The 55,737-nt window shown below is 63.1% G+C and carries 56 protein-coding genes, 1 pseudogene and 1 other annotated feature (1 of these 58 only partly in view); of the genes and pseudogenes, 28 read left to right on the forward strand and 29 right to left on the reverse strand.

The features are described 5' to 3' along the window. Positions 1–81 precede the first annotated feature (81 nt). The 3 genes from BM171_RS16510 to BM171_RS16520 are packed head-to-tail and all read left to right on the forward strand — an operon-like array spanning position 82 to position 2,052. On the forward strand, positions 82–306 hold the full coding sequence (locus BM171_RS16510; RefSeq protein ID WP_093015041.1) for a hypothetical protein: 225 nt from the start codon (positions 82–84) through the stop codon (positions 304–306). Continuing rightward, a complete protein-coding gene (locus BM171_RS16515; protein ID WP_093015044.1) occupies positions 303–1,598 on the forward strand; it encodes a TRAP transporter large permease in 1,296 nt (431 codons plus the stop codon). Before BM171_RS16510 ends, BM171_RS16515 begins: the two co-directional genes overlap by 4 nt. A gap of 16 nt (positions 1,599–1,614) precedes the next feature. Then, entirely contained in the window at positions 1,615–2,052 is a 438-nt protein-coding gene (locus tag BM171_RS16520; protein WP_093015047.1) for a type II 3-dehydroquinate dehydratase, read from the forward strand. A gap of 1,082 nt (positions 2,053–3,134) precedes the next feature. On the opposite strand, the gene BM171_RS16525 is transcribed toward BM171_RS16520, so the two are convergent. The 6 genes from BM171_RS16525 to BM171_RS16550 form a co-directional block, all read right to left on the reverse strand. After that, positions 3,135–3,884 carry an ABC transporter permease gene (locus BM171_RS16525; protein WP_093015049.1) on the reverse strand — a complete coding sequence of 250 codons (750 nt, stop codon included), beginning with the start codon at positions 3,882–3,884 and terminating at the stop codon, positions 3,135–3,137. Next, positions 3,881–4,816: an ABC transporter ATP-binding protein gene (locus BM171_RS16530; protein WP_093015052.1), complete on the reverse strand. Its 936-nt coding sequence runs from the start codon at positions 4,814–4,816 to the stop codon at positions 3,881–3,883. The genes BM171_RS16525 and BM171_RS16530 overlap by 4 nt, the downstream gene beginning before the upstream one ends. Beyond that, entirely contained in the window at positions 4,813–5,991 is a 1,179-nt protein-coding gene (locus BM171_RS16535) for an ABC transporter permease (RefSeq protein WP_245760309.1), read from the reverse strand. Before BM171_RS16535 ends, BM171_RS16530 begins: the two co-directional genes overlap by 4 nt. 5 nt (positions 5,992–5,996) lie before the next feature. Then, on the reverse strand, positions 5,997–6,902 hold the full coding sequence (gene osmF / locus BM171_RS16540) for a glycine betaine ABC transporter substrate-binding protein OsmF (protein WP_093015058.1): 906 nt from the start codon (positions 6,900–6,902) through the stop codon (positions 5,997–5,999). Positions 6,903–7,193: 291 nt separating this feature from the next. Continuing rightward, a complete protein-coding gene (locus BM171_RS16545) occupies positions 7,194–8,045 on the reverse strand; it encodes a universal stress protein (protein ID WP_093015061.1) in 852 nt (283 codons plus the stop codon). A 13-nt stretch (positions 8,046–8,058) separates the two neighbouring features. Then, positions 8,059–9,540 carry a SulP family inorganic anion transporter gene (locus BM171_RS16550; protein WP_093015063.1) on the reverse strand — a complete coding sequence of 494 codons (1,482 nt, stop codon included), beginning with the start codon at positions 9,538–9,540 and terminating at the stop codon, positions 8,059–8,061. 69 nt (positions 9,541–9,609) lie between these two features. Then, positions 9,610–9,669, reverse strand: a sequence feature (sul1 is cis-regulatory element that is thought to sense ions involved in sulfur or methionine metabolism; They are found in Alphaproteobacteria). Positions 9,670–10,132: 463 nt separating this feature from the next. Here BM171_RS16550 and BM171_RS16555 point away from each other — a divergent pair. Beyond that, positions 10,133–11,431, forward strand: coding sequence for an alpha/beta hydrolase family protein (locus tag BM171_RS16555; protein ID WP_139218729.1), 1,299 nt, complete (start codon positions 10,133–10,135; stop codon positions 11,429–11,431). Between the two features lie 120 nt (positions 11,432–11,551). Here the strand turns inward: BM171_RS16555 and BM171_RS16560 are convergent, their stop codons facing one another. The 4 genes from BM171_RS16560 to BM171_RS16575 all read right to left on the reverse strand — a co-directional run bounded on the left by BM171_RS16560 (position 11,552) and on the right by BM171_RS16575 (position 16,040). After that, complete coding sequence (locus BM171_RS16560) at positions 11,552–13,342, reverse strand: histidine kinase N-terminal 7TM domain-containing protein (protein WP_093015064.1); 1,791 nt, start codon at positions 13,340–13,342, stop codon at positions 11,552–11,554. A gap of 219 nt (positions 13,343–13,561) precedes the next feature. Beyond that, entirely contained in the window at positions 13,562–14,323 is a 762-nt protein-coding gene (locus tag BM171_RS16565; protein ID WP_093015066.1) for a formylglycine-generating enzyme family protein, read from the reverse strand. 16 nt (positions 14,324–14,339) lie between these two features. Continuing rightward, positions 14,340–15,557, reverse strand: a complete 1,218-nt coding sequence (gene nirK / locus BM171_RS16570; protein ID WP_093015068.1) for a copper-containing nitrite reductase — start codon at positions 15,555–15,557, stop codon at positions 14,340–14,342. Positions 15,558–15,608: 51 nt separating this feature from the next. After that, on the reverse strand, positions 15,609–16,040 hold the full coding sequence (locus BM171_RS16575; RefSeq protein ID WP_093015070.1) for a pseudoazurin: 432 nt from the start codon (positions 16,038–16,040) through the stop codon (positions 15,609–15,611). A 174-nt stretch (positions 16,041–16,214) separates the two neighbouring features. On the opposite strand from BM171_RS16575, the gene BM171_RS16580 reads away from it, so the two are divergent. Continuing rightward, complete coding sequence (locus BM171_RS16580; protein WP_093015208.1) at positions 16,215–16,904, forward strand: Crp/Fnr family transcriptional regulator; 690 nt, start codon at positions 16,215–16,217, stop codon at positions 16,902–16,904. Between the two features lie 6 nt (positions 16,905–16,910). On the opposite strand, the gene BM171_RS16585 is transcribed toward BM171_RS16580, so the two are convergent. Beyond that, positions 16,911–17,123, reverse strand: coding sequence for a DUF1858 domain-containing protein (locus BM171_RS16585; RefSeq protein WP_093015072.1), 213 nt, complete (start codon positions 17,121–17,123; stop codon positions 16,911–16,913). A gap of 121 nt (positions 17,124–17,244) precedes the next feature. On the opposite strand from BM171_RS16585, the gene BM171_RS16590 reads away from it, so the two are divergent. From BM171_RS16590 to BM171_RS16625, 9 genes are read left to right on the forward strand one after another with little or no spacing between them, the layout of a single operon-like run. Then, the gene (locus BM171_RS16590; RefSeq protein WP_093015074.1) at positions 17,245–17,697 is read left to right on the forward strand and encodes a c-type cytochrome; all 453 of its coding nucleotides are present in this window, start codon (positions 17,245–17,247) and stop codon (positions 17,695–17,697) included. A gap of 13 nt (positions 17,698–17,710) precedes the next feature. Next, on the forward strand, positions 17,711–19,060 hold the full coding sequence (locus BM171_RS16595) for a cbb3-type cytochrome c oxidase subunit I (protein ID WP_093015076.1): 1,350 nt from the start codon (positions 17,711–17,713) through the stop codon (positions 19,058–19,060). Positions 19,061–19,063: 3 nt separating this feature from the next. Then, the gene (locus BM171_RS16600; protein ID WP_093015078.1) at positions 19,064–19,858 is read left to right on the forward strand and encodes a CbbQ/NirQ/NorQ/GpvN family protein; all 795 of its coding nucleotides are present in this window, start codon (positions 19,064–19,066) and stop codon (positions 19,856–19,858) included. Between the two features lie 5 nt (positions 19,859–19,863). Next, the gene (locus BM171_RS16605; RefSeq protein WP_093015080.1) at positions 19,864–21,747 is read left to right on the forward strand and encodes a nitric oxide reductase activation protein NorD; all 1,884 of its coding nucleotides are present in this window, start codon (positions 19,864–19,866) and stop codon (positions 21,745–21,747) included. Between the two features lies 1 nt (position 21,748). Then, entirely contained in the window at positions 21,749–21,925 is a 177-nt protein-coding gene (locus tag BM171_RS19025; protein ID WP_172974917.1) for a hypothetical protein, read from the forward strand. Then, positions 21,922–22,161 (forward strand): NnrT protein, encoded by a 240-nt coding sequence (locus BM171_RS16610; protein WP_093015082.1) that lies wholly within the window; start codon positions 21,922–21,924, stop codon positions 22,159–22,161. The genes BM171_RS19025 and BM171_RS16610 overlap by 4 nt, the downstream gene beginning before the upstream one ends. After that, the gene (locus tag BM171_RS16615; protein ID WP_093015084.1) at positions 22,158–22,412 is read left to right on the forward strand and encodes a DUF6522 family protein; all 255 of its coding nucleotides are present in this window, start codon (positions 22,158–22,160) and stop codon (positions 22,410–22,412) included. Before BM171_RS16610 ends, BM171_RS16615 begins: the two co-directional genes overlap by 4 nt. Then, positions 22,412–23,599, forward strand: a complete 1,188-nt coding sequence (locus BM171_RS16620) for an NnrS family protein (protein WP_093015086.1) — start codon at positions 22,412–22,414, stop codon at positions 23,597–23,599. Before BM171_RS16615 ends, BM171_RS16620 begins: the two co-directional genes overlap by 1 nt. Positions 23,600–23,601: 2 nt before the next feature. After that, positions 23,602–24,270 (forward strand): NnrU family protein, encoded by a 669-nt coding sequence (locus BM171_RS16625; RefSeq protein ID WP_093015088.1) that lies wholly within the window; start codon positions 23,602–23,604, stop codon positions 24,268–24,270. 164 nt (positions 24,271–24,434) lie between these two features. Here the strand turns inward: BM171_RS16625 and dctP are convergent, their stop codons facing one another. The 3 genes from dctP to BM171_RS16640 all read right to left on the reverse strand — a co-directional run bounded on the left by dctP (position 24,435) and on the right by BM171_RS16640 (position 27,416). Beyond that, positions 24,435–25,523, reverse strand: a complete 1,089-nt coding sequence (gene dctP / locus BM171_RS16630) for a TRAP transporter substrate-binding protein DctP (RefSeq protein WP_093015090.1) — start codon at positions 25,521–25,523, stop codon at positions 24,435–24,437. A 79-nt stretch (positions 25,524–25,602) separates the two neighbouring features. Next, the gene (locus BM171_RS16635; RefSeq protein ID WP_172974916.1) at positions 25,603–26,925 is read right to left on the reverse strand and encodes a TRAP transporter large permease; all 1,323 of its coding nucleotides are present in this window, start codon (positions 26,923–26,925) and stop codon (positions 25,603–25,605) included. Further along, entirely contained in the window at positions 26,922–27,416 is a 495-nt protein-coding gene (locus BM171_RS16640; RefSeq protein WP_093015094.1) for a TRAP transporter small permease subunit, read from the reverse strand. The genes BM171_RS16635 and BM171_RS16640 overlap by 4 nt, the downstream gene beginning before the upstream one ends. Positions 27,417–28,163: 747 nt before the next feature. Between BM171_RS16640 and BM171_RS19130 the strand changes: the two genes are divergently transcribed. Further along, on the forward strand, positions 28,164–28,793 hold the full coding sequence (locus BM171_RS19130; protein ID WP_245760312.1) for a substrate-binding domain-containing protein: 630 nt from the start codon (positions 28,164–28,166) through the stop codon (positions 28,791–28,793). Here BM171_RS19130 and BM171_RS16650 read toward each other — a convergent pair. Further along, a pseudogene (locus tag BM171_RS16650) lies at positions 28,751–29,719 on the reverse strand (IS5 family transposase). The gene BM171_RS19130 and the pseudogene BM171_RS16650 sit on opposite strands and share 43 nt — an antisense overlap. Positions 29,720–29,802: 83 nt before the next feature. Further along, entirely contained in the window at positions 29,803–31,164 is a 1,362-nt protein-coding gene (locus BM171_RS16655) for an aminotransferase-like domain-containing protein (RefSeq protein WP_093015096.1), read from the reverse strand. 254 nt (positions 31,165–31,418) lie between these two features. On the opposite strand from BM171_RS16655, the gene BM171_RS16660 reads away from it, so the two are divergent. Genes BM171_RS16660 through BM171_RS16690 form a run of 7 tightly spaced genes read left to right on the forward strand, consistent with a single transcriptional unit; the run spans position 31,419 to position 37,103 of the window. Beyond that, positions 31,419–31,901 (forward strand): MSMEG_0572/Sll0783 family nitrogen starvation response protein, encoded by a 483-nt coding sequence (locus tag BM171_RS16660; protein WP_093015098.1) that lies wholly within the window; start codon positions 31,419–31,421, stop codon positions 31,899–31,901. 52 nt (positions 31,902–31,953) lie between these two features. Continuing rightward, positions 31,954–32,919: a Nit6803 family nitrilase gene (locus BM171_RS16665; protein ID WP_093015100.1), complete on the forward strand. Its 966-nt coding sequence runs from the start codon at positions 31,954–31,956 to the stop codon at positions 32,917–32,919. 4 nt (positions 32,920–32,923) lie between these two features. Further along, positions 32,924–34,042: an MSMEG_0568 family radical SAM protein gene (locus BM171_RS16670; RefSeq protein ID WP_093015102.1), complete on the forward strand. Its 1,119-nt coding sequence runs from the start codon at positions 32,924–32,926 to the stop codon at positions 34,040–34,042. After that, the gene (locus BM171_RS16675; RefSeq protein WP_093015104.1) at positions 34,039–34,584 is read left to right on the forward strand and encodes an MSMEG_0567/Sll0786 family nitrogen starvation N-acetyltransferase; all 546 of its coding nucleotides are present in this window, start codon (positions 34,039–34,041) and stop codon (positions 34,582–34,584) included. Before BM171_RS16670 ends, BM171_RS16675 begins: the two co-directional genes overlap by 4 nt. After that, positions 34,581–35,561 (forward strand): sll0787 family AIR synthase-like protein, encoded by a 981-nt coding sequence (locus BM171_RS16680; protein ID WP_093015211.1) that lies wholly within the window; start codon positions 34,581–34,583, stop codon positions 35,559–35,561. Before BM171_RS16675 ends, BM171_RS16680 begins: the two co-directional genes overlap by 4 nt. Continuing rightward, a complete protein-coding gene (locus BM171_RS16685) occupies positions 35,554–35,832 on the forward strand; it encodes an MSMEG_0570 family nitrogen starvation response protein (protein WP_093015213.1) in 279 nt (92 codons plus the stop codon). Before BM171_RS16680 ends, BM171_RS16685 begins: the two co-directional genes overlap by 8 nt. Then, positions 35,814–37,103: an MSMEG_0569 family flavin-dependent oxidoreductase gene (locus BM171_RS16690; RefSeq protein ID WP_093015106.1), complete on the forward strand. Its 1,290-nt coding sequence runs from the start codon at positions 35,814–35,816 to the stop codon at positions 37,101–37,103. Before BM171_RS16685 ends, BM171_RS16690 begins: the two co-directional genes overlap by 19 nt. 338 nt (positions 37,104–37,441) lie before the next feature. Here BM171_RS16690 and BM171_RS16695 read toward each other — a convergent pair whose 3' ends face one another. From BM171_RS16695 to BM171_RS16720, 6 genes are all read right to left on the reverse strand, one after another. Continuing rightward, on the reverse strand, positions 37,442–38,425 hold the full coding sequence (locus BM171_RS16695; protein WP_175497608.1) for a metallophosphoesterase family protein: 984 nt from the start codon (positions 38,423–38,425) through the stop codon (positions 37,442–37,444). Positions 38,426–38,498: 73 nt separating this feature from the next. After that, on the reverse strand, positions 38,499–39,026 hold the full coding sequence (locus tag BM171_RS16700) for a helix-turn-helix transcriptional regulator (protein ID WP_245760313.1): 528 nt from the start codon (positions 39,024–39,026) through the stop codon (positions 38,499–38,501). Positions 39,027–39,043: 17 nt separating this feature from the next. Next, on the reverse strand, positions 39,044–39,712 hold the full coding sequence (locus BM171_RS16705) for a cytochrome b/b6 domain-containing protein (RefSeq protein ID WP_093015112.1): 669 nt from the start codon (positions 39,710–39,712) through the stop codon (positions 39,044–39,046). Continuing rightward, entirely contained in the window at positions 39,705–39,965 is a 261-nt protein-coding gene (locus BM171_RS16710; RefSeq protein ID WP_093015114.1) for a PepSY domain-containing protein, read from the reverse strand. The genes BM171_RS16705 and BM171_RS16710 overlap by 8 nt, the downstream gene beginning before the upstream one ends. 358 nt (positions 39,966–40,323) lie before the next feature. Further along, on the reverse strand, positions 40,324–42,225 hold the full coding sequence (locus tag BM171_RS16715) for a heavy metal translocating P-type ATPase (RefSeq protein WP_093015116.1): 1,902 nt from the start codon (positions 42,223–42,225) through the stop codon (positions 40,324–40,326). Positions 42,226–42,511: 286 nt separating this feature from the next. Continuing rightward, positions 42,512–43,708 (reverse strand): hypothetical protein, encoded by a 1,197-nt coding sequence (locus BM171_RS16720; protein WP_093015118.1) that lies wholly within the window; start codon positions 43,706–43,708, stop codon positions 42,512–42,514. Positions 43,709–43,923: 215 nt separating this feature from the next. Between BM171_RS16720 and BM171_RS16725 the strand changes: the two genes are divergently transcribed. The 3 genes from BM171_RS16725 to BM171_RS16735 all read left to right on the forward strand — a co-directional run bounded on the left by BM171_RS16725 (position 43,924) and on the right by BM171_RS16735 (position 47,835). Continuing rightward, positions 43,924–44,295 carry a helix-turn-helix domain-containing protein gene (locus BM171_RS16725; protein WP_093015120.1) on the forward strand — a complete coding sequence of 124 codons (372 nt, stop codon included), beginning with the start codon at positions 43,924–43,926 and terminating at the stop codon, positions 44,293–44,295. 256 nt (positions 44,296–44,551) lie between these two features. Beyond that, positions 44,552–46,489, forward strand: coding sequence for a hypothetical protein (locus BM171_RS16730; RefSeq protein ID WP_093015122.1), 1,938 nt, complete (start codon positions 44,552–44,554; stop codon positions 46,487–46,489). Further along, positions 46,486–47,835 carry a hypothetical protein gene (locus BM171_RS16735; protein WP_093015124.1) on the forward strand — a complete coding sequence of 450 codons (1,350 nt, stop codon included), beginning with the start codon at positions 46,486–46,488 and terminating at the stop codon, positions 47,833–47,835. Before BM171_RS16730 ends, BM171_RS16735 begins: the two co-directional genes overlap by 4 nt. A 132-nt stretch (positions 47,836–47,967) precedes the next feature. On the opposite strand, the gene BM171_RS16740 is transcribed toward BM171_RS16735, so the two are convergent. After that, positions 47,968–48,312, reverse strand: a complete 345-nt coding sequence (locus BM171_RS16740) for a hypothetical protein (RefSeq protein WP_093015126.1) — start codon at positions 48,310–48,312, stop codon at positions 47,968–47,970. Between the two features lie 173 nt (positions 48,313–48,485). Here BM171_RS16740 and BM171_RS16745 point away from each other — a divergent pair, with 173 nt between their 5' ends. The 3 genes from BM171_RS16745 to BM171_RS16755 all read left to right on the forward strand — a co-directional run bounded on the left by BM171_RS16745 (position 48,486) and on the right by BM171_RS16755 (position 50,052). Next, positions 48,486–48,791 carry a hypothetical protein gene (locus BM171_RS16745; RefSeq protein WP_093015128.1) on the forward strand — a complete coding sequence of 102 codons (306 nt, stop codon included), beginning with the start codon at positions 48,486–48,488 and terminating at the stop codon, positions 48,789–48,791. A 386-nt stretch (positions 48,792–49,177) separates the two neighbouring features. After that, positions 49,178–49,546 carry a hypothetical protein gene (locus BM171_RS16750; protein ID WP_093015130.1) on the forward strand — a complete coding sequence of 123 codons (369 nt, stop codon included), beginning with the start codon at positions 49,178–49,180 and terminating at the stop codon, positions 49,544–49,546. A gap of 101 nt (positions 49,547–49,647) precedes the next feature. Beyond that, positions 49,648–50,052, forward strand: coding sequence for an IS1595 family transposase (locus tag BM171_RS16755; protein ID WP_245760316.1), 405 nt, complete (start codon positions 49,648–49,650; stop codon positions 50,050–50,052). 456 nt (positions 50,053–50,508) lie between these two features. On the opposite strand, the gene BM171_RS16760 is transcribed toward BM171_RS16755, so the two are convergent. From BM171_RS16760 to BM171_RS16785, 6 genes are all read right to left on the reverse strand, one after another. Beyond that, positions 50,509–51,618 carry an alpha/beta hydrolase gene (locus tag BM171_RS16760; protein WP_093015134.1) on the reverse strand — a complete coding sequence of 370 codons (1,110 nt, stop codon included), beginning with the start codon at positions 51,616–51,618 and terminating at the stop codon, positions 50,509–50,511. After that, positions 51,615–52,025, reverse strand: a complete 411-nt coding sequence (locus BM171_RS16765) for a DUF4345 domain-containing protein (RefSeq protein ID WP_093015136.1) — start codon at positions 52,023–52,025, stop codon at positions 51,615–51,617. The genes BM171_RS16760 and BM171_RS16765 overlap by 4 nt, the downstream gene beginning before the upstream one ends. Positions 52,026–52,078: 53 nt before the next feature. Continuing rightward, complete coding sequence (locus tag BM171_RS16770; RefSeq protein WP_093015216.1) at positions 52,079–52,948, reverse strand: SUMF1/EgtB/PvdO family nonheme iron enzyme; 870 nt, start codon at positions 52,946–52,948, stop codon at positions 52,079–52,081. A 76-nt stretch (positions 52,949–53,024) separates the two neighbouring features. Next, positions 53,025–53,531 carry a hypothetical protein gene (locus tag BM171_RS16775; protein ID WP_093015138.1) on the reverse strand — a complete coding sequence of 169 codons (507 nt, stop codon included), beginning with the start codon at positions 53,529–53,531 and terminating at the stop codon, positions 53,025–53,027. Positions 53,532–53,565: 34 nt separating this feature from the next. After that, entirely contained in the window at positions 53,566–54,399 is an 834-nt protein-coding gene (locus BM171_RS16780; protein ID WP_093015141.1) for a type 1 glutamine amidotransferase domain-containing protein, read from the reverse strand. Positions 54,400–54,468: 69 nt separating this feature from the next. Next, on the reverse strand, positions 54,469–55,737 hold the 3' portion of the coding sequence (locus BM171_RS16785; protein ID WP_093015144.1) for a sulfatase family protein. 507 nt of this gene lie beyond the right edge of the window; the window shows 1,269 of its 1,776 coding nt (coding positions 508–1,776); the start codon falls outside the window, past its right edge; its stop codon occupies positions 54,469–54,471.

The raw sequence follows: 55,737 nt of genomic DNA on the forward strand, positions 1-55,737 counted from the left end.
ATACCGTCCACCAGCGCCAGAGAGCATCGTGCCGATAGACCAGAGGCCGACCATGCACTAACAAACTAACTGGACCACTCGGTGGGGGCAGACCAGCTGCCCGCGCTCTGGGACTTCGTGACCTTCATGAAGATCCAGGAGACGTCCTATCTCGATATCCCCTTCAGCTGGGTCTATTCGGTGGCGGTCATCTTCTCGATCGCGACGATCCTGCGATATCTCTGGATTTTCTGGGGAGCCGCTCGCGGTACGAATACCGGCCTCGGTGCTGACGACGACCTCGTACGCAAGGATTTCAAGGAATGAGTTGGGAATTCGGCGTGGCGGTCGGAATGATCGTCATCTCCGCACTGATCGGGCTGCCTATCGGTCATGCGATGTTGGCCTCCTCGGTGTTCTACCTGCTTTTGCAGGGTCAGGACATGTCCATCGCCTTCGAGCAGATGCTGACCGGCCTCTACGGCTCCTATGTGCTTCTGGCGATCCCGCTCTTCATCTTCGCGGCCGATCTGATGAATGTGGGCTCCCTGTCGGACAAGCTCTTGGATTTCTGCCGCGCACTTGTCGGACGCTTCCGCGGCGGGCTCGGGCATGTGAACGTTGTCTCCTCGCTGATCTTTTCGGGCATGTCCGGCTCGGCCATCGCGGATGCGGTCGGCATGGGTCGGATCATCATCAACTTGATGACGAAGGACGGCAAATATCCCGGCGCCTATGCCGGCGCGATCACTGCCGCCTCTGCGATCATCGGGCCGATCATCCCGCCGTCGATTCCGATGGTCCTATACGCGCTCGTTTCGGACACCTCGATCGGATACCTGTTTCTCGGTGGAGTGGCCCCGGGGGTGATCCTCGGGATTCTCCTGATGGCGATGAATGCCTGGCAGGCTCGCATCCACGGCTACCCGGTGGAAGAGCCGGTGCCGCTGCGAGAATTACCCGGAATCACGCTACGCGCAGTCCCTGCCCTTCTGATGCCCGTCATCCTGCTGGTCGGCATTTATGGCGGTGTCACGACACCGACGGAAGCGGCGGCCCTGGCCGCGTTATACGCCTTTCTTGTCTCGATGCTGTTCTACCGGTCGGTCAGCTTGCGAATGGCCTACGAGACGGTTCGTAGCTCGGCCAAATCAACAGCTGCCGTCGGTTTCCTGATCGCAGGGGCCCTCGCCTTCAACTACGTGGTAACGATCGAGCAGGTGCCAAACGTGATCCGCGATGTCCTCGGCGATACCGAACTGACGCGCATCACATTCCTGCTGCTCGTCAACGTGATCCTGCTTCTGCTTGGCTGCCTTCTCGAGGCGAACGCGATCCTTCTCGTGATCGTCCCGATTTTCTTGCCCACCGCCGTGGCGCTCGGAGTAGACCCGGTGCATTTCGGCGTCCTTGTGGTGGTCAATACGATGATCGGCCTCGCGACACCGCCCTACGGGCTTCTGCTGTTCGTGGTAACATCGATCACCCGCTCGCCCATCCGGGACACGATCCGTCACCTCTTGCCGTTCCTCGCGATCATGATCGTTGGACTGGGCATGATCACCTTCTTGCCGGATGTCGTGCTCTGGCTGCCGCGTCTCTACGGATACGGTGGATGAAATCTCGGAGACCCGAATGGACGCTATCTTGATTATTAACGGCCCTAACCTCGACATGCTCGGCATTCGTCAGCCGGAGGTTTACGGATACGACACCCTCGCCGATGTCGAGGCGCTCTGTCAGCGCACGGCCGAGGAAGAAAATGTCTCGATCGATTTCCGCCAGAGCGATAGCGAGGCAGAGATTATGGGCTGGATTAAGAAAGGACGCGCCACGACATCCGGCTTGATCCTGAATCCGGCCGGGTTCACCTCAACGTCAATCGCGATCCTCGACGCATTGCTGATCTACGACCGACCCATCATCGAGGTGCATATCTCGCCCCTCTTCCGGCGCGACGAGTTCCGGCATCTGAGCTATCCCTCCAAGGCAGCCTCCGCCAAGATCGAGGGGTTCGGAATCCGTGGCTACGAGTTCGCATTACGCAAGCTGGCTGAATGGGCGCGCGGTTGAGCGGAATGATTTGGAGCTTCAAGAGCGGCCCACGAGTGAAGTTGGTCGCGAGGCAATGACACCCGTGGCAGGCGTTCGGGAATAATCGCCGTGCTATGCTTTTTGCAATGTGGTTCACTACCTGACAATTTAAATGTCTCAATCGTGAGACAGGAAGTTCCCATGACCCAGAGAGAATATGGCCGCCGCGAGCGCAGATGATCGAAGACATGCGCGTCCGAGAGATGGACTAAAAGGAGCAGAAGTCCCGCATCCGGGCCGTAGAGAATTTCGCTCAATTCCTTGATCATTCGCCAGACACATAAGACGCCGGGAAATCTCCAGGGGTAGATCTGGAGCTTTTCGGGCGTGCTGTTATAGATTCACGCTTAGCGCCAGTGTCCGGTCTTATCTGCGGCCTTCGCGCTATCGTCGCGCACGTGCCCTTGACCGCATTCCTCTGGATCAATCTTGGCCTCAAGCCAAGGACAAATTCAGCCACTTGCCAGCTGGCGAAGAGTACGTCACATAATTTGTCACACTGCGGAGTCGGACAGGAGTCGCTCTCCAAAAGTGCATCAAACTCAGTGACTTGAGGCGTGCACTCCGGCCTCTACCGCCGGAGCCAAAACTTCCCTAAGCCACTGAAACCGCACATTCTCGGAACTTAGCTCCGATGGTGGAAAGCGGTTTGAGCGGAAATGTTGCACAGGCGTTGCACACGGGGTCGCACCCCGTGGGAGAACCCGTGCTGCTCCGAGGTGATCCGTCTCGCATGGAGAGACGCACAATATGCCCAGCCCATACCTTTACTTTCACCGAGGACGGTTCTACTTCCCGCGCCGCCTACCGAGGTTTTCACATCTCGATCGCCAATTTTTTTGTCCCTAGGGACGACAGACGAAAATTTTGCGCATCCCGGCCGGGAGCCCGGCAAGTTCAATGCCATGCTCGGCACTATCAGCGCCGTTCTCGAGCATGCCCGCACAAATGGGGGAAGCCCGGTCGACCCGAATGATCTGCCACATCTGCGGCCATGGCAGTGATCGTTCCACCCTTCCCCTAAGACATGCTGAACGGGCTTTCCCGCGTGTCTTCCGAACCTATCGAGGCGCCTTCCGGGCTCCGGAGCGACGAGCGATCCGCGCTTCAAGCTGGATGAGCGCATCGTAGACGGCGACCGCGAACAGCCCGACGATCAGTCCGCCCTGAAGCACATAGGCGGTATTGCTGGTCAGAAGCCCGGCGATGATCACCTCGCCCAGCGTGCGAGCCGCCACTGTGGAGCCTATTGTCGCCGTGCCCAGAGAGATCACGACCGACAGGCGGATGCCCGTCAGGATCACCGGCAGAGCCAGGGGCAGTTCCACTTGGATGAGCCGCTGCCAACGGTTGAGACCGATACCCCTCGCCGCCTCCATCGTTGCCGGCGGCAGGTTCGAGAGCCCGGTCACGGAGTTCTCGAAGATCGGCAGCAGACCATAGAGAAACAACGCTACCAGCGTCGGCCCGTTTCCGAAGCCGAGCGCGGGCACGGCGAGGGCGAGGACAGCGACGGGCGGAAAGGTTTGGCCCATGTTCGTGATCGTGCGCGACAACGGCCGGAAGGCCGCGCCCGCCTCGCGCGTGACCAGGATCGCCAGCGTGACCGACACGAACGTCGCCGCCGTCGTGGCCGCCGCGACGAGGCCGAGGTGGCTCAGGGACAGTGACAGCAGTGAACTCCTTGCATAGATCACCGGTGCGCCTTCGGGGGCCAGCGGCGCAAAGACTGGCGTGAACCATTCCGGCTTCAGGACCAGCGCCAGCAGAAGCAGGATCACGGCCGGGCGCAGTATCGCGCCGGCCTTCATGCGCGCAGCCCCGCACGGGCGCGGATGGTCTCCAGCGTCACGCGTCCGATCAAGGCGCCCTCTCGCTCCACCGGCACTGCCGTTCGTCCGGTCCAAAGGCAGGCTGACAGGGCGTCGCGCAGGCTGCCATCGGCCGGAAGTGCCGCGCCCGGTGCGCCGCCGTCCTCGACAACCTCCGCCAGCGGCACCAGCGATAGCAGCCGCAACGGACGCTCCATGTCCCCGACCATGTCGGCGACGAAGGGGGTCGCCGGGTTTGCAATGATGTCGGCGGGCGTGCCGTGCTGCACCAGTTGCCCGCCGTCCATCACAGCGACCCGGTCGCCCAGTCGAATGGCCTCTTCCATGTCGTGCGACACCAGCACGATCGTGGAGCCCAGCGCCCGTTGAATCCGACGCAGATCATCCTGCGCTCGGGCCCGGATGATCGGGTCCAGCGCGCCGAATGGTTCATCCATCAGGAGGAGATCCGGCCGCGACGCCAAGGCGCGCGCCACGCCGACGCGCTGCTGCTGCCCGCCGGACAGTTCTGCGGGAAAGCGGTCCCGGAATTCGGCGGGCTCCATCGAGAACAGCGTCAGCAATTCGTCGACGCGCGCGCGGATCTTGTCTTTTGGCCAGTTCAGAAGCGTTGGAACCGCGCCGATGTTGCGCGCCACGTTGTGATGGGGGAACAGGCCGTGTCCCTGGATGGCATAGCCAATGCGCCGACGCAGCAGATGCGGCTTGATCTCGAGCGTCGACTCCCCGTTGATCCGGACCTCACCCGACGTCGGCTCCTCGAGCCGGTTGATCATCCGCAGCAGCGTGGTCTTGCCGGAACCCGACGTGCCCACAATGACGGTGATCGTGCCGCTCTCGACAGTCATGGTGACAGCATCCACTGCCGGCACGCCGTTGTAGATCTTGGTGATGCGATCGATCTCTATCATGCGGCCCTCGCGGCTTGCGGGCGGGTCAATTCCACCAGGATGTCCATTACGATGGCGGATATGAGCGCCAGCGCCACCGACGGCAAAGCCCCCAGAAGGATCAGATCGGTGGCGGTCTGGTTCAGTCCCTGGAAGACGAATGTGCCAAAGCCGCCTCCGCCGATCAGGCCGGCGATCACGGCCAGCCCGATGTTCTGCACCAGCACGATACGCAGGCCGGTCAACAGGATCGGCAGGCCCATCGGAAGCTCGACCCGCAAGAGGCGCTGGCCAGACGTCATGCCCATTCCGCGCGCGGCCTCGATTGACGCCGGCGGGGCGGCGGCAAGGCCGGCGACGGTATTGGCGACGACCGGGAGAAGCGAATAGAGCACCAGCGCGAGGAAAGCAGGTGCGAAGCCGATCCCGGCGATGCCGAAAGCCTGCGCGCCAGGGACGCTGTCGCCGATCCAGCCGAGGATGGGGATCATAAGGCCAAACATCGCCAGAGATGGGATTGTCTGAAGAAAGCTGAGGACCGGCAGGATCGCGCCGCGCAGCCTCCGGTTGCGATGGCACAGGATACCGACCGGGAAGCCGATGAGCGCCGCCGTTGCAAGGGAGCCGAAGGCAAGCGCCAGATGGCGCAGCGCCGCGTCGGCGAAGGCCGCCTTCCGGCTGGCATATTCCTGAAGGACCGAAAGCGGCGCCAGCGCTCCCGACCAGAGGATTACGGCCAGCGCTGCCAGCACCGCCGCCAGCAAAGTGCCGCGTGCCAACGGCCCCGGCGCGAGTTGCACAAGCGCGTCGGTCATAGACAGCATGAAGATCGTCAGCAGACACCACACACCCAATGCGGGGGAGACCCGAGCGTAATCTCCCGCCCCGTCGAGAAGCCCCGACGCGCCTTGCACCAGCAGCCAAAGCAATCCGCCAAGACCCAAGACCGCTCCGAGCAGTCGCAGGCGAGGCCGGGCTGCCGGCAAGCCCAGCCCGAGTCCCAGCACAAGCGCCACAAGGCCAGGTATCGTGAGCGCGGCGGGAGCGACAGACCACGCCATGACGCCCTCAGCCGCAACGATACGGTTGGCGGCGAGCGTCATGAACGGAACGAGCAGGGCCGCCAAACCGAGGACAGCGAAGAGCACCCCGGGGTGCGAGACGCCGTGCCGCGCCCCCGCCATCGCCACTGCCACGCCTCTCAGTCGAGCACTCCGACCTGGGTAAGATAATCGCGCGCAACGGCCTCGGCCGGTTCGCCGCCGACTTGGATCCGGCCATTGAGCTGCTGTAGCGTCGACATGTCCAGTTCGGCGAAGATCGGGTTCAGCACGTCCCGAATGGCAGGATACTCCTCCAGCACCTCGCCGCGGACGATCGGTGCCGGCTCGTAGACCGGTTGCACGCCCATGTCGTCTTCCATCACGACCAGTCCGGTTGCGCCGACCCCGCCATCCGTGCCGTATACCATCGCCGCGTTGACGCCGGAGGTGCCGCGTGCAGCGGCTTGGATCGTTGCGGCAGTGTCGCCTCCCGAAAGTATGACCGTCTGGTCCTCGGAAAGCTCGAAGCCGTACGTCTCCTGCATGGCGGGAAGAACGGCAGGGGAAGATACGAATTCCGTCGATGCGGCCAGTTTGACGTCTTCGCCCTCCGAAACCCATTCGCCGAAGTCGGACATGGTCATCAGGTCGTTCTCTTCCGCCACGGGGCCGGTGACGGCGATAGCCCAAGTGTTGTTCGCCGGGGCGCTGTCGAGCCAAACGATATCGTTTTCCTCGGCGTCCAGCTCCGCCGCGCGGTCATGAGCGGCCTGCGGATCTTTCCAGACATCGCTGTCGGCTTCGTTGAAGAAAAATGCGGCGTTGCCCGTGTACTCGGGATAGATGTCGATCTGTCCTGCAAGGATCGCTTCGCGCACGACCTGCGTGCCGCCGAGTTGCAGTCGCTGCTCCACGGGCAGGCCCGCATCCTCGAGCGCGAGTGCGATGACGTTGCCCAATAGGCCGCCCTCGGTGTCGATCTTGGAAGACACGACGATGTCTGCCTGTGCTGCGGTCGCGTATGCGCCGAACACGCCGGCGGCGAGAATGAGGTGCTTTTTCATCCAGAGTCTACTTTCTGCCGTTAGAGATTCCACGCCCTGCGGCGTCCACTTCCAAGGCAAGGTAGAAGAATGTCTCTGCCAGCCAAGCTCATCCGCACCTATCGTGGTCGACAGAATTCCAGACGACTGATCTGTCCCGAAAAGTTATGCGGATCGGGCTTTCTTGCAGCCGGGTGAGGTTTGGCCCCCTCCTCTGGTCATTGTTTCGAGGAAGCGGGCAGACCGGCAAGTTTTTTGCAGGCTGGATGAAAGATGGACCTCAGCCCTTCATGCGTCCGTTCACCGTTCCCTTCACCGCACAAGCAGGATCGGCACCTTGCACGTGCGGATCATCTCCATGCTCGTCGAGCCGACGAACAGCGATCTGAGCCGGGAGTGGCCGGAGGCGCCCATCACAAGATGATCGAAGTCTGCCTCTTCGATGAGTTTGCCGAGAGCGTCTTCCGGCTGGCCGGGCAGGATTCCGATCTCCGCGTCGAGCCCCGCAGCCGACAGCATCGCTTTCGCATCCTCGAGGCGTTTCTTCGCGGCGTCGGTCGCGGAACCGATCGTGACGATCTTGATCTTGAGACCGGTATAGAGCGGAGAGCGGGCAACATAGTCCACCGCGCGCATGGCGCTCGCGCTGCCATCGTACGCGATGAGCACCTTGCCGATCGGACGGAACGCCCGCGAGGCGATGAAAAGGGGCTTCGACACCGCGCGGACGACGCGTTCGAGGTTCGAGCCGAGGTGCCCCTTGGCAAAATCCGCCGCCTCGCCACGCTTGCCGATCAGAAGCATCTCCGCATCGCCTTCCTTCTCGGAGATCGCCTCCATCAGGTCGCCGTGACGCAGGTGTTCGCTGGTCTTCACGTCCGCCGCATCGACGAGCGCCTTGGCATCCTCGAGAATGGCGCGCCCGCGCACGATGGACAGCTTGGCGCGCTGCTCGTCGAGAGCGGACAGCTCTTCCAGGAGGGAGCTGCGCGCGCCGAGTGAAATCGCTCCCGAGCGATCCGATCCCGCGCCGCTCTCGCGTCGGCCGAGGACGTGCATCAGCTCGACGGCATAGGCCCCGCGCCCTGCGATCCAGGCCGCGTGGTCGCAGACGCTTTTCGAGTAGGCGGAGCCATCCACCAGAGCGATGATCTTGTGGGTCATGTCGTCTCCTCCCTCAATGCGCCATCAGCTTGTCCATCGCGCCGGGCTCGTCATGGACGGCCAGTCGGTCAACGATGGTCTTCGATGCTTCGTTCATGCCGACGATCTCGACCTCGCAGCCGTCCCTGCGGAACTTGAGCACGGCCATGTCGAGCGCGGCAATCGAAGAGATGTCCCAGATATGCGCGCGGCTGACGTCGATCACCACGCGGTCAGCCGCCTCCTTGAAGTCGAAAGCGTCCATGAAGTCTTCGACCGAGGCGAAGAAGAGCTGTCCTTCGACATGGTAGGTACGCACGCGTCCGTCGTCCGAGAGGGACGAGGTGACCCGGAAGAGCTGCGCGATCTTGCCCGCGAAGAACAGGCCTGAGAGCAGCACGCCCACGAGCACGCCGATGGCGAGGTTGTGGGTATAGACCACCACAGCCACCGTCGCGATCATCACGATGGACGAGGACCGCGGATGCGTCTTCAACTGCTTGATCGAGGACCACGAGAACGTGCCGATCGAAACCATGATCATGATCGCCACGAGGGCGGCCATCGGGATCTGTGCCACGAGATCGCCCACCACGACCACCATGAAGAGCAGGAAGACGCCCGCCGAGAAGCAGGACAGCCGCCCGCGCCCCCCCGATTTGACGTTGATGATCGACTGGCCGATCATCGCACAGCCCGCCATGCCGCCGATGAACCCGGTGGCGGTGTTGGCAAGCCCCTGCCCGATGCATTCCTGGTTCCGGTCCGACTTGGTGTCGGTCAGGTCATCGACGATGTTCTCCGTCATGAGACTTTCGAGCAGGCCCACGACGGCCACTGCGGCGGCATAGGGAAAGATGATCGTCAGCGTCTCGAGATTGAGCGGGATGTCCGGGATCAGGAAGACCGGCAGCGTATCCGGCAGCGCGCCCATGTCGCCGACGGTCCGTACGTCCCAGCCCATGATCATCACCAGAGCGCTCAGAACGATGATCGTCACCAGTGGCGACGGCACGGCGCGGGTCAGGTAGGGAAAGAGGTAGATGATCGCGAGACCGGCCGCGACGAGCGGATAGGTCAGCAACGGCACACCGACCAGTTCGGGGATCTGCGCCATGAAGATCAGGATAGCGAGTGCGTTCACGAAGCCGGTCATCACCGAGCGCGACACGAAGCGCATCAGGTGCCCTAGCCGCGCGAAACCGGCTGCGATCTGCAGGAGGCCGGCCAGCACCGTCGTTGCAAGCAGGTATTGGAGGCCATGATCGGCGACCAGAGTCACCATGAGAACGGCAGTGGCGGCCGTCGCGGCCGAGATCATGCCAGGCCGGCCACCGGCGATGGCGGTGACGACGGCAATGGAGAATGAGGCGTAGAGCCCCACTTTGGGGTCGACGCCGGCGATGATCGAGAAGGCGATCGCTTCGGGGATAAGGGCGAGCGCGACGACGATGCCTGCGATGAGATCGCCGCGCACGTTACCGAGCCATTGGCGCCGGTATGCGTTGAGAGTCATGGTTGAGATGTCCCGTTCCGGTCCGGCCCGGCGGCGACGCCGCGCCGGTCATCTATTCAAATAGTCTTGGTTGACCCGGCGGATCGGCGGCCGGGAGAGCCACCCGGGGAATTTCACCCCAGGTCCAGATGATTGCCGTGCGCTTAGACCGCCAGGACGAGACACGCAAGGCTGGGACGAGATCAATAGACGAGACGACCGCCAGAAAAAGCAGAATGTCTCGAGGACGCACATAATTGATGCGGCGGTTGCTCACGCAATGCGCGTTCGGCGACCGATATGCCAGAGGCCGAATTTCGAGCCGCTCCTCTAAACCGGGCCAGGAACAAGCTACGATCTGACCTCTGTTGGTCTTCCGAACGCTTTCGCATCAAGGCGCCTGGGTCGCATCGGCTTCGCTTATCACAAGACGCCGCACAGATTGCCGCGCATGGGATACGTGACACCTCGCTTCGCTCGCAAGATCGTGGCCGCGGCACGCGCCGGGCATGGACGAACGCGGCCTGATCGCATGACTTCGGGGCAGGCATACATCCGAAGGTTGAACCGGAGCAGCGAGCCAGCAAAGCTGGCACGGTAGAGGAGGACCCCCATGAAACACATGCTTCTATCGCTTGCCTCGGTGACAGCACTCGCGTCTCCCGCCGGCGCCGAAAATCCGATCGACCGGATTCGCCCAGACGCCCCGGCGCTTTCCGCCTACGGCACGCATCCGGTCGGCGTTGTCACACGGAGTTTTACCGATGTTGGCCGCGCTGCCGTGATCACGGCGCAGGATGTGGAAGGCGAGCTGCCGCGCTCGGACAGGACCCTGACCACGGAGATCTGGTATCCGGCTGCCGGAGGCACCACGCCAGGCACGACCTACGAAACCGTGCTCCGCGACGGTGAGACGCCGGTGAGCCTGTCGGGCCGGGCGTCTCGAGACGCCGCTCCGGCCTCGGGATCGTTTCCGCTGGTGCTCATCTCACACGGATATCCCGGCAACCGCTTCCTGATGAGCCACCTCGGCGAGAACCTTGCCTCGAAGGGCTACGTGGCGGTTTCCACGGACCACCCGGACAGCACGTATCAAGACATGGCGCTCTTCGCCTCCACCCTGGTCAACCGGCCATTGGATCAGGCTTTCCTCTTCGACGCTCTGTCCGAGATGGAAGGCGAAATCGGAGCCATCATCGACGCAGAGAATGCAGGGCTCGTCGGCTACTCTATGGGAGGATACGGCGCGTTGATCTTCGGCGGCGCCGGCCTTTCGGACACGGCGGTGACGCGAGAGGAGCCGGCCGCCTATGTTGCGCCGCGCGACCTGCTGGACCAGCACGCAGCCGGCAGCGACAGTCACGCTGGCCTGATCGATCCGCGCGTCAAAGCGGTGATCGCCATCGGTCCCTGGGGACGCAACCGCGACTTCTGGGATGCCGAAGGCTTGGCGGGTTTCGAAAAGCCGTTGCTGCTGGTCGCAGGCGATCAGGACGACGTATCGGGCTACGAGCATATCCGCGAAATATTCGAGGAGACCACCGGAACCGACCGATATCTGCTCAGTTTCGCAGGGGCGAACCACAATGCAGCCGCCCCGATGCCCGCGCCGGACAATTCATGGGAGGTGTCTGAGGCGCTCGGCGGACCTCCGTTCAATCACTACGCCGATGCCGTGTGGGACACGACGCGCATGAACAACGTGCTGCAACACTTCTCAACGGCATGGTTCGATCAGCACCTCAAGGGCGAAGAAAATGCCGGGCGCTTTTTCGATCTTGTCGAAACCGCCGAAGACGGCGTCTGGTCGATGACCGATGCCGGCGAGCCGAGCGAAGAACATACCTACTGGACCGGCTTCCCGGAGCGTACGGCGAAGGGCTTGCGACTGGAGTTTCGTTCAGCCGAGTGACGGAGCGTGTAGACATGTCCGAAAATGAAGAACGGGCGATCTCGACGCATCGCCCGTTTTGCCTTTCGGTATCGGGGTCGAGTGCCATTGCTAAAAGCCACTCACCCCCTTCGCGCCAACCTATCCCGCCAGTCGCCGCTCATCAGTGAGATCCGCGGCGATGATCGGGAAGTCGAGGTGGAACGTGGCGCCCTGGCCGGGGACGCTCTCGTAGGAGAGTTCACCGTTCATCTGGCGCGCCAGCTTGCGGGCAATGTGCATTCCGAGGCCGGAGCCTTGCGTCGCCCCCTGCCCGTCATCGGCGACCTGCTGGAAGCGGCCGAAGACGATATCCTGCATTCCCTGCGGGATCCCGCGCCCGGAATCGGTAATCGACAGGCGCAGTCCCTCGTCGCGCACCAGCGTCAGCACTCCGCTGACGACGCCGTCGCGTTCCGAAAACTTGATCGCGTTGGCCAACACGTTGTCGATGATCTGACGGATCGCGAAAGCATCGCCGCGAACGAGGCCGGGTATCTCCTCCGCGGACTTGACGACCCGGATCCCGCGTTCTTCGGCGAACATGCGGTTTTCCTCGATGCTCTCTTCCAAGAGGCGGGCCATATCCAGCTCCTCGCTGTTCAGGGACACCGCGCCGAGTTCGATTTTCTGGGCGAGGAGGATGTTGTCGACGAGCCGCGAGAGACGAATCCCGTTGCGATGCGCGATCGACAGCGCGGAATTTATCTGCGGGTTGAGATCCCCCAACCGGCCGCTGAGAGCCAGGGCAAGACCGCCTTTCAAGGAGGTAAGCGGCGTACGCAACTCGTGGCTGACGACGGAGATGAAGTCGTCCTTCGCGCGGTTCGCCTTGTCGGCCTCCACCAGCGCGTCCTGCAAGGCGCGGTTGGTCGCAACCCGCTCCGTGACGTCGACATAGGTCACGCTCCACCCCAGTTTCGCGCCACCCGGATTGAGCGGATTCTCCACGCTCTGAACCCGGGGCTCGTAGATCCGCGTGCCGATCTCGATATGTCCGTCCGCGTCCGCTTGCCCCAGATCGCCAAAGCCCGTCGTCAGATCGTGCAGCGGCGAGCCATTCGTGGTGCAGAGCCCGTTCTTCTTCGCCGCTGTGTTGCACAGGACAATCTGCCGGTTCGAGTCGAAAAGAACGACCGGCTCGCTCATCGTGTCGAACAGGAGCGACCGTCCGATCGACGCCATGTCCATCTTGCGGTCGGTCACGATCATGCCGGTAAAGCTGAGGATCCCGATCATGAACATGAACGCGGTCGGATCCATCCCGAAGACGGTGAGATCGAAGACGATATACCCGACATTCGCAATGAGCGGTGTGAGCGTGATGACGCTCAGCATGGCGAGCAGCGGCAGAACGGTCCGGCGCGCACGCCGCAAGGCTCGCACGATGCAAAACAGCGTCGCCATGACGAAAAGGTAGACGCTGCCAATAACGAGGTAGAAGGCCGGTCCGTGCACGAACCGGACCCTGCCGGTTTCGGCCTGCATGCCGGATGCGTCGGTGTAGATGAGGCCGTGCCACGGGTTCGTCATCGCCAGGAGAAGCCCAAGGGAGGGCGCGACGACAAGAACGAGATCCGTCTTGCGCGACCGGGTCCAGTCTGTCGCCTCGACATAGGCGAAGACGAAGAAGCACCAGGCAATCGGGACCAGCACATTGCCGAACCAGGCCAGCATCGCCCATTGCATCTGGCACTCTGCGGAGGTGGACGCGCCTTCGAGCCCGACGCAGAGAAGCGTACAGATCACGCCGAGATAGGTAATCGCGAGAAAGCGCTTGCCGGGAAATTCCTGGAAGCGCGTGGTAAGGATCATGACAAGTGCCGCAATAGCACTCGCTGCCGCGCTCCCGATGAAAATCGGGTCCGCCAGAACTCCCTGAACACAGTTCATGTCGTAGCCTGAGTAACCTGTCCGGCTCAAAGATAACTGCAAGATGTGGCGAAATCTGGCCATTTATGTCGTCGAAGCCGACAAAAGCGAAACATGTGGTCGCAGGGAAACGCTTGGGATTGGGGCGCATAGATTCGGCAACCTCCCACCGCTGGCCGGTGGCGGTCGGGACGCTTTGGCCTTCAGCAGAAAAGGCAACGAGCGCTTCGAGAGGCCCCATCACGGCTCTGGGATTGCTGTTTCACTGACGAGACGCATGCCGAGATGCGCTGGTGGCGATCCGACGGCGCATCCCCCGCGAGCGGGGTCGCGGATAAGGTAGGACATCGCGGCAACATGTTCGCCCGCGACGTAAAAGGCCGGGCAGCGTGCCGGATCTGCGTTGTCCGATGCGCTGGGAAAGCACTCCCCTGTCCACTCCCAAACGCTTCCGTCAAGATCGGCGATGCCTTCGGGGGAGAGCGAGAAGCTGCCCCGTGGCTTCAGCGCACGAGGCGTCGAACCTTCAGTCAGATAGGTAGACGCCCAGGTGAGGGAAGGATCGGTGAAGATCGGGTCAGCTTCCTCCGGCAGCACGGATGCCGCCATCTCGGTCCACTCGCCTAAGGTGGGCAGCCGGAAAGTCATGCCGGTTACCCCATTGATCCAGTCAAGGTATTCGCCGACATCGACGTAGCTCAAGCTCGTCGCAGGCGTCAGCCGTGCGTCTTGGTCCGACCGGACCCGCAGGCGCAGGGTGCAGGCACCTTCCTCGTGGCAGGTGTTCCATTCGGCTACGCTGACCTCGTACTTCTGGACGTAGATCTTTGCTCCGGTAGACAGCGTGACCGGGGTTGCTGCCATCTCCGGCAGTTGCGCCGGGTCGTATTCGGCACCGCGCCGGGTCAGCGCGATGCCGAGAACAACCGCCGCGATGAGCAACAGCGAAACCAGTAGAAGGGTCACCTTCAGGCCAGGCTTCACGGTCAACGCGGCGGTCATGGTTCCGCTCCTATCCTCAGCTTTCAAAGGGTCGTGGTTCCGCGACCTGTTCCATCAGGGTGTTGTCCCACTCGCCCTCGACGACGAAGTGTGCGGTCGCTCCCAGCATCGCGCCGATGATCAGGTTATGGTTCACGTAGGCGTAGACGCCGGGCTGCTCGAACGTATACATCGCCGCCGCCGCGCTGCCGCCGCGGACGAACCATGTCTCCATCCCTGTCAGTGGCGTGTCGCTGAACGAGCTTTCCCAGACATAGTCTCCGTGCCCGCCGATCAGGTGCGGACGGCTGTCCACGTTGCATGAATTGTGGACCATCAGGACGGTCTCGCCGACCTTGGCCTTGAGGGCGTTCGCGCCCGTGAGGGCACCGACTGCGCCGTTGAACACCTGGTGCGTCGGCACGAGGCCGCGCATCGCTTCGAGACTGTCGGCGTAGTCGTCGCCAGCGGCGTCGTAGCTTTTGAAGTCGCCGTTCTCATCGATCGGAAGGTAGTAGTCCTGCTCGCCGATATAGGCGATGCTGTCGTAGCGCAGCGGGTTGCCCTGCGCGTCCTTCAGCCCGTCGCGCGGCAGCACCATGACCGCACCATTCATGCCGTGGGTCACGTGGTACGGGATCATCGCGCCGCCGGGTGCACAATGATAGGTGAAGCATCCGGGCTTCGTCGCCTTCCAGCGCAGCACGCATTCCTCGCCCGGATAGACATGGGTCAGGCCACCGCCGCCCAGCGCACCTGTTGAGGCGTGGAAGTCGATATTGTGCTCCATCATCGAGTCCGCGGGGTTGCGGAGGGTCAGCTCGACCATGTCGCCCTCGTGGCAAATGATCAGCGGGCCGGGCACGGAGCCATTGTACGTCAAGGCCCAGACGCTGGCCCCGGTGTCTTCGTCCACGACCATCAGCCGTTCTTCGGTCACCAGGGTGACCTCGATGATCTTTGGGGCGCCCGTCGCGACCTGTTCGTGGACCGGGGCGAAGGGCGGGGCGACGAGCTCTTGCTTGACGCGGACATAGCTTGACAGGTCGGCGGGTTTCGCGGTGCTGCCCGCATTCTGCTCGGCGGCAGCCTTGTGCAGGTTGCGCGACACCGCGTCGGCCTTCAGCGGCAAACGGGGTTGGCGGGCGAAGGCTGCGCTCACTCCGGTCATGGCGGCAGCGCCGGCCAGGACCGTTCCCCGCAACACGTTGCGGCGGCTCGTTTGCGTCAGGCCGGGATTGTTGATCTGTGTCATGTCTTTCTCCTGGGGCACGAGTGCGGCGGAGAACCCGCCCGGCCCCGTGCGTTACATGTTGCTGAGTTGATCTTCGAAACGGGCCTTGGCCTTCGCCGGCACACGGCCTTCGAGGAAGCCTTCCGGCGCATCGACGTCGCCGACGGCGATGGTCATCACCATGCCCATGGCGTAGTGCGGCTTGCAGGCCACGGCATAGACGCCTTCGGTGTCGAGGGTGATCTCCAGTTCCTCGTTGATCTTGCCCTGGAAGCCCGCTGCGCTCTCGGGGATCATGCCCTCGACGGTCTCCGCGTTGTGCCCCTTGTCGGTCGCGATGAACTTGATGGTGTCGCCTGCCGCGGCTTGGACGAAGGCTGGCTCGAAGACCATGCGTTCGCCATCGCTGCCCTTGTTGAGCATCTTGACTTCAAATGTTTCGGCGAAGGCGGCGCCCCCCATCAGGGCCGCGAATGCCAGGCCGGTTGCCAGTGTGCGGATCATCGGTCTCTTCCTTTCAGATCGCTGTTTGGGTTGACTGAAAGATACCGTGTCCGTGTCAGGTGCTTTTTGCTCTGGCGCAAACTTCTGCCCGATGACGTGAGAACTTCGTATTGGTTGAGTGAACCGGAATGTGACAAAACCCTCGCCATGGACGCTTTCCCTTCGCGCAAGACCCTGCCGCGGCTCGACGAGAGCCTGCTGTCGCACCTGCCGCCCTTCTCGCGCCTCGAGAAACGACAGATCCGAACGATTCTGGATCAGGCGTCATCGCGCCGCTACGACGCGGGCATCGCAATCTTTGAAGAGGGGCACCCGGCTGATCGCTTTTACATGCTATTGGACGGGTATGTTCGCGTCGTGCGCATCACACCCACTGGCGAACAGGTCACGGCACTGCACATCCCGCCGGGCCAATTGATGGGCATCGCCCGCGCTATTGGACGCGATACATATCCCGCGACGGCGATGACCGCGTCGGAATCGCTTGCGCTCAGCTGGCCGATGCACCTGTGGGATAGCTTTGTCGCGGAATTCGACGGCTTTGCCACCGAAAGCTACAAGACACTCGGCCAGCGGCTCGGCGAAGTGCAGAACAAAATCGTGGAAATGGCCACCCAGCAAGTCGAACAGCGTGTCGCCAACGCGCTTCTGCGCCTGGTCAACCAGACGGGCCGCAGGGTCGAAAACGGAATCGAGATCGATTTTCCGATCACGCGACAGGACCTGTCGGAGCTGACCGCGACCACCCTGCATACGGTCAGCCGCCTGCTCAGTGGATGGGAAAGGCAAGGGCTGGTGGAAAGCCGCCGCAAGCGCATCGTTGTGCGCGATCCCCACGCGATGGTGGTTCTCAGCCAAAAGTAAGCACAGCTAGCCCAGCTCTGCCGCCTGCCTGAGTTCCGCCAGGAAGTCTTCCTCGTTCAGGTGGTACTCAGCACAGGCGTCGGTCACTGTGTGAAGCGGGCTGATGAGGCATCCGACACACAGCATCTTGTGACGCACAAAAACGGGGATGGTCTGCGGCCACGCTCTCATCAGGTCGGCCAGAGGCAGATCGGGGTCGTCCAGACGGAGGCGGGCCATGAGATGTCTCCTTTCCGCTTCCAGCCTAACCGACCAATCGCGGCGAACTTTGCGCTGGCACAAACTTCGGCCTCGGACGTGCCGCTACGACAGGGCATCCCGCTTTCAAGGAGGCCCGAACATGGCTGAAATTCTCACGAAATCCCGGGCGCGAAACATCTTCTACGGGGGCTCGATCTTCTTCGTCGTGGTCTTCGTCGGGATGACCGTCCACTCGCACCGCTACGTGGTGCAAACCTCGACCGCAGGAATGCCCCTCAGCGAAGAGGTGCGACACGGCAAGCATGTGTGGGAGGAACATTCCTGCATCAACTGCCACAGCCTGCACGGCGAAGGTGCTTATTTCGCCCCGGAACTTGGCAACGTCACGACCCGCTGGGGGGTGCAGGACAGTCCCGACGACGCGTTCTGGATGCTCAAGGGCTGGATCGAAAGCCAGCCGAGCGGACTCGAAGGACGTCGCCAGATGCCCCGCTACGAACTGACCGATGAAGACATTCGTGCCCTGTCGGAATTCCTTCGCTGGGCAGATCAGACAGACACCCAGGGCTGGCCGCCCAACGACGCTGGATAAGGAGGCGAAGCAGATGAAATACCAATCTCAGAAAGTGGCGTACTGGTATATCCTGGCCGCGCTGGCCCTTTTCGGCATCCAGGTGGCCGGGGGGCTGCTTGCGGGCTGGGTCTATGTCTCGCCCAATTTCCTGTCCGAATTGCTGCCCTTCAACGTGATCCGGATGATCCATACGAACGCGCTGATCGTCTGGCTGCTGCTGGGCTTTTTCGCGGCAGCCTACTTCCTCGTGCCCGAAGAAGCCGAGCGCGAGATCTGGTCTCCGAAACTGGCCTATCTTCAGCTTGTCATCCTGCTCGTGGGCACGCTCGGCGCGGTTGGATCCTACCTCGTCGGCATCCATGGCGGCCGCGAGTTTCTCGAACAGCCCCTCTGGGTCAAGTTCGGCATTCTCGTTGCTGCGCTCATCTTCCTGCTCAACGTCTCGATGACCGTTCTGTCGGGAAAGAGAACGGCGATCACCAACGTGTTGCTCATGGGCCTGTGGCTTCTGTCCTTGCTCTGGGTCTTCGCCTTCATCAACCCCGACAATCTCAGCCTCGACAAGATGTACTGGTGGTTCGTCGTGCACCTCTGGGTCGAAGCGACCTGGGAACTGGTGATGGCCGCGATCCTGGCCTTCCTACTCTTGAAGCTGACCGGCGTCGACCGCGAAGTCGTCGAGAAATGGCTCTACGTCATCGTCGCCACCGCGCTCTTCTCGGGCATTCTCGGCACCGGGCACCACTTCTACTGGATCGGTCTGCCGGGATACTGGCAGTGGGTCGGCTCGATATTCTCGACCTTCGAGGTGATACCGTTCTTCCTGATGATGTCCTTCGCCTTCGTCATGGTGTGGAAAGGCCGCAAGACCCACCCAAACAAGGCCGCCCTGCTCTGGTCGCTGGGGTCCTCCACGGTTGCGTTCTTCGGCGCTGGCGTCTGGGGCTTTTTGCACACGCTGCACGGGGTGAACTTCTACAGCCATGGCACACAGATCACCGCGGCCCACGGGCACCTTGCCTTCTACGGCGCATACGTGGCCCTGAACCTTGCGGTCTTCAGCTACGCCATGCCGATGCTGCGCCAACGCGAGCCCTATAACCAGGTGCTTAACATGGCGAGCTTCTGGCTGATGACCGGGGGCATGGCCTTCATGACCTTCGTGCTGACCTTCGCCGGCACCATCCAGACGCATATGCAGCGCGTGGTGGGCGACTATTACATGGACGTGCAGGACAGCCTCTCGGTCTTCTACCTGATGCGCTTCGGCGCCGGGGCCGCCGTGGTGATCGGGGCACTCCTATTCATCTACTCGATGCTGGTCGTGCGCCGCAAAGAGGTCATCACCCCCGGCCCTGCAAACCCTGTTCCGGGAGAGTGAGCCATGAACATGGAAAGCAAGTCCACACTGCCGTTCTATCAGCCCACTGGCCGCGAATGCGACCTCTTTGAGACGGCCCATGACAACGGTTTGCCCCTTCTTCTGAAGGGGCCGACCGGCTGCGGCAAAACCCGTTTCGTCGAACATATGGCGGCCCGGCTGGGCAAGCCGCTTTATACCGTGGCCTGCCATGACGACCTGTCGGCCGCGGACCTGATCGGGCGCTACCTGCTCAAGGGCGGCGAGACGGTCTGGGTTGACGGCCCCCTGACCCGCGCCGTGCGCGAGGGCGGGATCTGCTATCTCGACGAGGTGGTCGAGGCGCGCAAGGACGTCACCGTGGTCCTGCACCCTCTGACGGACACGCGCCGCACCCTGATGATCGACCGCACCGGCGAAGAACTTGTGGCGCCTGCGGGCTTCATGCTCGTGGCTTCCTACAATCCGGGCTACCAGAACGTGCTCAAGCGGCTGAAACCCTCTACCCGGCAACGGTTCCTCTCGATCTCCTTCGACTTTCCGGATGCGGAAACCGAGATCGCCGTGGTCGCCGCCGAAAGCCGGCTGGAGCCGGGACGCGTCGCGCCGCTGGTGCGGCTCGCGGGGCATATCCGGCGACTGTCGGGCATGGACCTGGAGGAAGGCGTCTCGACCCGCCTGCTGATCTATGCCGCGACCCTGATGGCGGGGGGCATGGGCGTCATTCAGGCGCTCGAGGCCGCCGTCATCGAACCTCTCAGCGACGAGCCGGACGTGCAGCAGGCGCTGCGCGACCTCGTCGAGACGATCTACGGGTAAGCGCGATGCACTTTCTCGATCTCATGGAACCCGAAGAGACCGTCGGCAACCTCTGGCACGACATGGCCAGCCGGATCGGGGCCGAGGTCAGCTACCCGCAGGCCAGCGTTACGCTCGCCCCGCTCCGACCCAGCCTTGCCATGCTCTTCCGCTCGCTGGGCGGGGCGCCGGGGGTGGAACTCTCCGAAGCTGCCGCGACGCTGGTGCGCCACCGCCGGCCCCTGCGGCGCAGGCTCGGGGCCGAGCGGGACCACGAATGGGTCGCGCGTTTCGACGGGGAACGCCTGGCCCTGCCGCCCGTCATCGCCGCCTTTCCGGAACCCGCGCTGAATCGTGCTGCCTATTTCTGGCTGACGGCGCTGGCGGCCTGCTCCGACATCGCCGCGTTCGACTTCGCCGTGGACGGACCCGCGCTCGACTGCGCCCAGATCCGCGCCAACATGGCGGCAGCGGACGCAGCCTATGCCGCCTGTCCCGGGCTGCGACAACGCTATGCAAAGATGGCTCTACACTGCGCCGAGACACGTCCAAAGGTCATCCGGCCTGCCGAGGAGGCGTCCATGGAAGCCGCCATTCTCGACCAGCTTTGCGGGGCGAAACCCACGCTTGCGCCTGCCCAAGCCCCACGCGGCTACATTCCCGCAGCACCGGTGCCAATTTGGCTGCGCTTTGCCGACCCCGGTTGCGGCGCACCGGCGGGCCAGGAGCAGGCTGATCCTGCCGCGCCTCCGCCCAATACCGCACAGACCAGCCGCAAGTCGGGTGAACGCAAGGATCAGGATCAGCAGAACCGCAAGGACAGCTTCATCATCCACCGGTTCGAGTCGATCCTGTCCTGGGTCGAGTCGATGAACATCAACCGCAGCGTCGATGATGACGACGACGAGAACGCCCAGAAGGCCGCCGACGACCAGGACCGGATCACCCTGTCGAAACAGGATCGCAAGGCCGCGACCCGCCTGCGCCTGCATCTCGACCTGTCGCCCGCCGACGCCGATCACGAGGCGCTGTCCGGGAAATATACCTATCCCGAGTGGAACCACCGCAGCCGAAGCTACATGACCGGCCATTGCCGCGTGCTGGACGCGCCCGCGCGCCCCGGCGGTACGGCATTCGTGCCTGACGCCCGCCGCCTGCGCGAGGTCCGCCGCCAGTTCGAGGCGCTACGCCCGCGCCGGATCCTGCAACCGCGGCAGATCGACGGCTCCGAGCTTGACCTCGACGCCCTGCTGACGGCCCGCGCGGACGTGGCCGCCACCGGGCGCGGCTCGGATCGCATCTGGCAATCGGCCCGCCAGACCGAGCGCGACCTGTCGGTGGCGTTCCTGATCGACACATCCCGCTCTACCGAGGCAGCCATCGGCGACACTTCGGTCATAGAGGTGGCGCGGGAGGCAATGGCGGCGCTGGCCGGGGGCATCGATGCGGCAGGCGACCGTCTTGGCATCTGGGGTTTCTCCTCGCTGCGAAGGGACCGTGTGTTCCTGACGCGCTGCAAGGATTTCGACGCCCCCATGTCGCCCGAGATCACCGCCAATATCGGAGCGCTAAGCCCCGGCCACTATACGCGCCTCGGCGCCGCGATCCGCCATGTCAGCGCAGGTTTGTCGGAGCAGCCGAGTGCCCGAAAACTCCTGCTCGTACTGACCGACGGCAAACCCAACGACCTTGACCATTACGAGGGCCAGCACGGTATCGAGGACAGCCACATGGCCGTGCGCGAAGCTCGAAGTGCAGGACAAAGCTTGCACGGCATCATCATCGACGAGGACGGGCAGGGTTGGTTCGCACGCATCTTCGGACGCGGCGGCTTCACCCTTCTGCCCGATCCCGAACGCCTGACCCGGGCCTTGCCCGACATCTACCGGACCCTGACACAGGAGACCTGACATGCGCAGACTTATCCTTCCCTTCGCCGCGCTCTTCGCCTCGCCCGCCCTTGCCGAGAGCTTCGACCGGCCCATCCCGCAAGCCCAGTCAGCCACCGCGGAATTCTGGTACGCGATGGCTTGCATTGCGCTCGTCGTGTCCATGATCGCCGTGCAAAAACTGGTGTCGCGAAGATGACCCGGCAGGGGTGGTCCACCCGGCGCATCGCGCTGGCGCTCTATCCGTTCGGGGCCGGGGCAGCAGCGGTGAACGTCTTTTTCGCCTCGCTGATCTTCAGCTGGGTCGGCGGGCCGGTCGCATCCACGGCCGCGTCGCTGGCCCTGGGCTGCGTGATCGGCGCACCGGCAACGTGGTATTTCGCCCGCCATATCCGCCACCTCATGAACTTGGCCGACAGACAGGAGCCGATATGAAGATCGACATGCAAACGGGCCAGCCCACCATCGACGCCGCCGATCTCGCAGGGCTTCTGGAACTGACACCCGCCCAGGTCCGCGACCGAATGCGTGACGGCCGTATCAAGACCCGGCTGGAGACGGGCGAGGGCGACGACGCCGGTAAGATCCGGCTCACCTTCTTTCACGATGACATGCGCGTGCGCCTGACCTGCTCCGAGGACGGCACAGTGCTCAAGACCACGCGCACCAGAACAGGATCACGATGATGGCCGATACATCAGCGGAACACATGCCGGTTTGGCATGGACCGGCGCTCTTCAGCTTCGGCTTCAGGCCCTTCTTCCTTTTCGGCGCGCTCTGGGTCGCTCTCGCGATGGCTTTGTGGTTGCCTGCCTTGCCCGGCGCGCTTGCTCTGCCGACGCGATTCGACCCGGTGTCCTGGCACGCGCATGAATTCCTCTTCGGATATCTCGGCGCGGTTCTGGCAGGGTTTCTGCTGACAGCGGTGCCCAACTGGACCGGTCGCTTGCCGATAGCAGGATGGCGCTTGGCGGCGCTCTTCGCTCTGTGGGTCGCGGGCCGTGTCGCGGTGCTGGTTTCGAGCCATCTTCCCGAAGCGGTCGCCCCTGCCCTCGATCTGGCCTTTCCGCTCTTTCTCGGCGGCCTGATCCTGCGCGAGATCGTGGCGGGCCGGAACTGGCGCAATCTGATTGTCCTCGGCCTCCTTGCCGTCTTCGTGCTGGCCAATGGCATTTTCCATATCGAGGCCCTTACGGGGACTTACGCCGCGCAAGGGCTTGGGCTGCGTCTCGGCCTCGCGACCGGCATCATGATGATCGCGGTGATCGGCGGACGGATCATCCCGTCCTTCACCCGAAACTGGCTGGCGAAGGAAAACGATCCTGTGCGTCCCGTGCCGCCGATGCAGCGTTTCGACAGGGCCATTCTGTTGGCGAGCATCGCCCTCCTGATGCTCTGGGTCGCGGGGCCTCGCGACATGCAATCCGCAGCGGCGCTGATTGCATTCGGCGGCCTTCATCTTGCCCGACAGGCTCGCTGGACACCCCTACACACGTGGCGCGAGCCCCTCCTCTGGGTTTTGCACGCAGCCTACCTGTTCATTCCATTGGGTGCTCTTGCGATCGGGCTTGAGCAAATCTTCGGCACTCGCGGCACCGCCGGGGCGCAGCACCTCTGGATGGCCGGGGCCATCGGCGCGATGACGCTCGCCGTGATGACCCGCGCCACCCTTGGCCATACGGGTCAGTCACTCACCGCGAACCGGGCGACCGTAGCGATCTACTTCTGTATCTTCTGCTCGGTCCTGAGCCGCTACCTCGGCAGTGTTCATTCGGGCCTGACGCATCTTTCAGGGGCGCTCTGGCTGGCCGCATTCGCAGGCTTCGCACTTGTCTACGGCCCTGCTCTTCTGCGTCCAAGACCGGAGAAATAAGGATGGGATGGGCAGGCTTCGCCGCCGTATTCGCGGTCTTTTTCCTGACGCACTCGATCCCCGTGCGACCGCCGGTCAAGGCGCGCCTTGTCGACAGGATCGGTGAACGCGGCTTCGGCGCTGGTTATTCGGTCCTTTCGGTCGGGATGCTCGCGATCCTGGTCTGGGCTGCGGGAGAGGCTCCTCATGTGCAGCTCTGGCCGCAGTTGAGCTGGCACCGCCACGCGGCGCATCTGGGGATGCTGGCGGTATGCGTGATACTCGCGCTGAGCATCGCACGGCCAAACCCGTTTTCCTTTGGCGGGGCGCGAAACGACAGGTTCGATCCCGCGCGCTCCGGCATCGTGGGCTGGACACGGCACCCCGTTCTTCTGGCGCTTGCGATCTGGGCGGGTGTCCACCTGCTGCCCAACGGCGATCTTTCGTTTGTGATCCTGTTCGGCGTGCTGGGCAGTTTCGCGATTGTCGGCCGGGCCATGATCGACCGGCGCAAGCGAGCCGTGATGGGCGCGTCGAACTGGGAGACCCTCGATACGACACGCAAGGCCGGCGCACGTTTCCACGCGCCTCGGTCGTGGTTGTTACTGATCCTGCGGCTGATGCTTGGTATCGCCGTGTTCGCCGCGCTCCTCCTGGCCCATCCTCATGTGATCGGCGTGCCGGCGGTGTGATGTCTCTGGAAGCGGACGGTCGCGCTGCCGGAGGGTGGGGATCAGTGCGTCTCATCGAACGGAAGGGTCGTCGCTCGCCGCGAGGCGCCTTCACGCAAATCGAGAGGTTGCCAGGTGCCCGCCAAAAAGGCGGGCACCAAGTCTTTATTCAGGATCGGTGTCGATCAGCCAGCGCATTCGCGCAGGGCCTCGGCATCCGGGCCATTGGGCGTACGGCCGAGGTTGTACGGCGCCGACGCGTCACGCCATTTGGCGTAGTCGTCCAGATACTCGATCATGCTGAGATAAACCTTCGCCGAGTTCGGGTTTTCGCACGCGGTCTCGACGATCACCTCGTTGGCCATCTGCTGAACCTGCTCGAGCGTCTCGTCGTCGTAGCGGTTGATCTCGACCTCTTCCTCAAACTTGGCATAGGCCTCGGTCGCGCGCTTTTCCGTGAAGGCCAGCGACCACAGCAGCGTGGCTTCAGCCGCGATCTCCAGCTTGTTCTGCGTCTCTTCGGACAGCGCGTCCCAGGATTGCTGGTTGATCATCACACCGAAGACCGAAGCCGACTGGTGCCAGCCGGGCGTCGCCCAGTAATCAGTGACCTGCTGGAAGCCGGCCGAGAAATCGACGTTAGGCGTCGAGAATTCCGCCCCGTCGATGACTCCGCGCTCAAGTGACTGGTAGATCTCGCCACCGGCCATCGAGACCTGGTTGCCGCCCAGACGTTCAAGCAGGCGCCCCTGCTCGAGACCGGACAGGCGCAGACGCTTGCCCTGAAGATCCTCGAGGGTGCGGATGGGCTCGTCCGTGGTGCGGAAGCCGGATTCGTTGTTGGTTACGCCATAGGGCAGATAGACCATGCCAAACTGGCCGTAGATCTCGTCGTAAAGCTCCGCCCCGCCCCATTGCTGGATCCAGTTGACGTAGTCGACCGCGTTGAACAGAGCCGGCGTCGTCGCGAGCGGCGAGAACGCGGAGTCGCGGCCCGCCCAATATCCCGGCCAGTCGCCACCGGCTTGCACGGTCCCGGACTCGACAGCGCCGAAGACTTCGCCCGCGGGGACCAGCGAGCCGCCCTCGAAGAACTCGATCTGGAGCTCGTCGCCGGTCAGTGCATTGGCGAGTTCGACGAAGTGGCGATCCGTCTCGATCAGTTCGAGCGAAGACGGCCAGGTCGTGGTCATCGTCCAGCTTTCCTGGGACAGGGCCGGCGCGGCCGTCACGGCCACGAGCGCCGTGCCCAATGCGAGTGCCTTAGTCGTCATCTTCAGTCTCCTCCTAGAAGAACGGTTTTTGGTTGGAACGAACGCCCCGACACCGCTGGCCGGGACATCAAGGGTTGCCTCAGCTGTAGAGCGCGGACGGCAACCAGGTGACGAGTTGAGGGAAGAACGCCACGAGAAAGCACATCACGACGATGATCGCGATGAACGGCAGGACGCCCCGGATGATGTGACCTGTCCTGACCTCACGTGGCGCGATAGACCTCAGATAGAACAGCGCGTATCCGAATGGTGGCGTCAGGAAAGAGGTTTGCAGCACGACCGCCATCAGGACGACGAACCACAGAAGGCTCACGCCTTCCATCTCCTGCACGATCGGCAGGAAGATCGGGAAAGACAGCAGCACGATACCGGTCCAATCGAGGAATGCGCCCAGGACGAAGACGATGGCCATCATCATGGTCAGCAGCATCCAGGGCTCCATGTCGAGCGAGCGAATGATATCCTGCGTCGCGCGCAGGCCGCCGGTTATGTTGAACACACCGGTAAAGGCCGTCGCTCCCAGAACGATGAACAGGATCATGGCCGACGTTCGCCCGGTCTCGAGCATCGCACCGTAGAAGGTCGATAAGGTGAAGCGACCGCGCAGGATCACGATGAGAAGCGCCAGCACGGCGCCGATGGCCGATGCCTCGGTCGCGGTGGCGATGCCGGCGAGGAGCGATCCGAGGATGCCGAAGATCAGCACCAGCGGCGGGAGCGCCTCGAGGGCCAGCATCCGCAAGAGCGCACCGCGACTGATCTTCTCATCCGGCTCGACCGCCGGAGCCAGGTCGGGGCGGAGTACGGAGATCACGTAGACATAGAGCGCGTATGCGAGCCCCAGAAGCACGCCGGGAATCATCGAGCCCGCGAAGAGCTCACCCACCGATAGCGGGGAGTAGCTCGCCATCAGGATGAGCATGATCGACGGTGGGATCAGGATGCCGAGACACCCCGAAGCAGCGATGACTCCCGTCGTCAGCGTCGGTGCGTAGCCGTATTGCAGCATCGGGCGCAGCGCCATCACGCCCATCACGGTTATCGACGCACCGATGATGCCGGTGGTCGCCGCCAGCAGGATCGAGATGAACACGACCGCCAGCGCGAGACCGCCACGGACCCGGCTGAGCAGCAAGCGCAGCGCCTCGAACATCCGGTCGGTGACGCCGGAATCCGACAGGAACCGAGCCATCAGCACGAAAAGAGGGATCGCGATCAGCGTGTAATTGTCCAGGACGTCGCCGAAGATGCGGTTGATGACGATGCCCAGCACCATCGTCTTGCCCGCGAGGATCGCGCCGAGAACGGCGGTCCCGCCAAGGACGAACGCCAGCGGATGCCCCATGAACAGGCCCAACAGAAGCAGGCCGAACATGCAGAGTGCTAGAGGTTCGGGGCTCATGCCTGGTCCTCGCGATGGTTGAGGATGATCTTGAGAACCTCCGAGACGCCCTGCAGCAGCAGAAGCCCGGCGGCGACGCACATCGCCATTTTCAGCGGATAGACCGGCATCTGGATCGCACCGTAGGTGGTCTCGCCCTGGGTCCAGGACCGCATGGCGAATTCCCACGAACGCGTCAGGAAGACCCAGGCGAATGGAAAGAAGAAGATGGCGTAGCCTGCGACCTCAACCACTTTGAGCGCGCCCGGGCCGAGTTTTTCAATCACGAGATCAACGTTCACATGCGCTCGATGGCGCAGCGCGTATCCGCCCAGCAAGATGAAATAGAACCCGTACAATTGCTTCGAGACGTCGAAGGCCCAGCGGGTGGGTTCGTTGAAGGCATAACGCATCACCACGTCGTAGATGATGATCGCGGCGAAGACGACCGCGACCACCGCGACAATCCTCCCGACGATCTCGTTCAGCCCGTCGATGGCGCGGATGACCATTGGCTCCTCCCAAAACCCGTGTCGTGACCGGCTGGATGTCGCACCCCACCAGTATTGAGCCGCACCTTGGTTGGCATGAGGTCGAAGTGCAACCGGCGGAGCGAGCGCTTCTGCATGCATAACCTCAAGACCGCTTTTGCAGAATCATGAGGCTGGATGATTTGCTCCTGAATGCGTCCCGAGCCCGCCGCCACTTCGCGATACGGGCAGGTCTGTGTCCACTCTCCGCCAGTCCACTCCGGACCCCGAGGATAGGAAGATGCCATCGTGACGCTTGCCGATTAACGTACGTCAGAAAACTCGTGAAGGCATATGCGGTGAACCGACCAACGATACATGACGTGGCGCGCGAGGCAGGTGTCAGCCTGTCGACCGTTGACCGTTGACCGTTGACCGTTGACCGTTGACCGTTGACCGTTGACCGGGTGCTGAACGACCGCGACGGCGTCCGCAAGTCCACGCAGGCGCGTGTTGCCGAAGCGATGCTCCAGCTTGGCTACGAACGCAACCTTGCCGCGGCCAACCTGTCTCGCCGCCGTCTCTATCGCATCCGCTTCATCCTGCCTTCGGGACCGAACGCCTTCATGCGCGGCCTCGAAGCGCGTGTGCGCGAGCGCATGACGAACGCGGCACGCGAAGCCACGGTCATCGATGTCTCGACTGTTCCGGCCTTCGATGCACAGGCGCTTGCGGCAGAGCTTCGCGGTTCTGGATCTTCGCGACCGCGGCAGTGCGGTTGTCACCCTGGTGTCCGACCTGCCCTCTTCGGCGCGGCAGCATTTTGTCGGTATCGACAACGTGCAGGCGGGGCGCACGGCGGCCAGCCTGCTCGGCCGGTTTTGCCGCTGGCGCAGCGGGCGGATAGCGCTCGTCGCGGGTTCGATGCTGGTGCGAGACCATGTCGAGCGAACGCTAGGCTTCGAGCAGGTCATGCGCGAGGAGTTTCCCGACCAGAGCTTGTCGACCGTGATAGAAGGGCTCGACGATCAGGACATCGTCGCCGAAAGGCTGACCGAGGCTCTCGCTGCCGATCCCGATATCGTCGGCATTTACAGCTTCGGCGCCGGCAATCGCGGCGTGGCGCGCGCGATCTCCACGCTGCCCGCCAAGCGCCGCCCTTCGGTCGTGGTTCACGAACTCACAAAATGCTCGCGCGATGCCCTGATCGAAGATGTCTTCGACGCGGTCATTCACCAGGACGAGGTGCGCGAGATCGAGGTAGCGCTCCGCACGCTGCGCGCCCTGGCCGACCGGGTCCAGACCATCGACGCGGGTGAGCGGGCTTTGTTTCGCAAAGAGGTTGAAGCCGAGACTTCCCATTTCCCCGGACGGACTTATCCCACGGGCTCGGTGACAGGTATGCCGAGCGCGGTGTAGCCGTTCAGGACGGCGGCGCGGATCTGGAGTTCGGCGACCTGGCGATCGAAGTCGCGTGCCATGAGGCTCTGCCGCAGCAGCTTTACGCAATGCATCTTCGTCTCGGCGCGGCTTCGTCGGTGGAAACCGCTCCATTTTCGCCAGATCGCGCGACCGAGGTATTTCGAGGCGCGAAGGGCCTCGTTCCGCGCGATGGCGCCCGCGGTCGACGGTTTCCAGGGCTTGGCATTCTTTCGCGGTGGTATGACGGCGTTGGCACCTCGGTCGGCGTCGTGGCACTTGCGCGTGTCGTAAGCACCATCCGCAGTGACCGAGCCGATCTCCACGTCGGCGGGGATCTGGTTGAGCAACTCGGGCAGCATGGGCGCGTCCCCGACGTTGCTTCCGGTGATCTCGATGGCTCGGATCTCCAGCGTCTGTTCATCGACACCGATGTGGATCTTGCGCCATAGACGACGTTTCGCACCGCCATGCTTTCGCGCGTGCCACTCGCCTTCGCCTTCTGCCTTGATGCCGGTGCTTGTCCACTGCCCGGCAGTGCATCACGCAGTGATGTCACGAGAGGGGATCAGCAGGTTCAGTGGGCCCTGCGAGCCGCGGTAGGGAATGCTCACGACCAGGGTTTCCCGGCGCCTGCTCAGCGTGCTGAAATCCGGCACCGTCCAGTCGAGGCCAACGAGCCGCAGAAGGTTCTCCACGAAACCAGCCGTCTGGCGGAGCGCCATGCCGAAAAGCACCTTCATCGTCAGGCACGTCTGGATCGCGGCATCGCTATACTGCGGCTGTCGGCCTCGCTTGCCGGTGGGCGGCGGCACCCACGCCATATCCGGGTCGAACCAGATGGTCAGGGAGCCACGTTGCTTCAGCGCTTCGTTGTAGGCCGGCCAGTTCTTGGTCTTGTCGCTCGGCGGGATGGGTCTGCTCATGCAGACCGGCTACCACGCTGGATTCACGAGATGAATCCCCTTCGATATTTGCGCAACAAAGCCAATCGGCTGGGTATCGCGCCTCAGAATCTATTCGTGGTCAGATATGCCAGCAATCCCAAAGCATCCCGAAGCTCGGTGCGCGAAATCTGACCACCCAGGCACACACGCAAACTCTCGGACGGCTCCCCGCTGACGGTGAAGGCATCGGAGGGCATAATCCCAACGCCGGTGCCCGCCATTCGGCCAATGACATCCGCTCGACTAATCCCCTCACGCAGGCGAAGCCAGATATTGAAGGCGTGAGGCTCGGATTCGTACTCCAATTGGGCCAGCACCTGCGATGCGATGGCCTGCCGCGCCAGCGTCTCCTCTCGGATAAAGCGGCGTATCCGGTCGGCGGTGCCGTCGGTGATCCAGTGCGTGGCCAGCGCCATCATCAGCGGCGACGGCATGACCGAGACCAGCCGTAACTGGTGTGCCAACTCGCGCGCCGCCAGGCTGTTGGGCGCAACTGTATAGGCCAGGCGCAGGCCAGCGCCAATGCATTTGGCGAGGCCCCCGATGTGCCAAACCAGATCCGGAGCGAAACTCGCGAGCGGCGCAGGCGGATGCGGCGGAATGAAGCCGTAGGCGTCGTCCTCGATCAACGGCAGCTTGTGCGCGATGATCACCTCGGCGATGCGCTCGCGCCGCGCCAGCGAGATCGTGCGCGTCGTGGGATTCTGCAGCGTCGGGTTGAGATAAAGCGCTTTGGCTCCATGCTGGACGATCGCGATATCAAGCGCGTCCGGATCGATGCCCTCGGCATCTCCCGGTAGCCCCACAAGCCGCAGACCGAGCCGTCCGGCGATCCCACGAAATCCGGGATAGGTCACGTCCTCGCAGAGCAAAGTGTCCCCCGTCCGTGCCAGCCCGGTCAGGATCGCCAGAATGGTCGGATGCGCGCCCGGCGTGACCGCGATGCGGTCGAGCGAAGGGACAAGACCACGGAGCGACAACCATGAGGACGCGGCCTCCTTGTCGATCTGCCCGCCGGTTGCCGATTGGTAGCGTAGAAGATCGATAAGGTTGGCCGAGACTGTCTGCAGACCATCCTGCATCCGCGCGAGCAGCAGCGGATCTTCGGGCTCTGGCGGTAAGTTCATTGTCAGGTCGATATCGGCCTGCCTGCGCAATTCGCGTTGTCGCGTATCCGCGGGCGATTGAGCCACGAAGGTCCCACGCCCCACATGACTATCGATCAGGCCGCGCCGCTGCGCCTCCGCATAGCCGCGTGAGACTGTGGTGAAATCGATGCCGAGACGCTCCGCCAGGCGCCGCTGTGGCGGCAGCCGGTCCCCGCGCGACAGCGTGCCGTCGGCTATCCCTTCGGCGATCGCATCAGCCAGTTGCAGGTAACGCGCAGCGCCTCCGCGGCGCAGTATTGGGGACCAGTCTTGCATGTCATCTGATTACAATCGATTCGTGCCAGATTGAAGCACTTTGTATGGATAATTCTGATCGACCTGCGATGAAAACTTCAAAAACTGCCAAATTTTGCAACTAAATCGCGTTAACCTGCCACCAAATAGGCGCTAATACTAGGACTGCTGACAAAATTGTATGCATAAATGAACTGCAATTTGATTGCATCATTTGCGTTGCGCAGGGTGACCTCACGAAATCATCCCAGCGAAACGGCAATCGGAGGAAGCGCATGCCTGCAGTCACCATGGAAAAGCACAAGGACGGAGATTTCTTCGTCGATTACGAAGACAAGGTATTCGAGGACGTTAAGGCCGAAGAAGGCCAGAAGGCCCTCGTGACCTTCCACACCGTCGCCTTTGAGGGCTCGATCGGCCTGGTGAATATCCTCAACGCGATCCGACTCAACCGGAAGGGCTACGAGACCTCGATCCTGCTTTATGGCCCCGGTGTCACGCTCGGCATCCAGCGCGGTTTCCCGACACTCGGCGATGCGGCTTTCCCGGGTCACCAGAACTTCGCCGACAACCTCAAGAAGTTCATGTCCGAAGGCGGCAAGGTCTATGCCTGCCGTTTCGCGCTGCAGGCGCTTTACGGCCATGGCGAGCCGTCGCTGCTGGAGGGAATCATTCCGATCGCGCCGCAGGACGTGCTCGATCTCAAGCTGATCCATGTGCGCGACAACGCCGTGATCGTCGATACCTGGACGGTCTAATCGCGGCCTGCCGGGGCCGCGACAGGCCCCGGCCCCAATCCCCGGAGGTTTCATGTCCCGTATCGTCAAGGCGGCCGCCGTCCAGATCGCACCCGATCTGACCAGTCGTGACAAGACCCTCGCACGGGTGCTCGACGCCATCGACGAGGCTGCGGGCAACGGCGCCGATCTTGTCGTCTTTCCCGAAACCTTCGTCCCCTATTATCCATATTTCTCGTTCGTGCTGCCGCCCGTCCAGCAGGGCAAACCGCACCTTGCGCTATACGAGCAGGCGGTAACCGTTCCCTCGGATGAGACGCGCCGCGTCGCGCAACGCTGCGCCCATCACGGCGTCGTCGCCGTTCTGGGCATCAACGAGCGGGACCACGGGTCGCTGTACAACACACAGCTGATCCTCGACGCCGATGGCACTCTGAGGCTCAAACGGCGCAAGATCACGCCGACCTACCATGAACGAATGGTCTGGGGGCAGGGAGACGGCTCCGGCCTGAAGGTGGTCGACACGCGTGTCGGTCGTCTCGGCGCGCTGGCCTGCTGGGAGCATTACAACCCGCTTGCCCGCTATGCGCTGATGACACAGCACGAGGAAATCCACGCCGCGCAGTTCCCCGGAAGTCTTGTCGGCCCGATTTTCGCCGAACAGATCGAGGTCACCATGCGCCACCACGCGCTGGAGGCTGGCTGCTTTGTCGTAAACGCCACCGGATGGCTGACCGAGGATCAGATCGCCTCGGTCACCGACGATGCCGCCCTCCAAAAGGGCCTGCGCGGTGGATGCATGACCTGCATCATCACACCCGAAGGCCGCCATGCTGTGCCGCCCCTGACCGAGGGCGAAGGCATCCTTTATGCCGACCTCGACATGGCGCTGGTGACCAAGCGCAAGCGCATGATGGACTCCGTCGGCCACTACGCGAGGCCCGAGCTTCTGGCGCTGCGCCACGACCCGTCACCCGTGGAGACGCGCCACTTGACCGCGCCCGAGGTGCCCTTCCCATCCATCCCGCTGGAGGACTGACCCAATGCCAGATACCGGCTCCGTCATCACCGACCTGCAAACCCGCGGCATGCGGATGATCGACCCGCGCGCAGGCGCAGACAGTCGCCGCGGCGGTGCGGGCCCAACCGACCACAAGGCGGTCACCATCGACGGGCTGACCGTGATGATCCCTGTCCACACCCATGCCGCTTTCGACAGCCCCTATATCGTCGACGCACCCGATGCCGAGGGACGCGCGCGCGTCACGCGGGACGGTACGTTTTTCGCTGAGATCAGCTTTCCAAAACGCGCGAGCTTCCTGGATCTCGCCACTGCGGATGGCATCCCCTACGGCCATATCGCACAGCTGCATGCGAAAGACGTTCTGGCCACGACCGTGCTGCAGACCTGCATCCGGTACGAGAGCCGCAAGAAGACCTGCAAATTTTGCGCCATCGGCCAAAGTCTCGCGGCCGGGCGGACCATCGCCCACAAGACCCCCGCACAGCTGGCCGAGGTTGCGGCGGCTGCCGTCAAACTCGATGGCGTGAAGCACATGGTCATGACCACCGGAACCCCTGCGGGCAAGGACCGCGGCGCGCAGGTGCTCGCAGATAGCGCCGAGGCAATCCGCGCCGCCGTCGACCTGCCGCTTCAGGCGCAATGCGAGCCGCCCGAGGACGATGCCTGGCACCGGCGCATGAAGGATGCCGGGATCGACAGTCTCGGCATGCATCTCGAGGTCGTCACGCCCGAGCTGCGCGCCGAGATCATGCCCGGTAAGGCGCAGGTCCCGCTGGAGAAATACTTCGACAGTTTCGCCGCCGCCGTCGACGTCTTCGGTTGGGGCCAGGTCTCGACCTATATCCTCGCGGGTCTGGGCGATACGCCGGAAGCGATCCTGGAGATGTCCGAACGGCTGACGGCGATTGGCGTCTATCCCTTCGTCGTGCCGTTCGTCCCCGTCTCTGGCACACCACTGGAAAGCCACGCCGCGCCGACCCCGGCGTTCATGCACAGCGTCCTGCCACCCTTGGCCGCCATGATCCGCAAGGCCGGGATGAGCGCTGAGGATATAAAGGCCGGTTGTGGACGCTGCGGCGCCTGTTCCGCGCTCTCGGCCTTCGAGAAATTCGCGCCGAAAGAGAAAGCGCTCGCATGATCATCGAAAAGCCCAAAGCCTTCGTCACACCTGAATTCCTGATCCGCCAGGCGACGCAACCTTGGGAAATTGGCGGGGCAGCGTCGCTTCGGCACCGCACCTTCGTGTCCGAACAGGGTATCTTCGCCGATCACGACCGTGACGAGATCGACAAGATCGCGCTGCCGCTGGTGGCCATCTCCACCATCGCAACCGAGGCCGACGAGGTCGTGGGCACGGTGCGTATCCACGAAGCCGATCCGGAGGTCTGGTGGGGCTCGCGCCTTGCCGTGGCGCCGGGCTACCGGCGTGTCGGGCGGCTCGGCGCCGAGCTGATCCGATTGGCTGTCGGCACCGCCCATGCGCGCGGAGCCAAACTGTTCCTCGCCTATGTGCAGATGCAGAACGTGCCGCTGTTCGAAAGGCTCGATTGGGAGGGGCTTGGCGCACAGGATCTGCACGGCCACCCGCACATGAAGATGCGCGCCGACCTGTCGGCCTATCCCGCGATCGAGGACCCGGCGCGCGGTTGGATGGCATTGACGCGTCGGCGCGCCGCATGACCGACGTCGCTGCCCTTGCCGCAGATCTGGCCGCGCATCCCAACGTCACCGGCAAGCGCGACATCGACGTCGTTTGCGGCGCGCTGGGTCTGAGCCAGGACAGTCCGGGCCGTCCCGGCGACGATGCCGCCGCGCTGCCGGACGGCGACGGCTGGCAGCTGGTCGCGACCGAGGGTTTCATGAACGAATTCGTGGCCGATGCGCCCTGGTTCGCGGGCTGGTGCGCGGTCATGGTGAACCTGTCGGACATCGCGGCGATGGGCGGACGCGCCACGGCACTGACCAATGCACTCTGGACGCAGGGCCCGGACCAGGCCGCAGAGATCCTGCGCGGCATGGCCGAGGCAAGCGCGACCTATGGCGTGCCTATCGTTGGGGGCCATTCGAACCTGCGCACCGACCGCGCGCAACTCGCCGCAACCATGCAGGGCCGCGCACAGGCACTGATTACCAGCTTCGACGCCGAGCCGGGCGACGTGCTGATCGCGGCGGTCGATCTGCGCGGGTGCTACCCCGGCGAGAGCGACAATTTCGCGGCGTTCCTCGGTACGCCGGCTGAGCGCCTGCGCGGCGATCTCGAATTGCTGCCAGAGCTTGCCGAGGCCGGGCTCGTCCACGCGGGCAAAGATATCAGCCAGGGTGGCATCGCGGGCACTGCCCTGATGCTGGCCGAATGCTCAGGCTGCGGGATAGACATCGATGTCGCCGTGATCCCGCGTCCCGAAGGTACGGATCTCGCGCGCTGGATGCGCACCTTCCCCAGCTTCGGCTTTCTTCTGGCAGCCAAGGCCGCGGATGTCTCTGCGATCTGCGCGCGCTTCGCCGCACGCAACATCGCCGCTGCCGAGATCGGCCGCATCACATCCGGCAGCGCGGTGACCTTGTGCGACGGAGCTGACCGCGCACCGCTCTGGGACCTTGCGGCCCGGCGGTATCTGGGCCTCGCCCCCATCCAAAAGGAGCCGATCGATGCCTGAAGTGACCTTTCGTCTGCGCTGGCCCGACGGGACGGAGGACACCTGCTATTCGCCGTCGACGGTGATCCGCGAGCACCTGAAGGCGGGTGAGTCCTATTCGCTGGCAGACTTCATGGACCGCGCAATTGATGGCCTCGACCGGGCCGCACAGCGCGTCGAGGCCAAATTCGGCTTCCGCTGTAGCTCTGCCGATGCACAGGCCGCGCGGATCAAGTCCCGCGCCTCCGCCTATTCCCCCGAGGAGACGATCACATGCCTATCCATGACCTGACAGCGGCACCCGAGGCCCGCACCCATCTGCCCGTCGTCATCATCGGCGCAGGCCAGGCGGGGATGTCGGCCTCGTGGCATCTGTGCCAAGCGGGCGTCGAGCACGTGGTTCTGGAGCGGAACACACGTTTTCATGCGTGGAAAAACCAGCGCTGGGACAGTTTCTGCCTCGTCACGCCGAACTGGCAGTGTCGCTTGCCGGGCTTCCCTTATTCTGGCGATGATCCGGGCGGCTTCATGCTCAAAGACGAAATCGTGGAATACGTGGAGGCCTTCGCGGAGAGTTTCGATGCGCCGCTGCGCGAGGGCGTCACCGTCTCCCGCGTCGCGCGCGATGCCGCGGGGCGCATCGAGGTAGATACCGATGGTGGGCTCTGGTCGGCCGATCACGTGATCGTGGCTTCGGGCGGCTATGATCGCCCCATCACGCCGCCCTTTGCGGCCGGTCTCGATCCGTCGATCACCCAGCTTCATACCCGCGACTACACTGGCCCGAATGACATCCCAGAGGGCCGCTGTCTCGTCGTTGGCACGGGCCAGTCCGGTGTGCAGCTGATGGAGGATCTGCACATCGCGGGCCGCGATGTGTCACTCGCCGTTGGCCCCGCGCCGCGCAGTCCGCGCCAGTACCGGGGGCGCGACGCGACCGACTGGCTGCACGCGATGGGCTATTACGACATCACCATCGACCAGACGCCCGACCCCAAGGCGACTGAGGCCAAGACCAATCACTACATGTCGGGCCGCGATGGCGGACACGAGATCGACCTGCGCCGCTTCGCAAAAGACGGATTGCCGCTTTATGGCTCGGTCACCGGCATGGACGGCACGCTGATCTCCTTCGCGCCCGATCTGGAGAAAAACCTCGATGACGCCGACAAGAGCTATGTCGGAATCCGCGAGATGATCGACGCCTACATCGCGCGTGAAGGCATCGACGCGCCAGTGGAGCCGCCCTTTGAGAAGGTCTGGCGCCCCGCGACCGAGATCACCGAGATCGACGCCGCCGAGGAGGGCATCACCTCTGTCCTGTGGTGCATCGGGTTCCGGCCAGATTACAGTTGGCTGCAGCTCGACTGCCTCGATCCCACCGGGCGCCCGGTGCATCGTCGCGGTGTCTGCGAGAACCCGGGCGTCTATTTCCTGGGGCTCAGCTGGCTGAATACTTGGGGCTCCGGGCGCTTCCTGAGCGTCGGCGAGGATGCCGAGTATGTCACGGGGGTGATCTCGGAGCGTCTGGACAAGCACGGGCGTGATCGGCGCTACGGCTGAGACGGGCCGCGAAATCTGCCAACGTCCATTGCTCGGTATGGTTTTGAGATATCATCTGCGCTCAGGTCTACATTTGGACTTTTTGGGCGGACAGCCGACATTCGCTGCCTGGCGCACCAAGGTCCGCTACGTCTGAAAGCCGCCGATCCTGTTCCCGGAATGCTGCAGATCAGTTGAAGGCCAGTGTCCTTCGAAAAAGCGGGAAGTGGTCTGCAGCTACGGCGGGACCTTGCCCGTGATGCGCGAGGCCATAGCAAGTTGCCAACGAATGTCTCGAACGCGGTCGTCTCAAACGACGGTCTCAAAGCCTGAGCCGACCACGGCTCCGGCTCGAGGGATCAACTATTCTTCACAAGCGTCAGCTGCCTCGCGGGATTGCAGCTTGCCCGTCCCTCATCGAGCGGCCTTCCATCCGTGGCCGACAGGAAAGACCACGTGAAAGCGCTCTCACCAAGCATCAACCGAAGCAGCCCCCGGGTTTCGAAGATCGCGGCATCCGTTGTGTCACGCGGCGGGATGGAGTGGGATGTCTTGCCGCCCGTACCAACCGTGAACTCGATCGTTCCGGCATGATTGTCTCTGCGCCCCTCTGCATCGAGAGGCGCGGTGCGTTCATAGAAATGGTTGTGCCCGTTCAGAACGAGTGTTGCCCCGGCCTGCTGAAGAGCCCGGAACAACGCGATAGCTGCTTCGCTGCCGCCGCGGCTTTTGATCGAATGCGCGGGCTTGTGATAGAAGGCCAGGATACAGCGCTCGCTTGCCTCCTCGAGTGTCTTTGCCAGCCATCTGCCCTGGTCCGATGCCGGATCGGCGGGGACCTCGCTGTTCAGGGATAGGATCAGCCAAGCGCCCCGATGAAGCGCGTAATAGCCCGTGCGGTCTTGGCCCGCCTGGCCCTTCCAATAATCGAAGTAGCCATCCGCCCGGTGTGTTCGGTATTCGTGGTTTCCCGGCGCCGGGAACGTGCGGTAGCGCAGCTTGCCCCAGACCGGATCGTAACACTGATCGAACTCGGCATTCGTACCGGAACGGTATACGAGGTCGCCGAGGGCCAGGAACGCGGCGTCCGTATAGGCCTCTGCCAAGCGCGCGGTCTCGACAGAGCTGTCTTCCCTTGGCAGAAACGCCGCTTTTAGACCGAGAAGGTTGGAAGTTTCGGGAAGGACACCCTTGAGCCCGCGACCCCGGGGACATTCGGCGAGATCGCCAACGGCAATCAGCTCAAGAGGGCCTTCCGAAGGCTGCAGGCGATCCGGTTGCGGCCCGAGGCTCTGGATGTCCGGGGGGAATGACGACCTGATCTCTGATGCGGCGAAGCTCATCCACCCGCTCTCGACTGAGAGAAGCAATAGTGTCGTTACCGCGATGCTTCCTAGGACCCCACGAGCGTTCATGTCATGTTTCTCTGTGTTGAGGCCGCTCGTGCTGTCCTGTCGCGGCGCCGCATCGATCAATTTCTGCGACGGCCAGCCCGGTCTCAAGAAGATCTTCCACGAACCAGGCCGCAAATTGCGCGCGTCCGGTCACTCCGGCCTTTGAATAGATCCGGGTAAGCTGTGCCCGCACCGTCCCTGGAGCCGCGCCGCGCAACTCGGCGATCTCACCCACGTCCAGGCCCTTGAGCGCGAATGCACCGACATCGCGTTCCGCAGGCGTCAATCCCCATGCATCGAACTGAGCGCTTATGACATCTGCGAGCGCACCGCGGGCGGTGTCGAGAGCACGCTCCTGGCTGCGCAGACGTTCGAGCGTGACTCGAAGCTGCCACCCGGCAAAGATCACACCCAGGATCAAGGCGACCGCGACGAACGCCTCCAGCAAACTGTGAGGGGCCGACGGAGCGTTCAGCAGATCCGTGACAGCGTCACCCACAAAGAACACGGTCGCGACAGCCTGCAAGATCACTATGGCGGCGATCACCACGGGGCGGGGCCTGTTCATCACGTGGCTCCGGCGTCCCGCTTGCTCTTTTTCCGGCCTGTCAGCATCGGCATCACAAGATTTCGTCCGAGCAGGCGGCTTTCGAGCGCGACCCCGGCAATATGCAGAAAGGCCAAGACAAAAACGAGGTTGGCTGCAAGTTCGTGTGTCTCTTCGGCGATCTCCTTCACACCTTCATGATCGCGGCTTTCCTCGCCCTCCACAAGCACGGACCAGTCACCCGCTGCGACGGCCGCCTTTTGCTCGGAAATCGAAAGGGGGCTTTGAGCATCAGTCATCACAAGACCCGTAAGCACCACCAGGCCCAGGCATGCCCACAAGGCGTAAGCCATGATCGAGCCTGCCGGATTATGCGAGGGATAATGTTTGGGCGTTCCTCGCAAGAGGTCGCTGAGATGCTTCAAAGCCGCGATCGGTCTGGGCGGGAATGTGGAAAAGCGGGCCTCGCGCGGTCCCGTGAAGCCCCAGACGAACCGAAGCGCCAGCAATCCGAAGACCGCCCAACCGACCCAGATATGCGGGGCGCTGCCATCCTCGGTAATGAGGCCATTCGCCACGACTGCGCTCGCGACGCCCCAATGCGTCAAACGGACCAGTGGATCCCAGAGCTCTGGGGGCGCATCGGCGCCCCCGTCGCGCGCACCGGCGTTCGTCCGGGTGTCAGTCATCGGCCTTGATCTCCGTCACCAACCCCGTGTTCGGCGCAATATAGACTTCCCATTTCTTGCCGTCGGCATCCTTGCACTTGGCTTCGATCTCTCCATCTTCAGCCTCGAAGCGTGGCGACATGCATCCGCTCGCTTCAAGAGCAGCTGTGGCGTCTTCGGGGTTGGATCCGACCAAGTCACCGACCGCAGGCATGGCCATGGCGGAGAACGGAACAGCGCTGAAAACAAGAGCTGTGAGGTAAACGAGTTTCATCGAGATCGTCCTTTCAGGGTTGTTTCCGCGGCGCTCCTATCGTCGCCGCCAAGCTCGATCAGGACGAAGATCGTGGTCGAGGTCGATCCGATGAATGTTGAAAACGGGCCCGATAAGCGCGCGCTTATTCCGGCGACGTGATGACTTCTTGGCGCATCCGACCGGTCGGGCCTGAATTGTCGATGGCCGGAGAGCTATGCCCACGCACAAACCGACGACAGCTTCAGTTTTCGATCCCGCCGCGTCGTTTCGACCACGAGAGCCGTATTCGGCCAGGCGCTCTCGTTGCGTCGGAGCAGGGCCGATCGCATCCATGCGATGCGAAACACAAAGCGGAGTTCGCAAGACACGAGTCGGCTCAGGGCGTGGTGCCTCGGGCGATGTCGGCCGTCGCGGAGGAGGCAGTGTTCACGGTGCCGGCCGCCCATTCATGGGGCGTGATGCGAAGAGCACGGAGCGCGTTCAGGATCACGGCAACGTCGATGAGCTCCTGCAGGAGGGCTCCTTGCACCGGGGTGAGGTAGCCGAACGCGGCGGCAATCATGCCGATGATCGACAGTCCGATCCCGACGACGACGCTTTCGACGGCGATGCGCCGGGCACCGCGCGCGATGTCGATCCCCGGCCCGAGCCGGTCGATCCGGTCAATGAGTAGCACCACGTCCGCCGCCTCTGCCGAAGCCGCTGCGCCGCGCGCGCCCATCGCGACACCCACGTCAGCCACAGCCAGCGCCGGCGCGTCGTTGACGCCGTCGCCCACCATCATGACGGGCCCGCGCTTGCGCTCGTTCAGCACGAGCCGGACCTTCTGGTCGGGTGTGAGACCGGCGTGCAGCCCGTTGAGGCCAAGCCCCATGGTCACCTGTTTGGCCACGTCGGCGCGGTCGCCGGTGGCGAGCAGGATACGTCCGACGCCCTGGCGGCGCAGACCCTCGAGCATCAGGCGCGCGTCGACCCGTAGGGGATCGGACATCACGAGGAGCCCTGCCATCTGTCGGTCGATAGCGACGGCAACGAGGACCGAACCGGCGACGGGATGTCCGCCCGGTTCCTGTCCGATGCGCGATGCGACGAATGCATCCCCCCCGACGATGACCGTGCGGCCCTCGACCCGGCCAGCGATGCCTTCACCCGGGGTCTCGGCGACGTCGAAGGGGGCGGGCAGAACGAAGCCGCGCGCATGCGCGGCGGCGACGATGGCCTGCGCCACGGGGTGCTTGGACGCCTGGTCAAGCGCGGCGGCCACCCGCAGGATGTCGGCCTCCGCAAAGTCGCCGAAGCTCTCGATTGACATGATCTGCGGACGGCCTTCCGTCAGCGTGCCGGTCTTGTCGAGGATCAGCGTTCCGATGCGCGCCATGGTCTCCAGTGGCCCTGCGCCCTTGATCAGCACGCCGAACTGCGCCGCACGCGATAGACCAGCGACCAGCGCGACTGGCACCGCAAGGATCAACGGACAGGGCGTCGCGACGACGAGCACGGCAACGGCCCGGATCGGATCGCCGGTGAACCACCAAGCGGCACAGGCGATGCCGACCGTGATCGCCAGAAACCAGAGCGACCAGCGGTCGGCAAGCCGCGACATCGGCGCCTTCGAGGCTTGTGCCTCTTCGACCAGCCGAACGATCCCGGCATACGTGCTGTCCTTGGCTTCTCGCATCGCGATCAGATCGAAAGCCTCGCCCGCGTTGGTCGAGCCGCTCATCGCCTCCGCCCCGCGCGTCAGCCGGATCGGCAGGGATTCGCCCGTCAGCGCGGAGGTGTCGAGGAAGGCTGTATCCGAGGCCACCTTGCCATCGACCGGCGCGACGTCTCCCTGCCGGATCAAGAGCCGGTCGCCCGGCGCAATCTCATCGAGGGGCACCTCCTCCAGCCCGCCGTCGCGATGCCGTGTCGCCGTGCGGGGCACGCGGGAGAGAAGGTCGCGCATTTCACGGCGGGCCCGGCCCTCGGCGAAGGCTTCGAGGAAGGTGCCACCGGAATACATCACCGCGACAACCGCCGCGGCAAGCTCCTCGCCAAAGAAGAGCGCCGCCGACATCGACAGCGCGGCGACGATATCGAGGCCGACCTCGCCCGAGCGAAGGCTGACCAAGATCTCCACCACGAGCGCGGCGAGTGCGGGAACGACCCCGGCGATCCAAATCACGTTCGCCGCATCCGGTCGGCCGGACAAGGAAACGACAAGTCCCGAAACCAGGCCGACTGCGGCAGTGATCAGCAAGGCTGTCTTCAGGTAATCGGAACGGATCGTGTCCACGCGGCTTATCTCCTCTCCGCTGAGGCGATTGCCGCCGGCTGTTCCTCAAGTCGTCGTCCGAACACCCAAGCCCCATGCACCGGCATCATCATCGCGCAAGAGGACCAGGGCGTCGAGGCATCTGCGCCCACCTGCGTGCTTGCGTGGCGGCCCAAAACAGGATGGCGCTCGGACTTGCAGATGGCAGCTTCTGGATCTCAAGGCTCGGAGCCTTGGGACGCCAGAGCCCAATCTACCCCCCGTCGCTCCTCGTCATCGAGGCGAAGTCGCTCGCGGTTAGGCGCGCTCACTTTCCCGAAACTTGGATAATCTCGGCCTCCGGTTTGGCTTCGATCGGAACGAAGCGCGCTCCTTCGGCGAGGCGGTTGGTGATCTCGGGGTCGGCATCCGCATCCAGCAGCATCAGCGGTGCATCTCGTGGCAATGACCTGAAAGAGTGCAGCTTGATGACGCGCCGCGTCTCACCCTTCTCCTTTACTGTCCCAAGCGTCAGCTGGGCGTCGAGTGCGGGATCGTCTTGCGCCAGACGCCTGAAAATCGCTTGGCGCTTCCGTGACGCCTGAAACGCACGACGATCGAACATGTCGATGCGGAACGCCGTAGTTTTGCGGGGGTCCCACGGAAAGATCTCGAGCTCTGGACGTATCTCGGCCTCCGCTTTGCAAAAGGCCTCAAGGCGATCGCACGCAAACCTCTTGTCCTGCAATGCAGCCGAAACGCTTTTGCCAACGCGCAGCGCGGCGACGAGCTTTGTCCGCGCCTCCAGATACTCCTCCTGCAGATCCGTGGGAAAAGCGGCTCCCGGCGGGTCGAGAAAATCGTCCAGAGAGATTTGCATCGTTTTCACACGCGTCGACCAGACTTTTTCATCGATGATCCGGATCGCGACAGGCACACGCTGGTCGATCGGTGGGAGTGCGTCGAGATAGGTATGCGCGAGGAAGATGATCCGGGTGCCCGTCACCTCTTTCTGCGCAAGGTAGTGGCAGCCTTGCGCACAAGGGGCATGGCGTATCTTGCCGGATTTGGAGCGTGCGCGGCACAGAGATTGGGTGATCGATGGCACGAGGCCCTGAACCTGGCGCACAAGGTCGTGTCGGTTGCACATGGGCGTGTCCGGATCATCGCTCCGCGGTGCGGTGCGGCCGCGAATGACCTGGATAGGCAAGCCCGTGCCCAAAGCGGCAAAATCGCGCGCGGCGCGGTCCGCGAGATCGAGCGTGGGCATATAGATCATCACATGACCGCGCTGAAGAAGCCGGGACCCCTGTTCGGCAAGAATGCGGAGCGCGGTCGACGTCTTGCCAAGGCCCGCGGTCACCTTGAACGCGATTGCGGGCGCAACCTCATCCGGCACGTCCTTTTCCTCCGCTACAGATGAGATGAAATCAGACATCTCGTGATAGAGCCGTTGGCGCGCCTCTTTGGGCTCAAGCCAGTCCGGGATGGGCGCGGAGGCGTGGAGTTCTGTGTCGAAATGCATGCGGTCTTCCTTCGATTTTTGAAGACCTCTGATCGTCTCGTGTCCGCGCAAAACGTTTTGGGTGAAAAAGTCCGGGTCCCGTCGCGACAACAAAGGTGGGGGTGCTCTAAGAAGGATATTCTTAGGCCGGTCCCATCTTTGGCATTTGTTTCCGTTTCTTTTGGGCGGATGTCCTCCGGACCCATCTTCTCTTTGCCACTGAAGAGGAGAGAATAATGCTAAGGCTCGAGGAGGTCGCAGAGCATTACGGGCTGAAGCCCGACACGCTGCGACGAAAAATCAAAGAGGGGGCGTTACCCGCCATCAAGATCGGCCGGACATACCGGCTCAAGTGGACGGATGTCTGGTCTTGCGAAGAGGGCCGCATGCCGCGCGGTGCGGGACAGGCGCGTTACCGCGAGCCGCTCCTGAGCAAGAAAGCGGTGGCAGAGGCGCTCAGCGTCAGCGTGCGCAGCGTGGAGCGCTGGATCGAGGCCGGATTGCCGACACGCAATGTCTTTGGCGCAGTGCGGTTCAACCCGCATGACGTGACCGATTGGCTGCGCGGGGCGCAGGATCTCGACCTGCCGGGGGAGTGGTGGCGATGAGTGATCTCGTGCGTCGCACAGAAAATGCCGGGAGCTCGCTGACACGGGCGGGAGGGCTGCGTCTGTCGCACATGCGCCCCCAATCATTCATCGGCGTCATGTTTGACCCTGTCCGTGCGAATCCGGGGAAAACCCCGACTGGATGTGCGAAACCCCGACAGCTTACGCGTAGCTCTCCTGCTCCGGCCATGGCCCGGTTCGGAGTGTCTTTGGGTCCGAAGACACTCCGAACCGAGGCCATGAAAAGGAGCAAGACATGATTTATCAACCAAACAAGATCGAGATCCCCCAAGCGACGCTCGGTGACGTGCTCGCATGGGCGGAAGCCACCGGGGAAAAGCGCGACGCGATCTATGAGCTGAAGAAGGTGCCTGCGCGGCTGAACACGGCGCTCGAAGAAATCGGCCTCCTGCCGGCAGATCTGAAGCACTTCGAGCAGGTCGTTGCACCCGCGCCTTACGGCATGGTCTCGAGCAGCAAGGATCTCGAACAGGCGCGGCGGCGCGGAAACTCGCGTGTCCGCGGGTTGCTCGAGCGGTTCTGGGCAGCTCAGTGCGACCAACCGCCTACCCTGGAAAACGTGGCGCAGAGCTATACAGACCTGATCGACTGGGTTCGCGCGCATGAAGGCTTCGTCGAGCATGGTGCCCGCTTCACGACGTCCACGCATAAATGCCTCTTTGCGTTGCGCGCCCGGTGCCAGGTGCCGCTGCCGGAGCTCGATCAAGGCGAGATCGATCGTGTCTTCGCAGAAGCGACAACGGAGAAGCGGAAATCGCTGCAGCGTGGGGTGAAACTTCTGAACAGGCTGCAGCGCGGCATGAATGCCTGGCCGGAGATCCGGCCGCTGCTGTCGAAGACGAATTTCGAGATCCCGAAATCCTCCGATCGCGCGGAGCGCATTCTGTGGGCATCGCTTCCGGAAGCAATGCGCTGCGATGCGGAGACCGTGTTCCGCGAAGTGCTGATGACCCAGGACGATCTCAGCGCCTGGGCAAAGGCGCAGATGGCGGCGGGGGTCGCGTCTCTCGAGATCGACCAGGCCGTGGCGCAGAAGGTCAAGATACGGGGCCGCCGACCGAGAAACAGCAAGACTGCTCTTTCGGGATATCAGGGTGCAGTAACCTGGCTCGCGCGCAGCGTGAGACAGCATGAAGGTGGCCTGTCCCAGATCGCAGGTCTGCGGGATCTCATGACCCGCGACCGCATCTCCAAGGCTATCGAGGACCAAATCGCCCGGTCCCAGGCATCGCTTTTGCTGAAAGCCCCTAAGAAGACCCAAACGCTGGGGAACCGGCTCAAGAACCTGAGAGCCATCGCGCGGAATGGGCTCTACGACCCGGAAATCGTCGCGCATGTGGACGTGCTGCGCGTCGTCTTTGACGATTACGTCGTCACGCCGCGCGAGATGCATGACCATGCCGAAGAGATCTGCAAGCTGCTGCAACGGCGGCCGGACCTTGCGGCGAAGCTCGTGAATGCGCCTGCAGCCCTCGCTTCAAAGGCAGAGGCGTGGCTCAAAGACGCGCGTGATCAGCAGGATGAACAGCGCGAGCTTGCAGCACTCCGGCTCTTTGCGGCGGCCGTGCTGCACGCCATCCAGATGTCGCGCCCACTAAGGCCCGCCAACCTCATCGCGCTTCGGTGCCAAGGCTGTCAGGAAATCGCTGGCAACCTCACATGGGTCCGCAAGGGCGGACATGCCGAACTGCGCTTCGCACCGGGCGAGATCAAGAATGATCGAGAGGTCACGGTCCATGTGATTGGCGCGGATGCGCAGATCCTCGCGGACTGGATGGAAAGACACCGCCCCCGCCTTCTGGAGCTAATGCGTCTCTCCGACAGTCCCTACATCTTCCCGGGGCAGGCGAGCCCGCGCAATGTCAAGGACGTGATCACCCTGCCCCATGGCTGCATGTCAGCGTCCAGCTTCGCGGAGTTGTGGGCGCTCGGGGCTCAGAAAGTTGGTCTGGGCCTGACGCCGCATCTCTGCCGGCACGCGCTGGCAACGCTCATTCTCGCGATCGAGCCCGGCAACTTCGCCAAGGCCGCAGCGGTCCTCGGTGACACGGAAGAGACCGTGCGACGTCACTATGGGCGGGACAGCGGCGAAGAGGCCGCGAAGTCAGTGCGCGCGGCGCTGCTCGCGCGGCATCCCGCGCTCTTCAAATCCATGAAGCGGAGACTCAAATGACCCATCCTTCGCTCGACGACCACCTGCAACCGGTTCCCTTGCCCGTGAAGCGCGCCATGCTTGAGGACGCCGCTTCGCTCGAGCCGGGCGCGGCTGCAGTGATAGGGCGCTTCTTCGCGATCCTGCAGGATCGGCGCGAACCGGTGGCGGCCCCCAGCGCGGAGAGCTTCCGCCAGGCGGCCGCCTCGGAGTCGACCTTCCGCGCGCTTCTTCGGGCGCTCGCCCGCTATGCGCCGGATGTCTCGACCTCCTCGGCGGTTGAGGTGAAGGCAGAGTGGGTGTCGCGCCGACCAAAGCCGAAGCCCCGGCAGCCTGCCGGGGGAGAAAAAGTTCAGAAACCTCGGATTGACCCTAACACCTGGCCGCGGAGTTGGCAGAAAATGGAGCAACGGCTTGCCGAGGCAAAAATCAAAGAGAGCAGCCTGGCGCGCTATCGTGCTTCCGTGCATCGTTGCGCCCAGCTCGTTGCCGCGGGCCATGGATCTGAAACACTGGGTTTTGTGACGGGGATCGCGCTCGTCGAGGCGTTCCGGGAGACGGAGCCGGGGAAAAAGCCCCTGCGACCGGCGACGATCGCAAATTACCTCGAAGGCCTGATCATGCTCGGCAAGCACGGCGGGGCGCACGAAGATGCGCTGGCAAGCTTGCGCTTTATCGTCGAAGACCTTCGAGAGAATGCGCGCGCGGTCGGCAAGGTGAAATATCCGCGTCTGGCAAAGATCACGGAAGCCGGTGGCTTTGCCTTTATCGCGGATCGTATTGGCGAGATGCGGCAGGAGGCCGAAGCACTGCCGGACCATGCTTCCGAGAAGGTACAGCTCTTTCAAGCGACGGCCCTCTGTGCAGTCAGCATGAACAAGCCCGGCCGGACAGGCGACGTGTCCCGGTGGTGCCTTGGAGAAGAGCTGGTCCGAGAAAGCGACGGGACATGGGTGCTCGCCTGGGAACAGGGCAAGACCGGGTATGAAACCGAAGCTGGACGTCTTTGGCCCGAAGTGTCCGAGGTTCTGGATGCGCTGATTCTCGGCGGCCGCCCCGATTGGTTCGTGCATATGCGCTATCGCGCCCTTCTTGGCATGAACTGGCTGACACTCGGTCAAAGAGCGATGTCGGAGAAATGGCCGAGCTCGGTGGTCAAAGTCGCGATCGGCGTTCCGCTGCACGACCTGCGCACGCTCGCTGCGGATTACATGCGCCGGCATGATCCCGAGCGCGCGGCGGATGTCATCTCCTCTCATCTCGGTCACAGAACGAGCCGTGCTGGAGACGCTTACCGATCCGAGAGCGAAGGCGAGGCGGCCGCGAAAGGTTGGGCAGAGATGCGGTGGCAGATCGCCAAAGGATAGAGCCCGTCACTTATGCAAAAGTGGGAGAGGGAGCGTCCGCGGCGACGCCATCCTTGGGCCCGGGTCCTCAACTTGAGACCCGATCCAAGGATGACGCGCTGCGTCGCATAAAAGCCTGCAGGATCTTTGGTCTCAACCCAACTCAATACTCTGAAAGGAAACTGCATGCAGCATTTTGCTCCCGCCGTGACGCGGGCTGAACCTGTTCGTGCTGACAAAGGCACCGCGCTTCATATCCTCTTCTCTCTTCATGGCGAGGAACTCTACGACGCTGCCGAAGCGCTTGGGGGGCCGCGTGGCGTGCGTCTCGTCTCCCGCCTCGACGCTCAGCTTCGAAAGGCGACGGAGGTCACCCGCGCTGCCCGACAGCTGGCGGGCGAGCTCGTGAGGCTTCTTATGCTCGACGGCGTCGATGGCCTCGAAAGCGAAGAAGCTGGACACTTCGCTCAAATCGATCCCGCGAGCGAGCTCGTGCATATGATCTGTCGGCTCACGGATTTGCTCCTAGATGCGCTTTCATCCATCGAAAGAGAACGATCTCAAAGGTGAGCCCTCTACCCCGCCGCCGCGTGTCTCCAAGGCGGCGGGTTTTGTCAGCGCCGGTTCGAAGATCAGCCCTGTGGCTGACACCGGACGCTCGGAGACTCACCATGAAGGATTCATTCGAAGATCCGAACGCCGAGCGCGCGCATATCCATGCGTATCAAATCGCGCACTTTTGCAAATGGCACGGCGCGAGCCTTTGCGACATTCTCGAGGTCGTCGCGGGTGAAGTCGGCGTCAACCTGTGCTGCGACCTGCTCGGTGCGCTGAGCCAGAAACACCCTGATCCCGCACTCGTGGCCGAGCTCGTGGACCGCGCGCGGTCCATGCTCGAAGTCGCCCAAGACGTGCCGGAGGCCGCGCGGGATGCGCATCGCTGGCACGGGGCAAGGCTCAGTGAACTTTCAGCATAGCTAGGCAAAGAATGTGCGCTCCGGCGGCTTACGTCGGGGCGCACAAAAGATCTGGCGAGTTCCCTTTTGGCGACCTTGCGATCGCGCAATCTCGTCTTCAGACACGGCGATGAGCGCGTCAGCGTGATCACCGCAGGACAGCCTCGCCTGCGCGATGCAGGCACAGGCGAGCATCGCCAAAAGGCGGTTTTTTTTGAAAGAAAAGGTTCGCGACTCCGTTGCTGAACCCAATTGTTAAGAGTGCCAGGCAGACCAAGGCCAGGCGCATCGTTCATCATCGCCGACGGCCCGGGCAAACCCAGCGGATCAAAGCGAAAGCCCGTTGCGACATTCATCCTTTGATTGGGAACTCCGATCCACCGACCCAAACCCCGAAAGGAATAGCCATGGGACTTGATGTTGATTTTCTGGATGGCGAAAGCCGAGAAGAGATCCTGTACTTGCGCAAGCCGGAGGTTTTCTTCATCGCTCTTGGCACCAAGCAGGGCGAGATCGTCGAGGAGCCGTATTCTGACTTCTGGGTCTACGAAGAGGACCTTGCGGAAACGGCTTCGGAACTGGCCGGCAGAGGTGCCAAATATCAGAAAGCGTCGTCAGAGTTGCCTTCCCTTAGAGAAATCGAGACCGCATTAAATGATCTAAGTCCGAGCGAAGCTGATGCACGCTCCGAACTCGATGACGCGTTGCTTATCGCGTTGGTATTGCAGGCGTATGTCGAAAAGAACGGGAAAATTATTTGCGCTTGGTCGGCTTGACGACCTGATGCTTCATCTGGGTCCGGCACTTCGCAGATCCGAAAAAGGTCACGCCGCCGCCCCGCCCCAGGTAGGAAGACTTCGCCACGCAGGTGCTGAAGATGATGCGAGGCCTCTCGAAGTGGCAGCTCCCCATTCTAACCGTCGCTGACCGCGGCGGAGCGCACCTCTTCCGCCGCCTGCCGGACCGCAAAGGCGTGACGCTGGAGCGGGCCATGAGGCCACTGGTGCCAAGCGCCGCCGTGCTCTGCTCGGATGGCGCTAACGGCTATAAAAATCTCGCAGCAGCGAGCGGCATCGAACACTTCGTGGTCGGCAGCAAGGCCGGCACGCGCGTGGCTTTAGGCTGCTATCACATCCAAAACGTTAACTCGCTCCATGCCCGCTACAAAAGGTTCGTCAAGCCATTCTGCGGACCGGCCTCGAAGAACCTCAATGGCTATATTCGCTGGCTGGAGGTGCGGCTGGCGGGTATGCGCCCGGCGGAGATTGTCCGCGCATCGTAAACCAGGTGTCGCGCAGAGGTCTGCTTCGAGCCCGAATTGACTGTCGCTTGAGGTGGCCAGTTCGCAGACGCAGCGATGAACGTCCTGTCGAGATCGGCCCAGACCTGCCGTTCAGTCCCTCGCCGATCGCCGCGGTGCAGCTTCGCCGGACCGGCCATTCGTCCATCATGCAGCATTTTCGGAGGATGAAGGTCAGCAGGGCGGGACCTTCCCGCCGTTCGCCGCACCTGCTCAGATTTCCCTGCACCCGCGAAGAAAGGCGGTAGAGAGGGCGGAGACCGGACCTTCGCTGCAGCTGTAACGAAAGTCTGCTGCCAAGACTGTGCCGTGCAGCCCAAATTAGGGCGAGCATCTATGAGACATTCCTTCGTCTGGGGGCATTTCTTGCCGGACCGGACTTGAGCGTAGAGCAGGCAGGACGCCTATAACATTTGCTTCCCACGGACATTTGACGCCCTAATGTCGCGCTCCGGCCTGAACGGCGGCCACGTCTATAACGCCGCGACTCGGAAACCGGTCGGCCAGAACGTCCTCGCGCGCGCTCGTCACGATATCGATGACGACGGGCGACGTCGCCGCCAGAAAGTGGTTGCGCGCGTTGGGCAGCCCCGAGAGGTCGAGCACCAGAAGGTCCAGCGCCGCGAGGCGGTCGCGATCCCGCGCCGAGCCCAATCTTTCCGGTTGCGCGGTCAGCAGCGAAGAGAAGCGCAACGCATAGTCGCTTTCGGAGGTCATGACGACAAAAGGGCTGGGCATAGGGTCGATGCGTTCGTGCTGGGCCTCGAACAGGTCGAGGTCGATATCGGGTGAAACGAGAATGACGCCGCCGATCCTGCTCAGGACGTCTTTCTGCCCCGTGATCGACAATTGCCGCAGGGTTTCCACCACGAGCTGCGTGCCCATTGAGTGGCCGAAAACGAACACGTTCTGGTTGTCCCCGGTTAGCTCGACGAGCAATTCCTCCAGATGATCGCGGGCGATCAGGATGCTGTCCTTGTCGCGCACATATCCCAAGGTCCGTTCAATTGACGGCCAGGCGAAGGTGACCTGCGGCCCCTGAAGCCCGTAGTCGTGGGCGATCTGGGCGTGGCGATAGACGGCGTATTCCATGGCCGTGTTGAAGCCATGAACGTAAACCACCGGGCCGTCGATGGGGCGGCCAAGAGAGCCGGCCTCGGCGCGGACAATTTGGCCGAGCTCCGGCAAGCGTGCGATCGCGCGCGCGCCGGCGACGGTGAAGCTTTGCGTAGGGTCGGGATTCGTGGCCGAGAATGCCACCTCGCCGGGCTCATGACCGGGCGGGATCGTGATGTCATACTGCGCAAAGGAAAGTGCGCCGCCGCGTTTTGTGGTCCCTGAAAGATCTGGAGCGAGGATGCGATCTGTTGCAAGGTAGATCCGTTGCACCTTCGCCGAACCGACCTCGGCGTTCGGCGCGACGAAACTCTCTGGCTTGCCGGTACATCCGGCAAGAACTGCGAGAGACAAGCACAGGAAAAGAGTGGCACGTAGTGTCATTTTGACGATCTCTCCAGTGTTTTCCAAAGTACCTCCGTCGCGGATCATGCGCGTTCCGTGATCTTGCGGCACGCCGCCCTGATGATCAGGTACCCGCTTGCCCCCGCGAGCGCGATTTCAGCAGCCAGATAGAAAACCAGGAGGGATCCCGGCCAGCCGTCGAGTCCAAGGCTCAGGACCCGGCCCAACGCAATGCCGGCAACAAACACAAAGACGCTCCATAGCGCGGGCATCCGCAGGTCGTGGTTCACCGCACCGATCAGCCAGAAACCTATCATGCCAAGGTAAAGGCCCATGACGGCGCGGAAGACATGCCGCGTGGGGAGGTCGGTTTCGCCGATGCCGTAGAGGAACGGCAAGCTTTTTTCGGGCAGCGCGCCATAGGACAGCGCCACGGGAAACAAACCGATGCTCATCGCCAGCAAGAAGAGCTTCTGTGCCCGGTCAATAAACATCAGCGGACCTCGCGTATTGGCACATGGATTGCCTTGGCGGGCCAAAATGTCGGTTATCGTAACTCATCCGAGTTCCCAATGCTTTGCACGACACGAAAACCCACGTGCGCGGTGCTGAAGTCCCTCTCGAGGCTCTCACGGGCCGCGGTGCGGTAGCGCTGGCAGTAGTCTTCGCTACACAAGTACGACCCACCCTTTATCGTGGCGCGCGGCACGCCGGGCGCGAACGGGCTGTCGGTCCATTCCCAGACATTGCCGATCATGTCGTAGGCGCCCGTGCGCCCCGGCTCGAAACAGCCGACGGGGGCGGTTCCGGCAAAGCCGTCGCGCCGCGAGTTGAGGACCGGAAACAGACCTGTCCAGATATTGGCGCGCAGGCTACCATCGGGGGCGCGGATGCCCGATTCCGGGTCCATCGGATCGAAGAGGCCAAGGCTTGCGGCGTATTCCCACTCGATTTCGGTCGGCATGCGCGCGCCGGCCCAGGCGGCATAGGCGCGCGCATCGTTGAGCGTGACATGCACCACCGGATGCAGATCGCGGCCCGACAGGTCCGACCCTTCGCCATCCGGGGAGCGCCACGTCGCCTCGGCGTTAAGCGACCACCACGACAGGAAGACCTCGGGCGTCTCGCTTTCGCTGAACTGCGCCGAGCCGCCAGTGCGCTCGGCCTCGGTGACATAGCCCGTCTCGGCGACAAAGGCGGCGAACTGGCTGTTGGTGACCTCATGGGCCTGCAGGCGGAACGGCGAGACCAGCACCTTGCGCGGCGGACCTTCCTCGGGAAAGACCGGGTCGACGCCCATGACAAACCCGCCGCCGGGAATATCAACAAAGCCGCCGAGGCTTGCCGCGTCGAGCGCGCAAGCGGATTGCGCGGCCGATGGCGCTGCATCCTTCGGAGTCACAACCAGCGCGGTCATAAGGACAGCCGCGGCAACAGCCGCGCTTGCGCCGTATTTCAAGTGCGATTTCCTGGGCATGGGACCGATCTGACGTTCAGTGAATGGCGTATTTCAACAGGGCCAGGGCCGAACCAACGCCCCCGGCGAAGAGCGCACCGGCCACGGGCAGCCACGCGCCGCGGCTTACGACCCAGCCGAACCGAGCGCCGAGCATCACAAGGATCGCTACGCAGAAAACCTGGCTGAGCGCCGTGGCCGCGTCCGTGGTCAGCCATCCCAGACCGACGGCAAGGAACAGCGCGGTCGGCACGTTCGCGACCAGCAGTGTAGGGTGGCTGTGCTGCCACGCGGTCAGCAAGGCCCGCCGGCTCAGGATGCGTTCGCCCGTCTCGATCCCGTGGGACAGAAGCTCTGAGAACGCCTTGGCGAGCGTTACTGCCAGAACCGAGCCGAAGAGCACCATGGCCGGTTCGAAGGGGGCATCGGGCGTATCGCCAAGGGCCATGATCAGGCTCAGCACCATGATCGCGCCGTAGATCAGCCCGAAGGCGGCCTTTTCCAACGGTTTCCAACCGAAATGAATGTCATGCGTGGTGTGCATCGTCAGACGTCTCCAGAGGGCGCGACAGGCCGGGTCAGACGTTCCGCTGCGTGGCGATCTTTTCGAGGATACGGTGCGCCGTCTCATAGCCGCTGTTCTGGTTCTGGCCGGTGATCAGGTTGCCGTCGATGGAGGTGTGCGTGGCGAAGGGGTCGCGAAAAGCGTGCTGGCATTCGTAGATCGCGCCCAGTTTGCGCAGTTCCTCCTCCGGGTGCTTCGGGGTGACCGCGATGCCGAAGGTGTTGATCTGACCATTGGTCACGCCAGTCACGCGGCGGCCTTTGACCAGCGGTTCGCCATCCAGCCCCTTGGCGCTGCACAGACCCAGCGCGCCGTGACAGACCGAGCCGAGGATCTTTCCGGAGGCATTCGCCCGCGTGATGAAATCGGCCAGTTCCTCGCTTTGCATCAGGTCATAGGCCGCGCCCCAGCCGCCGGCCATGAAGATCACGTCGTAATCGTTCGGATCCAGATCGGCGATGGCCTTGGAATTCTTGAGGTCGTGCATCGCTTTCTTGTCGGCCATGAAGCGCTTGTCGTCGTCGCAGGCCAGCGGCCAGGACCAAGACCCGGGCTGGATCGGGATCACGCCGCCCTTGGGCGAGGCCATGTCGACCTCCATGCCGGCGTTGACGAAGGCGTAATAGGGCACCGTAAATTCCGACCCGAAGGCGCCGGTGTCCCGCTTCAGCGGGTCCAGCCGGTCGTGATTGGTGCAGATCATCAGCGCCCGCCGCCCCGTCATGTCAAAATCTGGGATCGTGTAGTGGCGGTGGATACCCAACAGGCGCAGAAACGCGGGCAGGTAGAGATACGTGAGGATGGCCAGTAGAGCCAGGACAAGCAGGGTGACGACGATCCAGTTCATGATAAGTCTCCGATAATCAGGTGTTTGGAACGTGCCCCGGCCCCGGGGCGCCATTTTCACGAGAAAGGGTCAGTGAGCCGGTCGGCGGATTGCCAGCCGTACAAGCCGGAAGAGGGCGTAAAGGCCGGCCAGCAGCACCAGCACCAGACCGGCCAGATACGGCCAGTACTTGGCCGTTGTCCGTTCCAGCAAATTGGAAAACAACTGGGCTTCGGCATAGTCATCACGCCCCAGTTCGAAGACGCCGACCGTTTCGACATAGGCATCGTATTCGGCACGCATCTCGGCAAAGAGCTCTGGGTTTTCGGCAGAAAGGTCGGTGGTTTCGCCGGGATCGACCGACAGGTCGTAGAGCCGCCACGTAAAGTCTCCGCGGGGCAGCGCAGTGCGTACCAGCTTCCAGGTGCCGCGATAGAGCGCCGCATTGCCGCTGACTTCGACGCCGAAGGTTTCGTCCGGGCTGCGGGTCTCGTCCGTTTCACCGGACAGAAGCGGCAGGATGCTTTGCCCGAAAAGGGCGCCCGCGTCATAATCGACGCCCGCTGCGTCAAGAAGGGTGGGCATCAGGTCGGCGACATGCACCGGGGCGTCCTGAATCCCCGTGGCCTCGATACCCGCACCGGCGATGATGAGCGGCACCCGCAGCCCGCCTTCGCTGGAGTAGAACTTGTAAAGGTTGAAAGGCGATGCCTCCACCGAGGCCCATTCCGGCCCTATGGCGCTCAGGCTGCCGGGCAGGCCCATGTTCTCGGGCGAGGTGTCGATCCCTTCCAGCCTGTGAACTCCGCTCAGCAGTAGGTTGAACACCGGGTTGTCCAGCGTCGTGACACCGGATTCGGCCCCGTTGTCCGAAGTGATGACGACGATGGTGTTCTCCAGCCGACCGGTCGATTCGAGATGGTCCAGCAGGCGCCCGATATGGAAATCGGCGGCATCTTTCATCCCGGCATTGACCTGCATGACGCGCGCGGCCACCGCCTTTTCCCGATCCGACAGATCCTCCCACGCGCGATGATCCTCGTGCACCGGGGCCAGTGTCGTGGTCGCAGGGACGAGGCCCAGGTCGATGGCCCGCTGCAGGCGCTCTTCTCGCATGACGTCCCACCCGGCGTCGAACACGCCGTCATATTTGTCGATGAACTCGGCCGGGGCCTGGACCGGAATGTGCACCGCCTGAAGCGACAGGAAGCCGAAGAACGGCTGCTCCGCATCGCCTTCGTTGATGTAGCGGATCATCTGGTCGACGAGGTTGCGCGAGGAATAGAAATCCTTGGGCAGCCGGATCGGCTCCCCGTCCTCGTACCAGGACACCTCGGGGTAACCCGGCAGGTAGTGGCT

The sequence above is a fragment of the Roseivivax halotolerans genome (genome assembly GCF_900115815.1).
Taxonomy (GTDB): Bacteria; Pseudomonadota; Alphaproteobacteria; order Rhodobacterales; family Rhodobacteraceae; genus Roseivivax; species Roseivivax halotolerans.

Coding starts and splice junctions, on each gene's coding strand:
- BM171_RS16515 (WP_093015044.1), top strand. CDS start 303: ATGAGTTGGGAATTCGGCGTGGCGGTCGGAATGATCGTCATCTCCGCA.
- BM171_RS16520 (WP_093015047.1), top strand. CDS start 1,615: ATGGACGCTATCTTGATTATTAACGGCCCTAACCTCGACATGCTCGGC.
- BM171_RS16525 (WP_093015049.1), bottom strand. CDS start 3,884: ATGAAGGCCGGCGCGATACTGCGCCCGGCCGTGATCCTGCTTCTGCTG.
- BM171_RS16530 (WP_093015052.1), bottom strand. CDS start 4,816: ATGATAGAGATCGATCGCATCACCAAGATCTACAACGGCGTGCCGGCA.
- osmF (WP_093015058.1), bottom strand. CDS start 6,902: ATGAAAAAGCACCTCATTCTCGCCGCCGGCGTGTTCGGCGCATACGCG.
- BM171_RS16545 (WP_093015061.1), bottom strand. CDS start 8,045: ATGACCCACAAGATCATCGCTCTGGTGGATGGCTCCGCCTACTCGAAA.
- BM171_RS16550 (WP_093015063.1), bottom strand. CDS start 9,540: ATGACTCTCAACGCATACCGGCGCCAATGGCTCGGTAACGTGCGCGGC.
- BM171_RS16555 (WP_139218729.1), top strand. CDS start 10,133: ATGAAACACATGCTTCTATCGCTTGCCTCGGTGACAGCACTCGCGTCT.
- BM171_RS16560 (WP_093015064.1), bottom strand. CDS start 13,342: ATGAACTGTGTTCAGGGAGTTCTGGCGGACCCGATTTTCATCGGGAGC.
- BM171_RS16565 (WP_093015066.1), bottom strand. CDS start 14,323: ATGACCGCCGCGTTGACCGTGAAGCCTGGCCTGAAGGTGACCCTTCTA.
- nirK (WP_093015068.1), bottom strand. CDS start 15,557: ATGACACAGATCAACAATCCCGGCCTGACGCAAACGAGCCGCCGCAAC.
- BM171_RS16575 (WP_093015070.1), bottom strand. CDS start 16,040: ATGATCCGCACACTGGCAACCGGCCTGGCATTCGCGGCCCTGATGGGG.
- BM171_RS16585 (WP_093015072.1), bottom strand. CDS start 17,123: ATGGCCCGCCTCCGTCTGGACGACCCCGATCTGCCTCTGGCCGACCTG.
- BM171_RS16590 (WP_093015074.1), top strand. CDS start 17,245: ATGGCTGAAATTCTCACGAAATCCCGGGCGCGAAACATCTTCTACGGG.
- BM171_RS16595 (WP_093015076.1), top strand. CDS start 17,711: ATGAAATACCAATCTCAGAAAGTGGCGTACTGGTATATCCTGGCCGCG.
- BM171_RS16600 (WP_093015078.1), top strand. CDS start 19,064: ATGAACATGGAAAGCAAGTCCACACTGCCGTTCTATCAGCCCACTGGC.
- BM171_RS16605 (WP_093015080.1), top strand. CDS start 19,864: ATGCACTTTCTCGATCTCATGGAACCCGAAGAGACCGTCGGCAACCTC.
- BM171_RS19025 (WP_172974917.1), top strand. CDS start 21,749: ATGCGCAGACTTATCCTTCCCTTCGCCGCGCTCTTCGCCTCGCCCGCC.
- BM171_RS16610 (WP_093015082.1), top strand. CDS start 21,922: ATGACCCGGCAGGGGTGGTCCACCCGGCGCATCGCGCTGGCGCTCTAT.
- BM171_RS16615 (WP_093015084.1), top strand. CDS start 22,158: ATGAAGATCGACATGCAAACGGGCCAGCCCACCATCGACGCCGCCGAT.
- BM171_RS16620 (WP_093015086.1), top strand. CDS start 22,412: ATGGCCGATACATCAGCGGAACACATGCCGGTTTGGCATGGACCGGCG.
- BM171_RS16625 (WP_093015088.1), top strand. CDS start 23,602: ATGGGATGGGCAGGCTTCGCCGCCGTATTCGCGGTCTTTTTCCTGACG.
- dctP (WP_093015090.1), bottom strand. CDS start 25,523: ATGACGACTAAGGCACTCGCATTGGGCACGGCGCTCGTGGCCGTGACG.
- BM171_RS16635 (WP_172974916.1), bottom strand. CDS start 26,925: ATGAGCCCCGAACCTCTAGCACTCTGCATGTTCGGCCTGCTTCTGTTG.
- BM171_RS16640 (WP_093015094.1), bottom strand. CDS start 27,416: ATGGTCATCCGCGCCATCGACGGGCTGAACGAGATCGTCGGGAGGATT.
- BM171_RS16655 (WP_093015096.1), bottom strand. CDS start 31,164: ATGCAAGACTGGTCCCCAATACTGCGCCGCGGAGGCGCTGCGCGTTAC.
- BM171_RS16660 (WP_093015098.1), top strand. CDS start 31,419: ATGCCTGCAGTCACCATGGAAAAGCACAAGGACGGAGATTTCTTCGTC.
- BM171_RS16665 (WP_093015100.1), top strand. CDS start 31,954: ATGTCCCGTATCGTCAAGGCGGCCGCCGTCCAGATCGCACCCGATCTG.
- BM171_RS16670 (WP_093015102.1), top strand. CDS start 32,924: ATGCCAGATACCGGCTCCGTCATCACCGACCTGCAAACCCGCGGCATG.
- BM171_RS16675 (WP_093015104.1), top strand. CDS start 34,039: ATGATCATCGAAAAGCCCAAAGCCTTCGTCACACCTGAATTCCTGATC.
- BM171_RS16680 (WP_093015211.1), top strand. CDS start 34,581: ATGACCGACGTCGCTGCCCTTGCCGCAGATCTGGCCGCGCATCCCAAC.
- BM171_RS16685 (WP_093015213.1), top strand. CDS start 35,554: ATGCCTGAAGTGACCTTTCGTCTGCGCTGGCCCGACGGGACGGAGGAC.
- BM171_RS16690 (WP_093015106.1), top strand. CDS start 35,814: ATGCCTATCCATGACCTGACAGCGGCACCCGAGGCCCGCACCCATCTG.
- BM171_RS16695 (WP_175497608.1), bottom strand. CDS start 38,425: ATGAGCTTCGCCGCATCAGAGATCAGGTCGTCATTCCCCCCGGACATC.
- BM171_RS16705 (WP_093015112.1), bottom strand. CDS start 39,712: ATGACTGACACCCGGACGAACGCCGGTGCGCGCGACGGGGGCGCCGAT.
- BM171_RS16710 (WP_093015114.1), bottom strand. CDS start 39,965: ATGAAACTCGTTTACCTCACAGCTCTTGTTTTCAGCGCTGTTCCGTTC.
- BM171_RS16720 (WP_093015118.1), bottom strand. CDS start 43,708: ATGCATTTCGACACAGAACTCCACGCCTCCGCGCCCATCCCGGACTGG.
- BM171_RS16725 (WP_093015120.1), top strand. CDS start 43,924: ATGCTAAGGCTCGAGGAGGTCGCAGAGCATTACGGGCTGAAGCCCGAC.
- BM171_RS16730 (WP_093015122.1), top strand. CDS start 44,552: ATGATTTATCAACCAAACAAGATCGAGATCCCCCAAGCGACGCTCGGT.
- BM171_RS16735 (WP_093015124.1), top strand. CDS start 46,486: ATGACCCATCCTTCGCTCGACGACCACCTGCAACCGGTTCCCTTGCCC.
- BM171_RS16740 (WP_093015126.1), bottom strand. CDS start 48,312: ATGCACGAGCTCGCTCGCGGGATCGATTTGAGCGAAGTGTCCAGCTTC.
- BM171_RS16745 (WP_093015128.1), top strand. CDS start 48,486: ATGAAGGATTCATTCGAAGATCCGAACGCCGAGCGCGCGCATATCCAT.
- BM171_RS16750 (WP_093015130.1), top strand. CDS start 49,178: ATGGGACTTGATGTTGATTTTCTGGATGGCGAAAGCCGAGAAGAGATC.
- BM171_RS16755 (WP_245760316.1), top strand. CDS start 49,648: ATGATGCGAGGCCTCTCGAAGTGGCAGCTCCCCATTCTAACCGTCGCT.
- BM171_RS16760 (WP_093015134.1), bottom strand. CDS start 51,618: ATGATCCGCGACGGAGGTACTTTGGAAAACACTGGAGAGATCGTCAAA.
- BM171_RS16765 (WP_093015136.1), bottom strand. CDS start 52,025: ATGTTTATTGACCGGGCACAGAAGCTCTTCTTGCTGGCGATGAGCATC.
- BM171_RS16770 (WP_093015216.1), bottom strand. CDS start 52,948: ATGACCGCGCTGGTTGTGACTCCGAAGGATGCAGCGCCATCGGCCGCG.
- BM171_RS16775 (WP_093015138.1), bottom strand. CDS start 53,531: ATGCACACCACGCATGACATTCATTTCGGTTGGAAACCGTTGGAAAAG.
- BM171_RS16780 (WP_093015141.1), bottom strand. CDS start 54,399: ATGAACTGGATCGTCGTCACCCTGCTTGTCCTGGCTCTACTGGCCATC.